The organism is Pseudomonas sp. 8 R 14, from assembly GCF_900005955.1.
In the GTDB taxonomy this organism is placed as follows: domain Bacteria; phylum Pseudomonadota; class Gammaproteobacteria; order Pseudomonadales; family Pseudomonadaceae; genus Aquipseudomonas; species Aquipseudomonas marginalis.
Window position 1 is genome coordinate 1 of sequence record NZ_CVTH01000036.1, and the last position, 46,198, is coordinate 46,198.

Annotated in this window: 32 protein-coding genes and 1 rRNA gene; 26 read left to right on the forward strand and 7 right to left on the reverse strand. The window is 61.8% G+C overall.

What is annotated here, in order from left to right:
- Positions 1-186 precede the first annotated feature (186 nt).
- Positions 187-302: ribosomal RNA gene (rrf, locus tag BFQ01_RS06475) — 5S ribosomal RNA — on the forward strand.
- Between the two features lie 376 nt (positions 303-678).
- On the forward strand, positions 679-2,559 hold the full coding sequence (locus BFQ01_RS06480) for a methyl-accepting chemotaxis protein (RefSeq protein ID WP_065924663.1): 1,881 nt from the start codon (positions 679-681) through the stop codon (positions 2,557-2,559).
- Between the two features lie 38 nt (positions 2,560-2,597).
- Here BFQ01_RS06480 and BFQ01_RS06485 read toward each other — a convergent pair whose 3' ends face one another.
- The 5 genes from BFQ01_RS06485 to BFQ01_RS06505 all read right to left on the reverse strand — a co-directional run bounded on the left by BFQ01_RS06485 (position 2,598) and on the right by BFQ01_RS06505 (position 9,195).
- On the reverse strand, positions 2,598-3,062 hold the full coding sequence (locus tag BFQ01_RS06485) for an SRPBCC family protein (RefSeq protein ID WP_065924664.1): 465 nt from the start codon (positions 3,060-3,062) through the stop codon (positions 2,598-2,600).
- A gap of 19 nt (positions 3,063-3,081) precedes the next feature.
- A complete protein-coding gene (locus BFQ01_RS06490; protein WP_065924665.1) occupies positions 3,082-6,459 on the reverse strand; it encodes an amino acid adenylation domain-containing protein in 3,378 nt (1,125 codons plus the stop codon).
- On the reverse strand, positions 6,456-7,394 hold the full coding sequence (locus BFQ01_RS06495; protein WP_065924666.1) for a diiron oxygenase: 939 nt from the start codon (positions 7,392-7,394) through the stop codon (positions 6,456-6,458). The genes BFQ01_RS06490 and BFQ01_RS06495 overlap by 4 nt, the downstream gene beginning before the upstream one ends.
- A complete protein-coding gene (locus tag BFQ01_RS06500) occupies positions 7,391-8,149 on the reverse strand; it encodes a DUF3050 domain-containing protein (RefSeq protein ID WP_065924667.1) in 759 nt (252 codons plus the stop codon). Before BFQ01_RS06500 ends, BFQ01_RS06495 begins: the two co-directional genes overlap by 4 nt.
- Positions 8,150-8,487: 338 nt before the next feature.
- Complete coding sequence (locus BFQ01_RS06505) at positions 8,488-9,195, reverse strand: GntR family transcriptional regulator (protein WP_065924668.1); 708 nt, start codon at positions 9,193-9,195, stop codon at positions 8,488-8,490.
- Between the two features lie 266 nt (positions 9,196-9,461).
- On the opposite strand from BFQ01_RS06505, the gene BFQ01_RS06510 reads away from it, so the two are divergent.
- The 9 genes from BFQ01_RS06510 (at position 9,462) to BFQ01_RS06550 (ending at position 19,058) form a co-directional block, all read left to right on the forward strand.
- Positions 9,462-10,355 (forward strand): TauD/TfdA dioxygenase family protein, encoded by an 894-nt coding sequence (locus BFQ01_RS06510; protein ID WP_065924669.1) that lies wholly within the window; start codon positions 9,462-9,464, stop codon positions 10,353-10,355.
- 14 nt (positions 10,356-10,369) lie between these two features.
- Positions 10,370-11,395 carry an ABC transporter substrate-binding protein gene (locus BFQ01_RS06515; RefSeq protein WP_065924670.1) on the forward strand — a complete coding sequence of 342 codons (1,026 nt, stop codon included), beginning with the start codon at positions 10,370-10,372 and terminating at the stop codon, positions 11,393-11,395.
- Position 11,396: 1 nt separating this feature from the next.
- Positions 11,397-12,248, forward strand: a complete 852-nt coding sequence (locus tag BFQ01_RS06520; protein ID WP_065924671.1) for an ABC transporter ATP-binding protein — start codon at positions 11,397-11,399, stop codon at positions 12,246-12,248.
- Positions 12,249-12,260: 12 nt separating this feature from the next.
- A complete protein-coding gene (locus tag BFQ01_RS06525; protein ID WP_065924672.1) occupies positions 12,261-13,109 on the forward strand; it encodes an ABC transporter permease in 849 nt (282 codons plus the stop codon).
- 59 nt (positions 13,110-13,168) lie between these two features.
- Positions 13,169-14,089 carry a LysR family transcriptional regulator gene (locus BFQ01_RS06530; RefSeq protein ID WP_027608061.1) on the forward strand — a complete coding sequence of 307 codons (921 nt, stop codon included), beginning with the start codon at positions 13,169-13,171 and terminating at the stop codon, positions 14,087-14,089.
- A gap of 235 nt (positions 14,090-14,324) precedes the next feature.
- On the forward strand, positions 14,325-15,860 hold the full coding sequence (locus tag BFQ01_RS06535) for an MFS transporter (protein WP_065924673.1): 1,536 nt from the start codon (positions 14,325-14,327) through the stop codon (positions 15,858-15,860).
- 15 nt (positions 15,861-15,875) lie between these two features.
- The gene (locus tag BFQ01_RS06540; RefSeq protein ID WP_065924674.1) at positions 15,876-16,931 is read left to right on the forward strand and encodes an HlyD family secretion protein; all 1,056 of its coding nucleotides are present in this window, start codon (positions 15,876-15,878) and stop codon (positions 16,929-16,931) included.
- Complete coding sequence (locus BFQ01_RS06545) at positions 16,928-18,373, forward strand: efflux transporter outer membrane subunit (RefSeq protein WP_065924675.1); 1,446 nt, start codon at positions 16,928-16,930, stop codon at positions 18,371-18,373. Before BFQ01_RS06540 ends, BFQ01_RS06545 begins: the two co-directional genes overlap by 4 nt.
- A 106-nt stretch (positions 18,374-18,479) precedes the next feature.
- Positions 18,480-19,058: a hypothetical protein gene (locus tag BFQ01_RS06550; RefSeq protein ID WP_065924676.1), complete on the forward strand. Its 579-nt coding sequence runs from the start codon at positions 18,480-18,482 to the stop codon at positions 19,056-19,058.
- 147 nt (positions 19,059-19,205) lie between these two features.
- On the opposite strand, the gene BFQ01_RS06555 is transcribed toward BFQ01_RS06550, so the two are convergent.
- Positions 19,206-19,910, reverse strand: coding sequence for a DUF3142 domain-containing protein (locus tag BFQ01_RS06555; protein ID WP_065924677.1), 705 nt, complete (start codon positions 19,908-19,910; stop codon positions 19,206-19,208).
- Complete coding sequence (locus BFQ01_RS06560) at positions 19,907-22,069, reverse strand: outer membrane assembly lipoprotein YfiO (RefSeq protein WP_065924678.1); 2,163 nt, start codon at positions 22,067-22,069, stop codon at positions 19,907-19,909. The genes BFQ01_RS06555 and BFQ01_RS06560 overlap by 4 nt, the downstream gene beginning before the upstream one ends.
- A gap of 180 nt (positions 22,070-22,249) precedes the next feature.
- Between BFQ01_RS06560 and BFQ01_RS06565 the strand changes: the two genes are divergently transcribed.
- The 15 genes from BFQ01_RS06565 to BFQ01_RS06635 form a co-directional block, all read left to right on the forward strand.
- Positions 22,250-23,854, forward strand: coding sequence for a glycosyltransferase family 39 protein (locus BFQ01_RS06565; protein ID WP_065924679.1), 1,605 nt, complete (start codon positions 22,250-22,252; stop codon positions 23,852-23,854).
- 33 nt (positions 23,855-23,887) lie between these two features.
- The gene (locus BFQ01_RS06570; protein WP_065924680.1) at positions 23,888-24,133 is read left to right on the forward strand and encodes a DUF2789 domain-containing protein; all 246 of its coding nucleotides are present in this window, start codon (positions 23,888-23,890) and stop codon (positions 24,131-24,133) included.
- A gap of 325 nt (positions 24,134-24,458) precedes the next feature.
- Positions 24,459-24,869, forward strand: coding sequence for a MarR family winged helix-turn-helix transcriptional regulator (locus BFQ01_RS06575; protein ID WP_065924681.1), 411 nt, complete (start codon positions 24,459-24,461; stop codon positions 24,867-24,869).
- A complete protein-coding gene (locus tag BFQ01_RS06580) occupies positions 24,866-26,944 on the forward strand; it encodes an FUSC family protein (protein WP_065924682.1) in 2,079 nt (692 codons plus the stop codon). Before BFQ01_RS06575 ends, BFQ01_RS06580 begins: the two co-directional genes overlap by 4 nt.
- Positions 26,941-27,150, forward strand: coding sequence for a DUF1656 domain-containing protein (locus BFQ01_RS06585; protein ID WP_012721577.1), 210 nt, complete (start codon positions 26,941-26,943; stop codon positions 27,148-27,150). The genes BFQ01_RS06580 and BFQ01_RS06585 overlap by 4 nt, the downstream gene beginning before the upstream one ends.
- The gene (locus BFQ01_RS06590; RefSeq protein WP_027608075.1) at positions 27,147-28,037 is read left to right on the forward strand and encodes an efflux RND transporter periplasmic adaptor subunit; all 891 of its coding nucleotides are present in this window, start codon (positions 27,147-27,149) and stop codon (positions 28,035-28,037) included. The genes BFQ01_RS06585 and BFQ01_RS06590 overlap by 4 nt, the downstream gene beginning before the upstream one ends.
- Entirely contained in the window at positions 28,034-29,476 is a 1,443-nt protein-coding gene (locus BFQ01_RS06595) for an efflux transporter outer membrane subunit (protein WP_065924683.1), read from the forward strand. The genes BFQ01_RS06590 and BFQ01_RS06595 overlap by 4 nt, the downstream gene beginning before the upstream one ends.
- An 81-nt stretch (positions 29,477-29,557) precedes the next feature.
- Entirely contained in the window at positions 29,558-30,190 is a 633-nt protein-coding gene (locus tag BFQ01_RS06600; protein ID WP_027608077.1) for a hypothetical protein, read from the forward strand.
- 251 nt (positions 30,191-30,441) lie between these two features.
- Complete coding sequence (locus tag BFQ01_RS06605) at positions 30,442-31,938, forward strand: YdgA family protein (RefSeq protein WP_065924684.1); 1,497 nt, start codon at positions 30,442-30,444, stop codon at positions 31,936-31,938.
- Positions 31,939-32,238: 300 nt separating this feature from the next.
- Complete coding sequence (gene pgaA / locus BFQ01_RS06610; protein WP_065924685.1) at positions 32,239-34,719, forward strand: poly-beta-1,6 N-acetyl-D-glucosamine export porin PgaA; 2,481 nt, start codon at positions 32,239-32,241, stop codon at positions 34,717-34,719.
- A gap of 12 nt (positions 34,720-34,731) precedes the next feature.
- The gene (gene pgaB / locus BFQ01_RS06615) at positions 34,732-36,729 is read left to right on the forward strand and encodes a poly-beta-1,6-N-acetyl-D-glucosamine N-deacetylase PgaB (protein WP_065924686.1); all 1,998 of its coding nucleotides are present in this window, start codon (positions 34,732-34,734) and stop codon (positions 36,727-36,729) included.
- 2 nt (positions 36,730-36,731) lie between these two features.
- Entirely contained in the window at positions 36,732-38,072 is a 1,341-nt protein-coding gene (pgaC, locus tag BFQ01_RS06620; protein WP_027608081.1) for a poly-beta-1,6-N-acetyl-D-glucosamine synthase, read from the forward strand.
- 2 nt (positions 38,073-38,074) lie between these two features.
- On the forward strand, positions 38,075-38,557 hold the full coding sequence (gene pgaD, locus BFQ01_RS06625) for a poly-beta-1,6-N-acetyl-D-glucosamine biosynthesis protein PgaD (protein WP_065924687.1): 483 nt from the start codon (positions 38,075-38,077) through the stop codon (positions 38,555-38,557).
- A 455-nt stretch (positions 38,558-39,012) separates the two neighbouring features.
- Entirely contained in the window at positions 39,013-40,734 is a 1,722-nt protein-coding gene (locus BFQ01_RS06630) for a ShlB/FhaC/HecB family hemolysin secretion/activation protein (protein WP_065924688.1), read from the forward strand.
- Positions 40,735-40,763: 29 nt separating this feature from the next.
- On the forward strand, positions 40,764-46,198 hold a 5,435-nt coding region (locus BFQ01_RS06635; protein WP_065924689.1), incomplete at its 3' end, for a two-partner secretion domain-containing protein.

A 46,198-nucleotide genomic window follows, 5' to 3' on the forward strand; every position in this document is an offset into this window, starting at 1 on the left:
CCGAACTCAGCAGTGAAACGATGCATCGCCGATGGTAGTGTGGGGTTTCCCCATGTGAGAGTAGGTCATCGTCAAGATTAAATTCCGAAACCCCTGTTTGCTAACGCAGACAGGGGTTTCGTTTATGTAGAAGTCCATGAATTTCATCGGCACGTTGCTAAAGCAACGCTCCGGTACACAGAATTTCTTGACGACCATAGAGCATTGGAACCACCTGATCCCATCCCGAACTCAGCAGTGAAACGATGCATCGCCGATGGTAGTGTGGGGTTTCCCCATGTGAGAGTAGGTCATCGTCAAGATTAAATTCCAGAACCCCTGTCTGCTCATGCAGACAGGGGTTTTGTCGTTTAGAAGGTTTATGAACTCTGTAAGCGAGCAGCAACTACGCCTACCCAACTCCAAAATCATGTTCATGGCACTGACCTGCTTTAAGAGCACGACGCAGGTAGTAGGGAAGAATTTTTACTTCTAAATCTTGTACGACAACCTTTGGTCGGTTTCCTACGTAAAAGGGCGATTCATCCCACAATCCCCTAAGCTTTCCTTCAGCTTGGCCGAAAGCCTGATGAGCCATGCGTGCACCGAAATAGAGCGGCCCGAGACGCCGCCTATACCGTTACATGGAATGTTCCTCTCGGCACGCTCACCCCCATTTGGCAAAAAGAAGTCGATGAAATGAATCTCAAATTCAGTCATAAAATTCTGTTGGCCGCGTCAGGCGTTGTGGTTCTGGCCTTCGCGTTATTCACGCTTTACAACGATTACCTGCAGCGCAGCACCATCAAACAGAATCTGGAGTCGTCTATCCAGCAGTCCGGTGAGCTCACCGCGAGTAGTGTGCAGAACTGGCTTAGCGGTCGAATACTGGTGCTCGAAAGTCTGACGCAAAACGTTGCCCATCAGGGTAGTGCTGCTGATCTTCCAGGGTTGGTCGATCAACCGGCGTTCACCTCGAACTTCCAGTTCACCTACGTTGGCCAAACCAACGGTATGTTCACCCAGCGCCCGGACGCAAAAATGCCTGACGGCTACGACCCTCGTCAGCGTCCCTGGTACAAGCAAGCCGTGGCTGCGGATACACCCATGCTCACGCCGCCCTATATGGCCGCCGTGGGTGGGCAGATCGTAACTATCGCTATGCCGGTGAAAAAGAACGGCGAGTTGCTCGGCGTGGTCGGCGGAGACCTGAGCCTGCAAACCCTGGTGAAAATCATCAATTCGGTGGACTTCGGCGGCATCGGCCATGCGTTTCTGGTCAGCGGCGACGGCCAAGTCATCGTAAGTCCTGACGAAGACCAGGTGATGAAAAACCTCAAGGACATCTACCCAGGCACTAACGTCCGTATTGAGAAAGTTAATCAGGACGTAGTTCTCAAGGGCCAGGATCGCATCCTGTCGTTCACACCTATCAGCGGCTTGCCCGGTGCAGATTGGTATATCGGCCTGTCGATTGATAAAGACAAAGCCTACGCACCGCTGGGCAAATTCCGTACGTCTGCATTGATCGCCATGCTGATCGCCGTAGTCGCGATTGCCGTGCTCTTGAGCCTGCTAATTCAAGTGTTACTGCGGCCCCTGACCACCATGGGTATTGCCATGCAGGACATTGCCCAAGGTGAGGGCGACCTGACCCGCCGCTTGACGGTCACCAGTAAAGACGAGTTCGGTGAAGTGGGCAGTGCGTTCAACCGGTTCGTGGAGCGTATCCACGCCTCGATTTCCGAAGTGTCTTCTGCAACACGTCAGGTGCATGACCTGTCTCAGCGTGTGATGGCGTCATCCAACGCCTCGATCATCGGTTCTGATGAGCAAAGCGCACGCACCAACAGCGTGGCCGCCGCAATCAACGAACTGGGGGCTGCCACCCAGGAAATCGCGCGTAACGCCGCCGATGCTTCACAGCACGCCAGCGGTGCCAGCGAGCAGGCTGATGATGGGCGTAAAGTGGTCGAGCAAACCATCCTGGCAATGTCGGAGCTGTCGCAGAAAATCAGCCTGTCCTGCACTCAGATCGAAACCCTGAACGCCAGCACCGACAATATCGGCCACATCCTTGATGTGATCAAAGGCATCTCCCAGCAAACCAACTTGCTGGCACTGAACGCTGCGATTGAAGCAGCACGTGCCGGGGAAGCCGGACGCGGGTTTGCCGTGGTCGCCGACGAGGTGCGTAACCTGGCTCACCGTACCCAGGAGTCGGCTGAGGAGATTCATAAAATGATCACTTCGCTGCAAGTGGGGTCGCGTGAAGCAGTGACCACCATGAATGCCAGCCAGACCTCCAGTGAGGAAAGTGTTCAGGTGGCCAACCAGGCCGGTGAGCGCCTGGTCAGCGTAACGCAGCGAATTGTCGAGATCGACGGCATGAACCAGTCCGTCGCTGCGGCCACCGAGGAACAAACTGCCGTGGTGGAAACCCTCAACGTCGATATCAACCAGATCAACCTGCTGAACCAGCAGGGCGTGACCAACCTCAACGAAACCCTGAAAGACTGCGATGCGTTGTCGCAACAGGCCAATCGGTTGAAGCAGCTGGTCGATAGCTTCAAGATCTGAGCCGCTGAGTGTACGAGTAGGAGCGAGCCGGTTCGCTCCTACTGCTTACCCAGCAAGCGGCGAACATTGTCCAGCGCGCTGTCTGCGAAGCCTTGCACAAACTGCTCAAATCCTTCCTGTGCCGTCTCCAGGGGGTCGGCAATGATAGTCCAGGTTACCTTGGAGCAGTGTGCTCCAAGCGCTTCCACTTTGATTGCTGCCCACAACCTGGCCACGCCCAGGGTGTTGTAGATCGTGGTCCAGGTCATGTGCATCGCTTGCTCATCCCGGCTATTGAGTTGTTCTACGACGCGGTTGCCATCGCGGAAAAATTTCGTGCGTAAAGCGCCCACTCCGGTGCCGGTCATTTCGATATGCGTCAAGGAAGGGATGAACGCATCGAAGCCTGCAAACTGCCCCACTATGTTCCATAGACGGTTGGCATGGCAGTCGATCACCACAGAGGACACTATCGGCTGGCCGCTAGGGTTATGAATTAACGTATCGGGTTGCAGCGGTTTCATGAAGTTGTCCTGAAGCGGTTCAAAGAAAGCCGATGGCCTTGAGGTAGTTGCAGCCTTTACTCAGCAGTGCCGGGTCTTTTTCGGGGTATTGCTCACCCATCTGCTGAACGCCGCGTTGCGCGTTGTCATGGAGGATCATCGAGGTGTCACCGATGTCTTCATCCAGTCGATCAAGGTAAAACCCGAGTACACCAAACATCGCATTGTCCTGGCTTACCGTTCGCAGCGCCTGCTGCCAATGCGCAGTACTGACCCGCTCGAACCGGTGGCCCACCCGGTTGAATGCATCCAGGTAGTGCTCCCAGCTCAGTGGTTGCGGGTTATGCAGGTTGAATACGCTTCTATCGGCTTGAAAGCGATTGCAGTGGAACGCAATGAAGCGAGCCAGAAAGTCCACGGGCATCAGGTCGAAATTCAGGTCCAACCTCGGCAGCAAGCCCAACTGCAGCGACCCCTTGAGCATCAACATCAGGCGATTCTTTTGTGGCTGGCAGATACCGTTATGGCTGTTGAAGCTGATATTTCCAGGGCGATGGATGTTCACCCAGGCTCCTTGCTCCACTGCACGTCCCAGGACCCGCTCGGCGACCCACTTGGACAGGTTGTAGCCATTTCGGATGTACAGCGGCAGGGTGGCTGCCGCCGGAGCTTCGAGCACATGCCCCGTCGTGCCGATGCTGCTGGCGGCCGACAACGTCGATACAAAGTTGAAGATTTTCTTGCAGCGGGTTTCGCACAGGCGCAGGCATTCGAATATGGGGTCGACGTTGTCCCTGGCCAGTGAGGCGTAGTCCAGCACGTGGTTGACCCGTGCTGCGTTGTGCACCAGCGCGCCAAAGTCTGCGGCGAGTGCGTCATACGCGTCACAGGCCAAACCCAATCGCGGCAGGCTGACATCGGCGGCGAATACTCGTACGCGGCTCAAGTCCAGATGTTCCAGTTGGTAGTCACGCAACGCCTGGGTAAAACGAGCCATCGCAGGACTCCCCGGCAAGTCACGCACCAGGCACGCCACCTCGGTGGCACCGGCGTTCAACAACGCCTCGACAATATGGACGCCGACGAAACTGTTGGCCCCCGTCACGATCACCTTGTGCGGATTGCCTGCGCGGTCCCCTTGCAACGGATTGATTTCCCACTCCCGTTGAGCGTCCATGGCCGCTTGGGCAGAGGATGCGTCTGGCAGTTCACCATCCTCCATCAGCGTTGCGAGCGTACGAATAGTCGGTACTTCAATGAAATGGCTCAACGCGAAACTACGGCCAAATTGCTCGCGAACGCGCAACAACAGCGTCGACAGCAAAATCGAATGGCCGCCCAGTGCAAAGAAGCTTTCATCGATGGGCAACTGGCGGGTGGGCAAGCCCAGCAGCTCACCCCAAAGGTCGCTCAATCGCGCTTGAAGCGGCGTATGCGCGGCGCCGGGAGTGGCCTGCAAAATGGGGAGGAAGGGGCGCGACAGCAGCCCCTTGCGGTCGACTTTGCCGTTGTCGCTGTGCGGCATGGCTGGCAGTTCCACCCAGAAACCAGGTTGCATGTAGTCCGGTAGCCACTGGCGCGCATGCTGCTGCAAGGCCACCAGCGAAGCGTTGAGTTCGGGCTGGGCGACAAAGGCGCAGATCCTGCTTTCATGGTCGATCACCACGGCCAGCTCGCGATACAGCCTGTTGCTGCGCAGGCATTGTTCAATCTCCTGGGGGTCGACCCGAAAGCCGCGGATCTTTACCTGATCGTCGCGACGCCCACCCAGCACAATCCCTGCGGCGGTCCACTGCGCAAAGTCGCCGCTGCGGTAGGCCCGCAGCCTTTGGCCGCCCGGCACCAGCAGTTCGACGAACGGGCTGTCAGCCTGCCGCGGCGCATTCACATACCCCAGGCTCACTCCGGGCCCGACGATGTACAACTCGCCCATCACCTGTTCATCCACTGGTTGCAGATCGTCATCGAGGATCAGCACCTGGCTATTGGCGATGGGGTAGCCGACATTACGATTATTGTCATCGGGGGCGAACGTCCGGTGCGTAATCAGTACCGTGGTTTCGGTGGGACCATAGAGGTTGTGCAACTGACACCGTCCTGCCAGCCGCTCGATTACATGGGGTTCGCAGGCATCGCCACCGGTGAGCAGATGCGTTAGGCCGAGGGGGGGATCCGGCGGCAGGATGTTGAGCAGCGCAGGCGGCAGGAAGGCATGAGTGACGCGTTGTCGGCGGAGCAATTCCACCAGTTGCCCAGGGTCGCGTCGCTGCTCCTCACTGGGTACGATCAACTCGGCGCCGGCAATCAGGGCGGGGAAGATTTCGATCAATGACGAGTCGAAACCCAAGGGCGAAAACTGCAGGACGCGGCTCCGTTCATCCAGTTTCATGCAGGACCCGAACCAAGCGGTGAAATGCGCCAGGTTACCTTGGCTGAGCAGCACACCCTTGGGCTGGCCCGTACTGCCCGATGTATAGAGCACCATGCACGGCATATCCGAGCAGGGGCGATCGTGCATCAGCGAGGATGAGGAGTTGGCGTTGTGCGCCTCGACTGTGCTGACATCCAGTGAAATGAAACACTCCCGTAATGGATGTTGGCCGGCATCCAGCAATACGTGGGCCCCAGCGTTTTCGAGCATGGCCCGATGGCGTTGTGTGGGTTGATCAGGTCCCAGTGGCAGGTACACCGCGCCACTGCCCAGTACGGCAAGAATGCTGGCATACAATTCCACGGATTTTTCCAGGCATACACCGATCACCGGTGGCGCCTCAAGCGCCTCCAGCAGCGGGCGCAATCGCAGCTGAATCGCCATGGCCTGTAGGTGCAGTTGGCGGTAGGTCACGGTGTGCCCCGCAATGTTCAGCGCCGGCCGGACGGCGAACAGGACAAGGCTGGCCTGCACCCGTTCGATCACCGGTACCTGGGCTTCCTGGATCAGGGCAGGGTTTGCCGTACGATTGAATCGATGCATAAATGCCAACGGCTCAAGCCCGTGCAGGCCGTGCTCGGGCCAGTCAGTGGCAATCGCGCGTGTAGAGAGAGACTCGGGGTCACGTGAGAAGCCACTGACTAGCAGTGCGACCCAATCCACCAGCGCGGTTGTTGCCTGCCGACGCAGTCGCTGGCCGTTGCCACTGGGCTCCTCGGCGATGTCCAGCACGGCGAACAAGCGTCGGCCATGGTCATAGGCGCGCACTTGCAGCGCAGACAACCCACCGTCGCTCAACGGGCCAATCCCCAGGCGCAGACTTATACAGGTGGTTTCGCCCACGTCATCCGGCAACGGCAGGCTGCCGTCTTCAATCCACAGGTCGGTGGCCTCATCCCCTGAAACATGGCCGTACTGTTCCAGCATTGGCCTGATTTCGCCCAGTGCCTTGCTTGTGCCGCACCAGCCGATGGTCAGGCACCTCATGGCGACACCGACAGGTAGTCGCTCAACACCTGCCCCACACTCGGCGTTTGCAGCAAGCCGCTGTTTTGCAGGAAGCCCATGATATTGCCCATCAACGGGTGCTGGCGGGTGATGGGGAACGCCAGCGCTGATATTTCATCGCGCAGCACACCGCGCAGGCGCTCGCTGATGTCCAGGTGTTCGATCAGGCGCAGGTCGAAGTTTTTCTGCAGGTCGTTGGTCAGGTAATGCGTCAGGAATGTCGGCAGTACGTGAGCGATGCTGTCACGGTCATCCGGGCTCGCGGCTTGCCAGTAGATGCGCACCAGCCGCGTCCAAAACTGCGCGTGGCGACCTTCGTCAAACAGGTGGTCGTCCATCAAGCCTCGTATGGAGGCCTTGACACTGCGGTCCTTGGAAAACGCTGCGACATCGTGGGTCACGGTGTTTTCGGCGATGGCTACGCCAATCAGCTCCACAGCGTCGCTCAGGTGTTCCGGAGCCTGCGCCTGCGCCGCCGGCAGCGCGCGACTCAGTTCGATATGCCCGGGCAGGTCAATCGGTTGTATGCCCGTCATTGTGACAGTCTGTTGCATGAAATCCAGGGCCACCAAGGCGTGGTAGTCCTCGTCCACCACAACCGTCATCGCATCAACGCGACAGGCAAGCGGGAAGGGCAGCGAGAAGCGATTCTTGGCAATGCTGCGCGCGGTCTTGTCGACGATTTCGGTTTCGAAAATCACCACATCGTGGATGAACTTATAGAAGCTTTGCACCAGCACGAAGTCGCGCCATTGCGAGCAATGTTCCATGAAGGTCGCGTTGAGTACCAAGGGCTGACGGCACAGTGGGTAGATCAGCTTGTCGTCGTCTTCCAACAGGCGACGAGGGCGGGTTCGGATGGTGGCGCGGCGTTCCCAGTCGTCGGCGATGGTGGTGTATCCGGCGGTATTCATGGGTGTACCTCGTGCAGCGCGGCGCGCACCTCGTCCCAGAACGTGATACGGCTTTCTACGGCGGCAAGGGCTGCGTCATGGGCCTGTTGCGGATAAGCCGGGTCTGCACCCACCAGGCGTTCGAGCAGTTCTTCAGCTGCTGGCCCGTGATGCTCAGTGTCCAACTCGATGTGGCGCCTGAAGTAGCCACACAAGGCTGGTGCCTGGCGATGGATGAGCGTATCGGGCTGCAGGAGGTGTTCGAACATACTTGGGATGACACGCTCACGCCCATGAAGGAATGCAGCTGCTACGCAATGGGTAGGGGCTTGCAGCGCAATGTGCAGCGTGGCGCTGACGAAGCGCGCGGCCCCAGCAGGAACATCGGCCATGCGCAGGGCCGTGCTTGCTTCCACGCCCTGGTGCTGCAGTGCAATGAAACGGTGTATCGCCGAGGTGCTGGCGCCGACTTCGACCATGGCTTCCAGGTACCACTCGAAGTGGCTGCAATGGCCTTGCCTGGGGTGTGAGTCTGATTCTTCGCCCAGCACAATCTCATTGATCAAGCGTGCTGCTTGCGGGTCGGCCGGTGGCAGCCAGGGTAGGCGAGTGCAGGTCAGGTCCTGCTGCAGGCGTTTGGTGAGCGTCATGAAGTCCCAGACAGCGAATACATGGTTTTCCATGAATAGTCGTAACTTTTCCAGCGAAGTTATTTCCAGAAATAACGGATGGCTGCACAACAGCCGTTTTCTTTGTTCCAGTAAAGGTGGGTACATAGTTGATGCCTATAAATTATTGCGTCGCCGCTAAAACAACGTTGGGCTTTTGTATGCCGCAAAAAGATAAGAAAGATGTAAACCAGGCTTTGCGCGCACGCGCGCTCACGCAAGTGGGGCTGCACGGTCGAATTAAGTGGCTGGTTTAGTGATGAAAGATAATAAGCGGGTTAAACAAGTTGGCGAGTATATGAATGCATTAGATGTTTTTCTAAATAATATAAGCTGTCGGTAACTTACTTTATAAGAGTGGGACGTTTCTTCTGCGCGGGGCGCTACTTGGCCAGGTAGGGCACCCCGCAGTGCTCGACGGGCAAGCCGAGCGACCTGACGCCTTGTTAGAGCGTCTTCTTTGCGGCGGCGTCCAGGTCATTGAGATAGGTTGTGATCACTTCCATCCCGCGCATCAAGTGATTACGCAGCGTCAGGATGCTTTCCTCGACCTTCTTTTGTGCCACCAGGTTCAGCAGTTCACGGTGGTCTTCCTGGGAAGTCTCGCCCAGCCCCATCGCCTCGAGGTTGAAACGCAGGAAGCGCTCCTCCTCATTCAGTCCGTGCTCCACCAGCTTGAGCAGCCGCTGGTTGGGGGCCTTGCCATACAGGGTCATGTGGAACAGGCGATTGAGACGGCCAATCTCGGTGTAGTCTTTTTCCTGTTCCAGGGCAAAGATGAGCGTGTCTGCCTCGGCGATATCGGCTTCGGTCAGCAAGGGAATCGACAAACGCAGGGCTTCAGACTCCAGCAACATTCGCAGCTCATAGGTCTCAGCCGAATTGTCTTCGATCAACGGTGCAACCACGGCGCCCTTGTGGGTGACTACATGCAGCAGTGACTGGGCCTCCAACTGACGCAAGGCTTCACGCACCGGCATGCGGCTGACCCCGAACAGGCTGGCCAGCTCCTGCTGGCGCATGGCGGTACCGCAGGGCAAGCGGCCATCAAGGATGGCATTGCGCAAGGTTTCTTCAATCACGGAGCGAGCAAGATGGGCGGGAATAGGGCCGGTGATCTTGATGCTGTTCAACGGGTTCGGCTTCTGCGTCACGGTTACGCTATCCTCCTTATTAAAATAGGGGTGCTAATTGGATCCAATGCACACTAGAGGCTGCCCATAGGGCTTGTCAAACGGGCACGGTTTCGGCTTGTAAGCGTTTCAACGCGCGGCTCCGGCGGCCCACGCGCGGGTTTTGCCGAGTCTGACACGCCACTGACGTGTTGCGACATTACCGCATATAGATATTCTTTAACGGTATTTAAATTGCCGTTCTTATATCTATAAAGTCACTCTCCTGTCTGACCGGGAGTGAACTCATGTCCGCCACCTCTACTGTTCCAACAGCGATCCTTGCCGCCCAAACGTTCGAGATTCGACCACTGCCCGGCAGCGTCGGTGCCGAGATTGTCGGCCTGGATTTGTCCCGGCCAGTCAACGACCAGGATTTCGCCCGCATTCATCGCGCGCACCTGGATCACCACGTCGTGGTGTTCCGCGACCAACGCATCACCCCCGAACAACAGATCGCTTTCAGCCGCCGCTTTGGCGTCCTGCAGATCCACGTGCTCAAGCAGTTCCTGCTGGCCAACCACCCGGAAATCCTGATCGTCTCCAACATCATCGAAAACGGCCAATCCATAGGCCTGGGTGACGCAGGCAAATTCTGGCACTCGGACCTGTCCTATAAAGAGCTGCCGAGCCTGGGCTCGATGCTTCACGCCCAGGAGCTGCCGTCGGAAGGCGGAGATACCCTGTTTGCCGACATGCACAAAGCCTGGGACCAACTGCCCGAGCACCTGCGCAAAGCTGTTGAAGGCCGCAGTGCCGCGCACTCTTATACCGCGCGCTACAGCGAAACCAAATTCGAAGGCAACTGGCGTCCGACGTTGACGCCCGAGCAGCTTGCCCAAGTCGCGGAAGTGGTTCACCCCATCGTGCGCACCCACCCGGAAAACGGCCGCAAGGCGCTGTTCGTCAGTGAAGGCTTCACCACCCGCATCGTCGGCCTGCCGGAAGACGAAAGCCGCGACCTGCTGGCCCAGCTCTACGCCCACAGTGTGCTGCCGCACAACATCTACCGCCACCAATGGCAGCCCCACGACTTGGTGTTCTGGGACAACCGCTCGCTGATCCACCTGGCCGCCGGTTGCCCGAGCCATCTGCGCCGCAAACTGTTTCGCACCACCATCCAGGGCGACGCGCCTTTCTGATTCGGAGCATGACCATGTCCAGGAAAACCCCATTTGCACGGCTGGCCGCGACCGTCGGCCTCGGTGTCAGCCTGTTGGCCGGCAGCCTGGTGGCGCCGACGGCTGCGCAGGCCGAAGGCGAGATCCGCATCGCCGAACAGTTCGGTATCGTCTACCTGCTGCTTAACGTAGTGCGCGACCAGAACCTGATCGAAAAATACGGCAAGCAGGAAGGTCTCGACATCAAGGTCGACTGGACCCAGCTGTCCGGCGGCGCAGCGGTCAACGACGCACTGCTCTCCGGCTCGATCGATATCGCCGGTGCCGGCGTCGGCCCGCTGCTGACCATCTGGGACCGCACCCATGGCAAGCAGAACGTCAAGGCCGTGGCCTCCCTGGGCAACTTCCCCTACTACCTGGTAAGTAACAATCCCAAGGTCAAGACCATTGCCGACTTCACCGACAAGGACCGTATCGCCGTGCCGGCGGTGGGCGTGTCGGTGCAGTCGCGCTTCCTGCAATACGCCGCCGCCAAGCAATGGGGCGACAAGGAATTCAATCGCCTCGACAAGTACACCGTCGCCGTCCCGCACCCGGATGCCACCGCTGCCCTGATCGCCGGCGGCACCGAACTGACCGGGCACTTCTCCAACCCGCCGTTCCAGGACCAGGCCCTGGCCAACCCTAACGTGCATGTGGTGCTGAACACCTACGACCTGCTGGGGCCGAACTCGCCAACGGTGCTGTTCGCCACCGAGAAATTCCGTAACGACAACCCGAAGACCTACAAGGCATTTGTCGAGGCGCTGACCGAAGCCGCGCAATTCGCCCAGAACGATAAAGGCGCTGCGGCCGACACTTACATTCGCGTCACCAAGGCCAAGATCGACCGCGCCGAGTTGCTGAAAATCATCGACAACCCGCAGTTCGAATTCAGCGTCACGCCAAAAAACACCTACCCGCTGGCGGAATTCCTCTACCGCGTCGGCGCCATCAAAAACAAGCCTGAATCGTGGAAGGACTACTTCTTCCAGGACGCCAAGCCCCTGCAAGGAAGTTGAGATGAACGCGCCCTTGCAAGGCCACACGGCCAGCAACCTGCACACCGCCGCACCATTGCTGGCGGTGGATAACGTCAGCCTGGAATACCGCACCCCCGAGCGCGTGGTGCGCGCCACTCACCAAGTCAGCTTCGAGATCGACCCGGCGGATCGCTACGTGTTGCTCGGCCCATCGGGTTGCGGCAAATCCACACTGCTCAAGTCCATTGCCGGGTTTATCAAGCCCTGCGAAGGCGAGATCCGCCTGCTGGGGCAAAAGGTCGAACAACCAGGCCCGGACCGCATTGTGGTGTTCCAGGAATTCGACCAACTGCCGCCATGGAAAACCGTCAAACAGAACGTGATGTTTCCGCTGCTGGCGTCGAAAACTTTGCCGCGTCGCGAAGCCGAAGAACGGGCGCTGCACTACCTCGACAAAGTCGGCCTCTGCGCCTTTGCCGACGCTTACCCGCACACCCTTTCCGGCGGTATGAAAGCCCGCGTGGCCATCGCCCGCGCCCTGGCCATGCAGCCGAAGATCCTGCTGATGGACGAACCCTTCGCCGCCCTCGACGCCCTGACCCGACGCAAGATGCAGGAAGAATTGCTGCTGCTCTGGGAAGAAGTGCGCTTCACCCTGCTGTTCGTCACCCACTCCATCGAAGAAGCGCTGGTGGTGGGCAATCGCATCCTGCTGCTGTCGCCGCATCCGGGGCGCGTGCGCGCGGAAATCCACAGCCATCAATACGACTTGCACAGCCTCGGTGGCGTGGAGTTCCAGGCGTCGGCGCGGCGGATTCATCGCCTGTTGTTCGATGAAGCGCCCGAGGCCGAACGTGAGTTGGGTTTCGCCGACATCCGCATCGCTTACTAAGGGGACAACCCAATGCGCCAGGAATACGAAATCAACCTTGAGCCGCTGCTCAGTGTCCCCATTGAACGCGAACTGCCCCTGCGCCAACGCCTGTGGCAGCAAGGCTGGCTGCGCAAGGGCCTGATCCTGATCGTGCTCGCGATCCTTTGGGAAGCCGTCGCGCGCTACCAGAACAACGACCTGCTGCTGCCGAGTTTCCTGCAGACCTTTCACGCGCTCTATGACGGCCTGCTCAGTGGCGAACTGCTGGGCAAGGTGAGCATCTCGCTGGTGGTGCTGATCAAGGGCTACCTGATCGGTATCGTGCTGGCGTTTGCCCTGACCACCCTAGCGGTGTCCACGCAACTGGGCCGTGACCTGCTGAGCACCCTGACCTCGATGTTCAACCCACTGCCGGCCATTGCGTTATTGCCGCTGGCGCTGCTGTGGTTCGGCCTGGGCCAGAACAGCCTGATTTTCGTGCTGGTGCATTCGGTGTTGTGGGCGCTGGCGCTCAACACCTATTCCGGGTTTCTCGGTGTGTCCGAAACCCTGCGCATGGCTGGTCGCAACTACGGCCTCAAGGGCATGCGTTTCGTGTTGTTCATCCTGATCCCGGCCGCACTGCCGTCTATCCTCGCCGGGCTGAAAATCGGCTGGGCCTTCGCCTGGCGCACACTGATCGCCGCCGAGCTGGTATTCGGTGCGACCAGCGGCAAGGGCGGTCTGGGCTGGTACATCTTCCAGAACCGCAACGAGCTGTACACCGACAAGGTATTCGCCGGCCTGGCGGTGGTGATCCTGATCGGCCTGCTGGTGGAAAACCTGGTGTTTGATACCTTCGAGCGGCTCACCGTGAAGCGTTGGGGCATGCAGCGCTGATACACCCAGCCTGCTACGATTGCGGCCAGCTCACTCCCGACTGATCACGAGTGCTTGGCATGCAACTACCCGACATGAACCTGTTGGTCGCCCTCGACGCCTTGCTCGACGAGGGCAGCGTGGTGGGCGCCGCGCGGCGGATGAACCTCAGCCCGGCGGCCATGAGCCGTACCCTCACACGTATTCGCGAAGCGGTAGGCGACCCGATTCTGGTGCGCGCCGGTCGCGGCCTGGTGCCGACGCCCAAGGCCTTGCAGTTGCAAGGCCAGGTGCGCAACGTGGTGGAGCAGGCGGCGTTGCTGTTTCGCTCGGCGGATCAGGTTGATTTAAGCACCTTGCGCCGTCGCTTCAGTGTGCGCGCCAATGACTTTTTCATCGGCGTGTATGGCGGTCGGCTGTTTGACACCATGGAGCGCATGGCGCCGCTGTGCGAGCTGTGTTTCGTACCCGAAGGCGACACCGATGATGAAGCCCTGCGCGAAGGGCGGCTGGACCTGCGCGTGAGCAACACCATGCCGGTCACCCCGGAAGTGAAGGTGCAGAACCTGTTTTCCACCACCTTCGTGGGCCTCGCGCGGGAGGACCATCCGTTGTTTGACGACGAGATCACCGCCGCGCGCTTCGCCAGCTATTCCCATATCAGTATCTCGCGACGTGGCATCGCCCGTGGGCCGATCGACACCGCGTTGAATGCCCAGGGCCTGGAGCGGCGGGTTGCGATGATTGCGCCGGGCTTTCACGGTGCGATGTTCATGTTGCCTGATTCCGACCTGATTCTGCCGGTGCCCAAGGAAGCCCTGTTGAGCGCCAACCGCTTGAAGCTGCCACTGCGCGCGTTTGCGTTGCCGATCTCGCTGCCGACGTTGGTATTGGCCCAATCCTGGCACCCGCGCTTCGACAAAGACCCGGCTCATAAGTGGCTGCGCGAGACGATGCGTGAGAGCTGCCACGCCACCTGGCTGGAAGCTCAACCCACCTAAACATCAAGCGTACACAGGGCAAATGTGGGAGGGGGCTACACCCCGATTGCGTTGGATCAGATAGAAAATCTGTGTCTGGCACACAGCAATCGGGGGTAAACCCCCTCCCACATGTAGATTTGTGTCGGTTTCAGGATTGTGTGTGGTGCAGTTATAAGCTGCCAATAAGTAACTTTTTGTCATGCATGTGCCTGATTAAACTGCTCGGGTATTTCTAATCCCGAGCTGCCTGTTCATGACTTCCCTCGCTGCCCCCACCCTTGCGGCCGCAGCCAGACCCACCGCCATCACCCCGCCTGTATTTGGCCCGCGCATCATCATCGGCCTGGTCGGCGTGTTGCTCGCGGTGCTGGTGTCCGGCCTCAACGAGATGGTCACCAAGGTGGCCCTCGCGGATATTCGCGGCGCGCTGTACATCGGCTTTGACGAAGGCACCTGGCTGGTGGCCGCGTACACGGCCACCTCCGTGTCGGCCATGGCCTTTGCGCCCTGGTGTTCGGTGACGTTTTCCCTGCGGCGCTTCACCCTGTGCGCTATTGGCTTGTTCACCGCACTGGGGATCCTGTGCCCGTTTGCGCCGAACTACCAAAGCCTGCTGCTGCTGCGTACCGTCCAAGGCCTGGCCGGCGGTGCCTTACCGCCGATGCTGATGACCGTGGCGCTGCGCTTCCTGCCGGCCAACGTCAAGCTGTATGGTCTGGCTGGCTACGCACTTACCGCCACCTTCGGGCCGAGCCTTGGCACGCCATTGGCGGCGCTGTGGACTGAATATGTCGGCTGGCAGTGGGCGTTCTGGCAGATCGTCGGGCCGTGTCTGTTGGCCATGGCCGCCGTGGCCTACGGCTTGCCGCAAGACCCGCTGCGCCTGGAGCGCTTCAAGCAATTCAATTGGCGCGGCCTGTTGCTCGGCTTTCCGGCGATCTGCATGCTGGTGATCGGCATTCTGCAGGGCAATCGCCTGGACTGGTTCGAGTCGGGCCTGATCACCTTCCTGCTGTGCGGCGGCAGCGTGCTGCTGGTGCTGTTCATGTTCAATGAATGGTCGCACCCGATGCCGTTCTTCAAGTTGCAGATGCTCGGCCTGCGCAACCTGGCGTTTGCCCTGATCGTGCTGGCAGGCGTGCTGATGGTGCTGACCTCGGTGATCATCATCCCCTCGAGTTTCCTCGCCCAGGTCCAGGGTTATCGCCCATTGCAAACCGCGCCGGTGATGCTGCTGATGGCGCTGCCGCAATTGATCGCACTGCCGCTGGTGGCGGCGTTGTGCAACCTGCGCTGGGTCGATTGCCGCTGGGTCCTGGGGATCGGGCTGGGGATGTTGGTGCTGTGTTGCGTGGGCAGCGCGCACCTGACCTCGGCGTGGATTCGCGATGATTTCTACGGCCTGTACCTGCTGCAAATCTTCGGGCAGCCCATGGCGGTGTTGCCGCTGCTGATGCTCTCCACCGGCAGCATTCAACCGGCGGATGGGCCGTTCGCCTCGGCCTGGTTCAACACCGTCAAAGGCCTGGCCGCCGTGATTGCCACCGGCGTGCTGGATGCGCTGACCACCCAGCGCCTGCACTTTCACTCGACCATGCTGGTGGACCGCCTGGGTAACTCGCCGCTGGCCGACGGCGATGCGCCGGGCCTGGCCCACCGCCTGCACGAGCAGGCCGTGGTGCTGACTTCTTCGGATCTCTATTACGTCATGGCCGCTGTCGCGGTGGCGTTGATCCTGCTGATTTTCTGGATGCCCACGCGGATTTTTCCGCCTCGCGCACCGACCTAGCCACAAGGACTTCCCATGAAACGCAAAGACAAAATCGCCGTCTCCGTTATCGCCGTGTTTGCTGTCGGGGTGCTGGTGTACCTGGTCGCGCCCGGCCTGTTGGGCAACAAGCGCCAGGCCACCAACGACGCCTTCGTCGCCGCCGATTTCACCCTGGTGGCGCCACGTGTGGCGGGCTTTATCAAGGAAGTGCTGGTGGAAGACAACCAGCGCGTCAAGGCCGGCCAACTGTTGGCGCTGATCGACGACCGCGATTTTCGCGCCGCCGCCCAGGCCGCCGACGCCGACACCCTGGTCGCCCAGGCCCAGCTGAAAAACGCCACCGCGACCCTGGAGCGCCAGAGCTCGGTGATCGCCCAGGCCCAGGCCACCGTGGCGGCAGACCGCGCCGAAGTGGCCTTCGCCGAACATGAACTGAACCGCTACAACCACCTCGCCGGCGTGGGCGCGGGTACCGTGCAGAACGCCCAGCAAGCCAAGACCCGCATCGACCAGGCCAACGCGCGCCTGGCCAACGCCACCGCGGTGCTGGCGGCCGAACGTAAGCAGGTGGAAATCCTCACGGCCCAGCGCGATGCAGCCGAAGGTGGACTCAAGCGTGCCCAGGCCGCGTTGGAAATGGCCAGCTATCAGCTGTCCTACACGCGCATCGTCGCGCCGGTGGATGGCATGGTTGGTGAGCGTGCGGTGCGGGTCGGTGCCTATGTGACCCCTGGCAGCAAGATCCTCGCGGTGGTGCCGTTGGCCGAGGCCTACGTGGTCGCCAACTTCCAGGAAACCCAGCTGTCCCATATGCACGCGGGCCAGGCCGTGCAGGTGCGGGTCGACAGCCTCGACGGGGAGTTGCTCAACGGCCACCTGGAGAGCCTCGCACCGGCGACGGGTGTGACCTTCGCATCGGTCAAACCGGACAACGCGACCGGCAACTTCACCAAGGTGGTGCAGCGTATCCCGGTAAAAATCGTCCTCGAACCCAACCAACCGCTGACCGAGCGCCTGCGGGTCGGCATGTCGGTTGAAGCCAGCGTCGACACGCAGCCGGTCAAGCAGCGTGAGGTGGCCCAGCAATGAGACACCTTGCCTGGCTCACCCTGAGTGTTATCAGCCTGAGTGCCTGCACTGTCGGGCCGGATTTTCAGCGCCCGCACACGCCGCAAGCCACGCGGTGGAGCGAACCTCAAGGGCGACAAGCCGCCAGCCGAGCAGTGAGTGATCCGCTGCAAGAGCGCTGGTGGGACGTGTTCCACGACGAGCAACTGTCGGCCCTCACGCGCCGCGCGCTGACCGATAACCTCGACCTGAAGCTGGCCAGCAGCCGCCTGCAACAAAGCCGTGCGGTCCGCCAGGTGACCACCGCCGAGCGTTATCCCACTGTCGACGCCACGGGGGCCTACCAGCGCAAACGCAACAGCGGCAAAGGCCTGAACGATCCCTCCGGCGAAAACGGCCGTTCCGCGTTCAACCAGTGGGACGCGGGGTTCTCGGCGTCCTGGGAGCTGGACTTCTGGGGGCGGGTCAAACGCGAAACCGAAGCCGCCGATGCCACCCTGCAAGTGGCGGAAAACGACCGCCGCGCCGTGCTGTTATCGGTGCTGGCCGAGACCGCCCAGGACTACATCCAACTGCGCGGCGTGCAAAATACCCGCGCGGTGACCGAGCAAAACCTCGACGTCGCCCGCCACAGCCTCAAGCTCTCGCAACTGCGCCTGGCTGACGGCGTGGCCACCGACCTCGATGTCGCCGAAGCCGCCGCCCAGGTCGCCGCCATCGAAGCGCGGCTGCCGGATCTGCAGCAACGCCAGGACCAGTTGATCAACGCCCTCAGCCTGTTGATGGGCGAGCCACCCCAGGCTCTGCACGCGCAATTGTCCAAGGACGCCGCCGTACCGCAGGCCCAACGCCAGGTCGCCATCGGCCTGCCGTCGGAGCTCGCCGAACGCCGTCCGGATATCCGCCAGGCCGAGGCGCGCCTGCACGCCGCCACCGCCAGCATCGGCGTGGCCAAGGGCGATTTTTACCCGCGTATTACCTTGTCCGGCAGCCTCGGTTCCCAGGCCATGCAACTGTCGGACTTCGGCTCCTGGGGCTCTGGTGCGTTTGCCTTCGGCCCGCAAGTGAGCCTGCCGCTGTTCAGCGGCGGCCGCCTGCAAGGCATGCTGGACCTGCGCGAAGCCCAGCAACAGGAAGCGGCCCTGGCCTACCAGCAAACGGTGCTGCGTGCCTGGCATGAAATCGACGACCAACTGACCCGCTACAACGCCAGCCAGCTGCGCCGCGACAGCCTCGCCGAAGCCGTGCGCCAGAACCAGATCGCCCTGACCACCGCACAGCACCAATACGTTGAAGGCGTGGTGGATTTCGTCAACGTGCTCACCGTGCAAAGCGCGCTGCTGGCCACGCAGGAGCAGTGGGTCGAGAGTTCTACCGGGGTGTCGTTGGCGATGGTGGGGTTGTACAAGGCGTTGGGGGGCGGGTGGGAGTCGGTCTACCCAGTGGCAATGGCTCAGCATTGAAATTGGAGTATCCGATGTAGGACCGTTCTTGATTTTTGCTGCCCTAAACCTTGGTGAACCTTGATCGTTAAGCTTTCAGTCCGATTATTACCTGTGAGTCTTTCCGATGTCTGTCATCGAAAACCCCTACGCGCCTCCACAAGCTGATCTGCGCACTCCAGTCTCCGCCATCCAACCTACATTCTTCGTGGTCGCGCCGCGCAAGCTGGTCCTGATGGTGTTGCTGTCCCAAGGTTTTTATCTCTTCTACTGGTGTTACCAGCAGTGGGCCTGCTATCGGCGGGCTACTGGCGCAAAGGTGTTGCCGCTGGTGCGAGCGTTCTTCTCGGTGTTTTTTCTGTATTCGCTGGTGATGAAAATCAGGCAGAAACTGGCGCTTGACGGTACGCCGTACCGCTGGTGGCCGCGAGCCATGGCGCTGGGGCTTATTGCGTGTGGGTTGTTACCCTTTACCTACGTTTTTTTCGTCACCGCCATGACGGCAATGAAGTTGAGCGTGTGCTTGATGATCGTGCAGGTAGCGCTGTTCGTGCAGGTGCAAGGCGCGGTGAACCTGATCGAGGGCGACACAGATGGCGAGGCGAACAATCGCCTGACTTGGGCTAACGCAATCTGGATCGTTATCGGGCTGGGCATGTGGAGCTTGGGCTTTATAGGGGCGTTTCACGAGCAAGGGCTGTCGTGATTGTCCTCAGGGCACAGTGTTTTTTAAGACTGCAAAAGCATAAAGATGACAACGTCTTGCGTTGAACAACCTTCCTGTAGTTCCAGACTGATCAGTTTGAACAGGATGACGATGTCTTGACTTTTCATGGGGCTCCAAAAGCGAGTGTCAACGGTTTTGCAAAAACACCACATACCCCCGAAACCACTCACTCCCCTGCAAATACCCCGGCTCCTCCCACTCCCCACCCTGAATCAAACCGATCTTGAACGGCAGCCCCATCCGGTTCATCCGTGGCAAATACGCCGCGTAATCCGGAATGCTCTGGCGGCCCTGATAGGTCTGCACCACCACCTCATCCACCACGCCTTTGAGCTGGCTGATGGCGGTGGGGTCGGCGTTGCTGCTCCAGTCCATCAGGCCGGTGATACTCAGTTTCAGATCGGCCGGCAGGCGCTGGCGCAGGTCGCGCAGGAAGTCGGCGTATTCGTGCAGGTATTGGGTGCGGGCGTCGAAGTCGATCTGGATGCCGACCACTGGGTTGCCTGCGTCGCGCCAGCGTTGTACCTGGCCGAGCAGTTGGGTATAGATCTGTTCGGGCCAGTGCAGGGTGTGGGCGCGGTAGACCACCCAGACGTCGCCGCGGGTGAGGCGCGGTACGCTGATGCCTTGGGCGATCAGCTGCACACCGCGCTGGGGCGCGCGGCGGGTGGCGTTGATCTGGCCCTGGAGGATGTACAGGGTCTTGGCCTGCTTGAGTACCGGTTGCGGCGTGACGCCGCTCCACAGCCAGAAGGCGTCGTAGTCGCGGGCATCGACGGCACCGAATGCCGGGCTTGCCAGCAACAGCAAGCCCAGCCACAGGTGTTTCACCAGTAATACTGCAGCGATTTGCCCCACTGGGTGTCGGCGAAACCACTTTTCAGCTGGCGGAACCAGGCTTTGCGCACGCCGGGTTCGACGTCCTTGCCGCCACAGCTGTTGTAGCCGGCCGGCGCGTAGCAGCTGATGGCGCGGAACAGGGCGTAGGCCTTGTCGTTTTTCGGCGCCTTGGCGTTGCCGATGACCTGTTGGTAACCGTCGAGCCGCGAGAAGGTTTCACCCTTGAAGTCCGAGGCGGTGCTGCCCAGGCTGCCGGCGGCGCGGGCCTGCTCCAGAGGCATGCCGTCCAGGTTGTTGCGCAGGATGAATTCGCCGAAGCAGTTCAGGGCCTGGGGGTTCTTCGCGTCGGTCTGCAAGGTCGCTGCGGTTTGCGCGATGCTGGGGCAGGCGTAGCCGGATTCGGCCTTGTCGCCGTTCCACTGGAACAGCTTAAGCGTCTGGCTGGCGCTGTAGACATAACCCAGGCTGGTGCCCAGCTTGTCCTCGGGGGCCTGGGCCGGCAGTTGCTTGAGGTCCTCGGCGAACGTGGCGAACTGGCCGCGCAGCAGGTCTTTGTAGAGCAGCACGAATTGCGCGGTCTGGCGTTCCAGCGGATCGCTCGCCTGGGCGATCTGCTGGCGCAGCAGTTCAGGCCCGGCAACGTTGCGCAGCAGGATGTAGCGCACCTGCCTGGCACTGATCGGCGAATCGCTGGCGAACACCTTGGCCAGTTGGCCGCTGCGCTCGTAGTTCATGGCCAGTGCCAACTCCAACTGGTCGCGTTGCAACGGCAGCTTTGCCAGTGGCAATAATTGCAGCCACAAGGCCTCGGCGCCTTTCCAGTCTTGCTTGGCTTCCAGGGCCAGGGCGCGCAGGGTCTGCTGGCTGAAGGCGAAGTAATTCAGGCTCGACGGCACGCTTTGCGGCAACTGCTTCAAGGCAGCGTCCGGTTGATGCTCGATGTACAGCGCGCACACAGCCAGCAGGTAGTCGTAGAGCTCTGGCTCGCTGGCGAACGCGGCTTTTTGCTTCTCGAGGTCGGCGCGGCTGAGGGCTGGCTGGTTGCCGCCGCGCATCACCATCAGGTCGCTGACGAGCTGAATCATCGGGGTCTTGACGGTATCGCTGTTGACCATCAACAGCTTGAGGTCAACTTCTTCTACCAGCTCATCCTCAGACACATTGCGCTGTTCGTCGGTGGCCGTCAGTGCCCAGGCGAACGCGTCGGCGAGCTGGGTGTTGTCATCGGCCAGCCAGTACACCCGGCGCAGCAAACCGTGGGCCGAGGCCGCGTATTCGCCCTGTGGGTAAGTTTTCAGGTAGGCGTTGAAACCCTGCTCGGCCGTGGCCAATGCGGGCTTATCCACACGGTCCAGGTGCGGTACGCCGTCTTCGTCATAGGTGTTGGCCTGGGCCTGGTTGAGCGCTGTGCGGGCGGTCATGTACAGCGCGGTTTCCTTCAGCCACGGCGACTGTGCACTGCCGACGCCAGCAAAGCCTTGCGCGGCCTCGGCGAAGCGGCCGCTGTAGAAATCGGCGGCGGCTTGCAGGTAGGTGCGAAACAGTTGGCCGCCGGCTGACTGGATCTGCTGCGCTTCGGCGATCACCGGGCCATCCCAGGTGCAGGTGGTGAGCAGTTGCAGCCGCGCCTTTGCCAGCAGCGCGCGCTCGTCCGCCGGCATGTCGGCCTTGACCACTTGGCGGATAAACGCCGTGGCGCTGTCATCGTCGTTGCTGCGGCAGCGGCTGCCTTCGCCATTGAGGAACGCTTCGCCAGCGGTTTTGTATTCCTCGCGCTTGATACCCAGGGGCGTCAGCAGGGTGTCGAGTTCGGCGGTAGGCGAATCGTCCGAGTCGGGCTCAGTCTCTGCACTGGAGGCAGCGGCCAGGCGATACACCGGGAACGGCACCGGGCCGAAACCCTGGGCCAGGTCATCTTCGCTCAACGCTTTGGGCGCCAACGGCGCGGCCTTTTTGTCGGCCAGCAACAGGCGCAGGTTGGCCCGGCTGTCATTGCCTGGGCTCAGGAACGGCACGTTGTTACAAGGGTCCAGGCTGTCACGCGAGACACGCCAATCGGGGTAGCACGAATCGTCGGAACTGGCCTGGGCCTGCTGGGAAATACCGGCCAGCAGGGCCAGTGCGAGGGGGGAGAGAAAACCGATGCGCATGACGTGTCCTTGATCCTGGGTCCTTGGAGGGCGGCAATCATAGCGTGTTCCTGCGGGCGCTTCGGTGAAGCCCTACACAAATTGCTGATTTGTCCGATTCCAGAAGCGAACCGGGTGCTTTTGTCCTAGAGTGGCGGTGTTTGCGCTGAGGCACTCAAGGCAACAGCGGGGGGAATCGAGGTGCGCCGGTCTGTGGTAGAGCAAAACGAAAAGGTCGGGGCGTTGCCCGCATTCAATCGTCTTACGTGGGAACGCGTCGGTTGGCTGAGCCGACTGTGGTGGGTGCCGATCCTGGGGCTGGCCATGGCCCTGCGGTTTTACCGCCTGACTTCGGCGGCGATCTGGGGCGACGAGGGCTCCAGCCTGCTGCTCAGTGAATACGCCGCTGCGGACCTGTGGTTTCACGCCGCTCATGATGTGCACCCGCCGTTGTACTTCTTCATGCTGCGCGGCTGGATCGAGCTGTTCGGCGACAGCATCTGGTCGATTCGTGGCATGAGTGCCATCCCCGGCGTGGTTGCCGTGGGCCTGGGTGTCTGGCTGACACGGCAACTGTCTACCCGGCGTGCTGCCGTGCTGGCGGGGATCCTGCTGGCGCTGCTGCCCACGGCGGTGCGCTACAGCCAGGAAGTGCGCATGTATTCGCTGCTGGGCGTGTGGCTGCTGGGGGCGACGCTGGCGCTGGTGTACTGGGTGCGCCAGCCCGAGCGGCTGCGCTACCTGGCCATGTATGTGGCGTTGATGAGCGCCGGTTTCTACACCCATTACTTCACCGCCCTGTGCGTGCTGGTGCATTGGGCTTACCTGGGGGTACTGTGGCAGGCGCAGCCGCGAGGCCGACGGCTGATCGCACGCCCGGCCTGGTGGGTAGCCAATGCCGCGATTGTGCTGTTGTACGTACCGTGGCTGCCGAACCTGCTGGACCTGGTGCAGCACGTCGAACAACTCAAGGTAGGCGGGGACATAGGCTGGGAAGAACCGGTCAGCCTGTTTTCCCTGCCTTCGATGGTCTGGCAGTTCGTGTTACAGGATGAAGGTATCGGCTTCTGGCCACCGCTGTTCTGGTTTGTCCCGCTGTTACTGATGGCCGTGGTCGTGATGACTGCCGCGCGAGACCGCGAACGCCATCGGCCCGCTTGCCTGCTGGCGCTGTTTTTCCTGCTGCCGCTGTTGCTGGTCTACGGGGTATCGTTTATCTCCCCGGTGTTTATCGAGCGCTACCTTACGGTGTACGCCTTGGGTTTGCCGATCCTTGTCGCCATGGCTATCGACCGCCTGCCTGCGCGCTTGTCGCTGCTGGGTGCGGCGCTGTTCGTGCTGTTTGTCGGCGTGGAGCTGGTGGGCCTCAAAAACAACTTCACGGTGGATGAGCACGACCAATTCAACGTGCCGGTGGAGTTCGTCAATCGCAATTACCAGGAAGACGACCGCATCGTCCTCAGCGACATGATGTGGTACCTCAGCTATGTGTATTACGACCAGACCGACGCCCAACTGCAGCTCTACACCCCGCCCAGGCCCGATGGCACGCCGACCCGGCCCAACGCCTACGGCTTCGGCACCCTGGTGGACCAGGACGGCGGGCGCATCTACCTCGATCATCTGTCGGCACTGCCCGCCGACACCCGCCGCGTATGGCTGATCAGCAGCAACGAAGCGCCGGACGATTTCGCGCCACTGCCCCAGGGCTGGCGCGAACTCAGTCGCCAGGACGGTGGTGGTGCCAGGGCGCGTTTGTTCGTGTTGTGCAACGTGCCGCCACCACAACCCGAGGCCTGCCGCTAGACTCGGTTAAATACCTTTTTTCAGGAGCCCGTCATGGAATCGCCTGTGCACAGCTTGCCGTCACTGTTCAAACAGCTTGGGCTGCCGGATGACCCGGTCAGTATTGATCAGTTTGTGACCACCCATTCGCCACTCAAGCCGGATCTCAAATTGGCAGATGCGTTTTTCTGGACCGACAGCCAGAAAGCGTTTTTGCGCGAGGAAATCTTGGACGATGCCGATTGGGCGGAAGTGGTGGATGAGTTGAATCTAATGTTGCGGGGTGGGCGAGGGGTGTAAAAAAATCTTTTGGAAATTGTGTTTTTGTAAAAAAAAAGGTGAGCAGTAAAAAAATCTAGGCGCCGCGTTCATTCAGGAAGCACGCGTTATCGTTGACGTTTTTCGCGAGCAAGCTCGCTCCTACAGGAGGCGATGTAGGCTTAACTGACTGGCATCAGGGCAAGCCCCCTCCCACATTCGTCCTGCGGTGTTGCCACTGAATCGCTCCACCCATCCGCTAAATTGTTTCAAAACTTGACGCAATCCGATCCTTCCACCATATTGATAGTTAGCAAACTAACTGTATGCGAACTATCCAGTGCCTCAATCCCTCGAACACCTCCAGATGAACCTCAGCAGCAGCATGGTGGTGGGCGCCCGTAACTGGCGCAAAATCTGCCAGAGCACGCTGGTGAGCTATGGCATCTCCGAAGCCTGCGCTGTGCCGTTGTTGATGATCGGTCGCCTGGGCGACGGAGTGCATCAGGTCAAAGTAGCCCAGGCCTCCGGGATGGAAAGTCCTTCGCTGGTGCGCCTGCTCGACCGGCTGTGCCATGACGGCTATGTGTGCCGTAGCGAAGACATCCACGACCGCCGCGCCAAGGCCCTGAGCCTCACCGAGCGTGGTCGCGAGTTGGTGCAGGCGGTGGAGGTGCAACTGGTGCGCCTGCGCCGCGAAGTGCTGGCGGACATTGCGACCGCCGACATGGAAGCGGCACTGCGTGTACTGCGGGCCTTTGAGGCGGCGACGCTTTGAACGGATTTTTTACCGGTTTTCCGCCCGCCCGTGACTGGTTCTATGGGGTTCGTACCTTCGCCGCGTCGATGATCGCGTTGTACATCGCCATGCTGATGCAAATGCCGCGTCCGTATTGGGCGATGGCCACGGTGTATATCGTCTCCAGTCCGTTTGTCGGCCCTACCAGTTCCAAGGCCCTGTACCGCGCCATCGGCACCTTGATGGGGGCGGCGGCGGCGGTGTTTTTTGTGCCGATGTTCGTGCAGTCGCCGTACATCCTGGTGGTGGTGATCGCACTGTGGACGGGCACCTTGCTGTTCCTCTCCATGCACCTGCGCACTGCCAACAACTATGCCTTGATGCTGGCCGGCTACACCTTGCCGCTGATCGCCCTGCCGGTGGTGGATAACCCGCTGGCGGTGTGGGATGTGGCCGAGGCGCGGACCGAGGAAATCTTCCTCGGCATTGCGGTCGCGGCGGTGGTGGGCGCGATGTTTTGGCCGCGGCGGCTGATGCCGGTGTTCGATGGCGCGGTGGCCAAGTGGTTCAGCGACGCCCAGGTCTACAGCCAGCGCTTTCTTTCCCGCAATGTGCAGCCGGAAGAAGTCAGCGCCCTGCGCGGCGGCATGGTCGCCACCTTCAATACCCTTGAATTGATGATCGGCCAGTTGCCCCACGAAGGCGCGCGGCCGCAGACGGTGCGCAATACCAAGGAATTGCGCGGGCGCATGATCCACCTGCTGCCGTTGGTGGAGGAACTCGACGATGCGCTGTATGCCGTCGAACAGCGTGCGCCGCAGTTTCTCGAGCAGTTGACGCCGCTGCTGGAAGCCACCCGGCAGTGGCTGGAAAACACCACCGAAAGCGCACCGCTGGAACGCTGGCGCGCCCTGCGTGAACAGGTCGACGCCCTGCAACCCCAAGGCGAAGCGCTGGACGAGCGCCACACACTGCTGTTCTCCAACGCCCTCTACCGCCTGGGCGAGTGGATCGACCTGTGGCAGGACTGCCGAAGCCTGCAAGCCGCCATCGAGTGCGAAAGCCAGGACACCTGGCGCGCCGTGTACCGTCACTGGCGCCTGGGCCGGCTCACGCCGTTCCTCGACCATGGCCTGATGCTTTATTCGGCGTTTTCCACCGTCACCGCGATCATCGTCGCGTCGGTGCTGTGGATCCTGCTGGGCTGGACCGATGGCGGCAGCGCGGTGATCCTGGCAGCCGTGGCCTGCAGTTTTTTCGCTTCTATGGACGACCCGGCGCCGCAGATCTATCGGTTCTTTTTCTGGACCGCCATGTCGGTGCTGTTCGCCAGCCTCTACCTGTTCCTGGTACTGCCCAACCTGCACGATTTCCCGATGCTGGTACTGGCGTTCGCGGTGCCGTTCATCTGCATCGGCACGCTGACCGTGCAGCCGCGTTTTTACCTGGGCATGCTGCTGACGCTGGTGAACACCTCATCGTTCATCAGCATCCAGGGCGCCTACGACGCGGACTTCCTCAACTTCGCCAACGTCAACCTGGCCGGGCCCGTGGGCCTGTTGTTCGCCTTTGTGTGGACGTTGATCGCACGGCCCTTCGGCGCCGAACTGGCGGCCAAGCGCCTGACCCGTTTCAGCTGGCGCGACATCGTCGGCCTGACCGAGCCTGCCACCCTGAACGAACACCGCTACCTGGCCGTGCAAATGCTTGACCGCCTGATGCAGCACCTGCCACGCCTGGCGATGATCGGCCAGGACACTGGCATCGCCCTGCGCGACCTGCGCGTGGCGCTCAACCTGCTCGACCTGCTGGCCTATTCGCCGCGCATCCTCGGCGTGCCGCGGGTGCTGCTCAACCAGGTGGTGGAAGGCGTGGGCGGTTACTTCAAGGCCTGCCTCAAGGCGGGTGAACGCTTGCCCGCGCCCAGCGGTCTGCTGATGACCCTCGACCGCACGCGTCGCGCCCTCAACGGCCAGGCCCTGCAAGACGAAGCCGATACCCGCCTGCACCTGCTGCACGCGCTGGCCGGCCTGCGCCTGGCGTTGTTGCCGGGAGTGGAATTCATTGGCGGCACGGAGATGGAAGCGCCGCTACCCGATGGAGCGCCTTTATGATCGGTGATCTGGATATCAGCGGGGTGTTCCTGCCCACGCTGCTGGTGCTGATGGGCATTACGTACGTGTTGTTCCTGGTGGTGCACGGGCTGTTGACCCGCGTCCACTTCTATCGCCTGGTCTGGCACCGGGCATTGTTCAATGTGGGGCTCTACGCGCTGTTGCTGGGCGCGGTGGACTCACTCAGTCGATACCTGATGACATGAAAAAACCTTTTTTGACCATCGGCCGTGTAGTCCTGACGTTGTTGATCGTGAGCTTCGCGGTCGTCGTTGTGTGGCGCATGGTCATGTACTACATGTTTGCGCCCTGGACCCGTGACGGTCACATCCGTGCCGACATCGTGCAGATCGCGCCGGACGTGTCCGGGCTGATCCAGCGCGTCGATGTGCACGACAACCAGTTGGTGACCAAGGGCCAGGTACTATTTGCCGTCGACCAGGACCGCTTCAAGCTGGCCCTGCGCCAAGCCCAGGCCGCCGTGGCCGACCGCCAGGAAACCCTGGCCCAGGCAAGCCGCGAGTACAAGCGTAACCGTGGCCTCGGCAACCTGGTGCCCAGCGAGCAACTGGAAGAAAGCCAGTCCCGCGTTGCCCGCGCCCAATCGGCCCTGGCCGAAGCGCAAGTGACGGTGGACTCGGCCCAACTCAACCTCGACCGCTCGGTGATCCGCAGCCCGGTGGACGGCTACGTCAACGACCGTGCACCGCGTACCCAGGAGTTCGTCACCGCCGGGCGGCCGGTGCTGTCGGTGGTGGACAGCAATTCGTTCCACATCGACGGCTACTTCGAAGAGACCAAGCTCGACGGTATCCACGTCGGCATGGGCGTCGACATCCGTGTGATCGGCGACAACGCCCGCCTGCACGGGCATGTGCAGAGCATCGTCGCCGGTATCGAAGACCGTGACCGCAGCAGCGGCTCTAACCTGCTGCCCAACGTCAACCCGGCGTTCAGCTGGGTGCGCCTGGCCCAGCGGATTCCGGTGCGTATTGCCTTTGACGATGTCCCGGCGGACTTCCGCATGATCGCCGGGCGTACGGCCACGGTGTCGATCATTGGCGACAAACCCAATGACGGAGCCAAGCCATGAAGCCGCTGTGGGCAACCGCTGCGCTGGGGTTGTTGCTGTCGGCCTGCCAAGTGGTGGGGCCGGATTACAAGCTGCCGCAAACGTCTGCCGTCAACCGCGCTGACCTGCAAGGGCAACTGGCGGGCAAGGGCAGCGACGTGGTGTCGGCGCCGGTGCCGGCCGACTGGTGGAAGCTGTACAAAGACCCGCGCCTGGACGAGCTGGTACGCCAGGCCATGGCCTCCAACACCGACCTGCGGGTGGCCGCAGCCAACCTGCAGCGCGCCCGTTATCAGACCCAACAGGCTGAATCCGCCGGCGGCTGGAGTGCCGGCGCCAAGGCCGAGGTGCAACGGCTGCAGGAATCCGGCGAAGCGTTTTTGCAGGCGGACAAAGTGCCGGTGGATAACATCGGCAGCGTCGGCATTACCACCTCGTATCAATTCGACCTGTTCGGCACCTTGCAACGTGGCATCGAAAGCGCCCAGGCCAGCGCCGATGCGGCCCAGGCTGCCGCTGATACCGCACGCATCACCCTGGTGGCCGATGTGGTGCGCTCCTACACCCAGGTCTGCGCGGCCAACGAAGAACTGGCGATTGCCAACGAGTCCCTCGACCTGCAAGCCCAGAGCACCAAACTGACCCAACGCCTGCGTGACGCGGGCCGTGGCGATGAAACCCAGGTCACCCGCTCGCAAACCCAATACAAATCCTTGCGCGCCGACATGCCGCGCTACGAAGCGGCGCGCCAGGCCGGGCTGTTCCGCCTGTCGATGCTGCTGGCCAAGCCAGTGGACCAACTGCCGGCGGGCACCGGCAGCTGTGCCGAACTGCCGCATATCGCTCAATTGTTGCCGGTGGGCGATGGTGCGGCACTGCTCAAGCGTCGCCCCGACGTGCGCCAGGCCGAGCGCCAACTGGCCGCCGCCACTGCGCGTATCGGCGTGGCCACCGGCGCCTTGTACCCGGACATCGCCATCGGCGCCACGGTGGGCACCGTGGGCCTGCTCGACAACCTCGGCCAGCCGGCGACCAACCGCTGGGGCTTCGGCCCGATGATCAGTTGGACGGTGCCGACCAACGGCGCCCGTGCGCGCATCCACGAAGCCGAAGCCGCGACCCAGGGCGCCCTGGCGCATTTCGACGGTGTGGTACTCAATGCCATCCGCGAAACCCAGACCGGCCTGGCGCAATACACCGCCGTGCTGCAACGGCGCGAGGCGCTGGCGGACGCCGAGCGCTCGGCCCAAGAGGCGGCAGACCAGACCCACCGCTTCTTCCAGGCCGGCCGCGAATCGTTCCTTGCCGACCTGCAAGCCACCCGCACCTACACCGCGATGCGCGCGCAACTGGCGGCGGCGAACACCCAGGTTGCCATGAGCCAGATCGATCTGTTCCTGGCCCTGGGCGGCGGCTGGGAAAGCGGACGAACGCAAGCGTCACAGCCCGGCAAACCCTGAGCGAATAGCTATGCTTGGACAGGCGGGTCGCCGTGACGACTCGCCTGACACTGCTCGCGTTTGCTCATGGGGATTCCAATAATGAAAAACCCTTATGCTCCCGCTTTCTGGTGCGTGCTCTTCGCACTGGTGTTGTTATCGGCCGCGTATTTCTACGGCGTCATGCTCGCCCATCAACTCGACAAGGCCATGGTGTTTCTCGACAGCGCCTGCCTGGTGATCGGCTCCCTGTCCATCGGCGTGGTGGCCTGGGCGTCCTACCAGAACCAGCGCGTGAAGAAAAAACTCCTCGAACAAGGCAAGACCCGCGTAGCGATCTGGGACACCAAGGTCGCCCTGCGTCGAGTCGAAACCGTGTTCGACCGCTATTTCTGGGGCAGCTATTGGCAGCCGGGGCGCACCTTCCAGGAAGTCATGGGCGACCTTACCGGCACGCCCCTGGAAAAAAGCCTCGAAGTCCTGAAAAAACAGTGTGTGGCCCTCGATCGGCAGGTCGCCGATGGCCGGCATTGGCTGAATAATGCGCGGGAATTGTCCGACGTTGCCACGCAGATGGCCCGTGAGCGCTACCAACTGGACTTCTGCGACCCCAAGTCCGACACGCCCGGCAATGCGGTGATACACCGCGAGTTTGAGGTGCTGGTGTACACCTGGACCGCACGCCTGAAGAGTTTTGACCACCAGCTCGACGAGATCGAATTGGAGTATTCCTGACGTAGCAGTGGTCGAGTAGAACGAGGCCGCGTTCGAGGACGAAGTCCTCGTAAAACCAGCACGCACGGTTTTTGATAAGCCAAGGTGCGTGGTTTTACGACTGCTTCGCAGTCGAACGCGGCCTCGCTGCGCTCGACCGCTGCTACGGAGCCTATGCTAACCTCTCCCGGATTTTTCGGCGGGCTTGAGCCAACCCCAACAGGGTTCAAGGAAGACAGCCCACTTCTCACAGGATTTGATCAGGTCACTTCATGAATAAGCCAGCAGTCGTTCTTTTGGGTTTAGTTGTCGCCGTAGGCGTCGTCAGTGCAGGCGGCGCCTGGTACACCGGTAAACAACTGGAACCGGTGCTGCAAACCGCGATCCAGAACGCCAACAAGGAACTGCAGACCTCCATGGCCGGCGTCGATGGCACCGTGGCCCTGGAGCTGGTGTCCCTGGAGCGTGGCGTGTTCAGCAGCACCGCGCACTACCGCCTGAAGGGCCAAGGCTCGGTGTTCGGCGAAGAAAACCCCAATCCCGAATTGCTCTTCGTCGACCATATCGAACACGGCCCGCTGCCGTTCTCGCGCCTGGTGACGCTCAAATGGCTGCCGGTCATGGCCACCAGTCACTATGAGCTGGAAAAGAACCCCACCACCGAGAAGTGGTTCGCCGCCGCCAAAGACGTGTCGCCGCTCAAGGGCGTGGCCAATATCGGCTACAGCCGCTCGGTCAACGGCAACATCGAATTGCTGCCCCTGACGTTCAAGGACGACACGTCTTCGGTGAACTTCTCCGGCGCCAACCTGAATTTCGACAGCACCGCCGAAGGCCAGAAGGTCAAGGCCGACGGCTTCATGAACAGCCTCAAGATCGCAGCGGTAGATGCCAAGGGCGACGCCTTCGAGGCCGAACTGGCTGGCCTGACCATCGCCAGCAACCTGGAAAAATCCACCTTTGGCTTCTACACCGGGCAAAACACCGTTGAGCTGACCGACAGCACGTTCACCTTCGGCCCGCAGAAAGCCGTGCTGACGGTCAAAGGCTTCGAGCAGAAAGACTCCAGCGAAACCAAGGACAACAACCTGGCCGGCCGTGTCGACTACAAGATCGACGAGATCGGTTACCAGGGCAAACCCGTGGGTTCGGCGGCCATGGCCCTGAGCATGAAGAACGTCGACATCCCGGCCATGCTGGTGTTGACCAAGCTGTACCAGGACAAGATGCAGCCGGTGCAAGCCGCTGCCGCAGCGGGCCAGCCCGCGCCTGAGCTGCAATTGACCGAAGCCGAGCAAGCCTTGGCCGAAGCGAACGTCAACCAGGTATTGGCCGCCAAGCCGCAGATCGCCGTGGAAAACCTGTCCCTGAAAACCACCCATGGCGAAAGCAAGTTCAACCTGCTGGTGGACCTGGCCAAGCCAGCGTCCATGGAGCTGCCGCCGGTTGAGCTGGGCAAGCAGATGATTGCATTGCTGGATGCCAACCTGACCTTGTCCAAGCCGATGATCGGTGACGTTGCCGCCCTGCAAGCGCAACTCGGTGGCGTGAGCGACGCGAAAGCCATCGAGCAGCAGTCCCAAATGGCCGCTGAGATGGTCAGCGGCATGGCGGTCGGTACTCAGTTGGCGACCCTGGTCGGCAGCGACGTGGTGTCCAAGTTGCACTACGCCAACAATGAAGTGACCTTCAACGGCCAGAAGATGACCGTCGAGCAATTCATTGGTTTTGTGATGGCCAAGGTCGGCGCGGTCAGCGGCGCACAGTAAAGATTTCGCCATCACCCGGAAATAAATAATGTGGGAGCGGGAGTGCCCGCGATAAGGGTCAAACAGTCGGCGCACGTGCCGGCTGGTACCCCGTTATCGCAGGCAAGTCCGCTCCCACATTCACATTTCAGATAGGCTGCGCAATTCTGAACAATTGTTTTGGATTGGTCTTTTTCCTACTTTCCTAAGAGATAGTTCACACAGGAAAGCTAGGCCGGGTCATTGGACGCCGGCACCCTGCGGCAATTCGCTCAGGACCACCTATCGTTACAGCTTTCCGTGTGTAAGGAAGCTCACGATATGTTGCGAAACCTACCACTCAGTGCATCAGGCCGGTTGCGACTGCTCGTCGGGGCAGCCTTATGCAGCCAATTACTGATGCCCGCCTTCGCCATGGCCGATCCGGCCTATGACGCACTGATTATTCAGGCGCGCAACGGCAACTTCACCCCCGCCCTGACCCAATTGCGCCAGCTGTCTGCCGAACGCCAGACGCCAGGCCAGGTCAGCGATCATGTGGTGATCGCCGGTTGGGCCGGCCAGGACGCCGAAGTGCTGAAGGTGTACGAGGCCCAGGGTAAACATCGCAACCTCAGCACCCAGGCGCTCGCCACCGTCGCGCGTACGTATCGTAACCAGCGGCAATGGGCCCAGGCTGAGGCTGTCTATCGCCAGGCGTTGCTGCGTGAGCCGAATAATGTCGATCTGCAACTGGGCTTGGCCCTGACCCAGGCCGACGGCGGCAAGGCCAACGAAGCCGTGCAACGCACCCGCGCGCTGGTGGCCGCCAAGCCCGATGATCCTAACCGCCGCATGGCCCTGGGCTACGCACTGACCCGCGCCGGCCTCAACTACGATGCGCTGTTCGAGTTCGACCAGGCGTTTATCCGCGCGGGCGACAAGCCTGACGTCGCCCGCGAATACATCGTCGCCCTGCAAAAGGCCCGCCTGCCGGAAGCCGCGTTGCGCCTGTCGGCCCAGCGTCCTGGCCTGCTGGACCCGGTGACCCAGCGCCGCCTGGAAGGCGACCTCGCTGCCGAGCGTGTGCGCATGGCCGAGTTCGCCACCCGCAGCGAAAAAGAACGCTACGTGATTGCCGACCGAGCCCTGGCCGATTACGACAAACTGCTCGCCCGCTGGACCCCGGACGCCAGCGCCCATGACGATGTGGTGCGCTGGCGTATCGACCGCCTGGGCGCACTCAAGGCCCGTGCGCGTACCGCTGAAGTGATCCGCGAGTACGAAGTGCTTAAGGCCGAAGGTGTGCAACTGCCGACCTACGCCGTGCGCTGGGTGGCCGCGTCCTACCTCGACCAACGCCAGCCGGAAAAAGCCGAGCCGCTGTATCGCCAGGCCCTGAGCGCCACCGACGCCGAGCCCGATGATCGGGTCGAAGACACCACCGCGCTGTTCTACGCCTTGCAGGAAAGCGATAAAGCCGAGGACGCCAACGAGGTCGCCAAGGGCCTCGCCAACAGCCAGAACCCGCGGGTCGAGCTCAAGGGCTTGCCCATCGGCAACCCCAACGACGCGTGGATGGACGCCCAGCAACTGTCGGCCCAGGCCGGCGTCTACGGCGGCGACCTGCCGGGAAGCGAAGCCGGCCTCGAAGCGCTGGTGGCGAAAGCCCCTGGCAACGTCGGCCTGCGCCTGGCCCAGGCTGACATGTACCGCGCCCGCGACCTGCCACGGCGTGCCGAAGGCATCCTGAAGGAAACCGAAGCCCAGGCCCCACGGGATATGGGCCTGGAAGTGAGCCAGGCCTACACCGCCATGGACCTGCAGGAGTGGCGCCAGCTCGACGTGCTCACCGACGATGTGCTCGCCCGCAACCCGGACAATCGCCAGGTGCAGCGCCTGAGCCGCCTGCGCGACGTGCATGACATGGCCGAGCTGCGGGTCGAGGCCTATACCGGTAAAAGTTTTGGCGGGGGCAATGACAGTGACGCGGGCGCCGTCGCGGGTAGCCGCGACTGGGGCATTGAGAGTCGGATCTACACGCCGCCCATCGACGAAGACTGGCGTGTATTCGCCGGCGCCGGGTATGCCAAGGCCGACTTCAGCGAAGGCACGGGCCAGCATCGCTGGCAGGTCGTGGGCGTGGAGCGGCGTACCCGCGACATGACCATTGAAGCCGAGGTCTCCAACCATTCCTACGGCGATGGCTCCAAACAAGGCGCCGCGGTGTCGATTGCCCGCGACATCAACGACAATTGGCAATACGGCGGCAGCCTCGGCTACCTGCTGAGCACCACGCCGCTGCGGGCGTTGAATGACGGGGTCACGGCCAACGGTGGCAGCGGCTTTATCCGCTGGCGCGCCAACGAAAGCCGCGAATGGAAACTCACCCTCAGCCCCTCCCATTTCAGCGATGGCAACGACCGCTTCGAAGCCTTGCTCAGCGGCCGCGAAGGCCTCTACAGCTCGCCGAAAGTGCAAGTGGACCTGGGCCTGGAAGTCGGCGCCAGCCGCAACAGCAAGGAAGACACGGTGTACTTCAATCCGAAGTCGGACTTTACCGTGTTGCCCGTCCTCAACATCAACCATGTGCTCTATCACCGCTACGAGACCCAGTGGAGTCAGCAGTTCCAGGTCGGTGCGGGTACGTATAGCCAGCGGGATTACTCCACCGGTGGCATCGGTCTGGTGGGCTATGGCCAACGCTTTCGCTGGAATGACGTGCTGGACGCCGGCGCCAACCTGAGCCTGATCAGCCGACCTTATGACGGGGATCGCGAACGCGATCTGCGTCTGCTCGTCGACCTCACTTACCGTTTCTAAAAGAGCCTGACCATGACCTTCCTCAGCCGTTGCTTGTTGGTTCTGGGCGTATTGCTGGCCAGTGCCTGCGCCCAGCAACCCGCACCTTTCACTCCCCCCGCCGAGCGGCCGACACCGCCCAACGAAGCGGCGTGGCCGAAAAACCACTTCCTGGGCATTGCCTACCATGACGTGTCGGACCGCGATCCTGACCAGGCCGTGGTGGCGGTGCGCACCGAGCGATTGATCGAACAGTTGGCCTGGCTGCGGGAGAACGGCTATCAGGCGGTCAGCGTTGACCAGATCCTGGCCGCCCGCCGTGGCGGCCCCGCGTTGCCGCCCAAAGCCATCATGCTCAGCTTCGATGACGGCTATTCGAGCTTCTATACCCGCGTGATGCCGATCCTGCGCGCCTATCGCTGGCCGGCCTTGCTGGCGCCGGTGGGCTACTGGATCGACACGCCGATGAACAAACCGGTGGACTTCGCCGGCTCGCCACGGCCGCGCGGCGAGTTCCTTACCTGGCAGCAGATCCGCGAAGTGTCGCAATCGGGCCTGGTGGAAATCGCCGCGCACACCGACGCCAGCCACACCGGGATCCTGGCCAACCCCCAGGGCAACCTCGAGCCGGCGGCGACCTCGCTGCGCTATGACTCGGCCACGGGTCGCTATGAAACCCAGGCGCAGTTCGATGCGCGGCTGCGTGCGGATGTCGCGGCGATCTCCAACAAGATCCAAACCGTGACCGGCAAGAAACCACGGGTATGGGTGTGGCCGTACGGCGCCGCCAAGGGCACCTCGCTGGCGATCGTCGGCGAGCAGGGCTACCAGATGGCCCTGACCCTGGAAGACGGCCTCGACAGCTCCAGTGACCTGATGAACAGCCCGCGCTTCCTGGTGGCCTCCGACCCGGACGGCGAGCATTTCGCCAACAGCATCGTCGCCGTGCAAACCCCGGCACCGCTGCGGGTGCTGCATGTGGACCTGGACAACGTCTACGACCCGGACCCGGCCCAGCAGGCGCGCAACCTCGACCAACTGGTGCAGCGCGTGGTGGACATGGGCGCCGGTACGGTGTTCCTGCAAGCCTTCGCCGACCCCAAGGGGGATGGCCTGGTGCACGAACTGTACTTCCCCAACCGTCACTTGCCGGTGCGCGCCGACCTGTTCAACCGCGTCTCCTGGCAGTTGCACACCCGTGCCCATGCCGCCGTGTACGCGTGGATGCCGGTGTTGAGTTTTGCCCTCGATCCCAAGCTGCCCCGCGTGACGCGCTGGGACCCGGAAACCGGTCAGGTCGGCACCGACCCGGACCAATATAAACGCCTGTCGCCGTTCGACCCGCAGGTGCGCAAGATCATTGGCGAGATCTATGAAGACCTGGCGCGCAACAATGCCATCGACGGCGTGCTGTACCACGACGACGCAGTGCTCTCTGACTTCGAAGACGCCAGCCCCGCCGCGCTCAAGGCCTATGCCGCCAACGGCCTGCCGGGCAGCATCCAGGCCCTGCGCGCCGACCCGGCCGTGATGCAGCGCTGGACGCGCTTCAAGAGCCGCTACCTGATCGACTTCACCAAAGAGCTGACCGCCAAGGTCCACGCCATCGGTGGGCCGCAGGTGCAGACCGCGCGCAATATCTTCGCCGAGCCGATGCTCAACCCGGCGAGCGAGGCCTGGTTCGCCCAGAACCTCGATGATTTCCTCCAGACCTATGACTGGACCGCGCCGATGGCCATGCCGCTGATGGAAGGCCAGGAGTACAAGACCTCCAATGCCTGGCTGGAGAAGCTGGTGGCGACGGTCAAGGCGCGTCCTGGCGCGATGGAGCGCACGGTATTCGAACTGCAGGCCAAAGACTGGCGCACCAAGGCCGCGCCGGATATCGACGCTGTGCAGATGGCTGAATGGATGGGTGTGCTCAAGCGCCAGGGTGTCACGAGTTTTGGCTACTACCCGGACAACTTCCTGGAAAATTCCCCGGACCTGAAGACTGTGCGTCCGGCCCTTTCCAACCAATGGAATCCTTGACCATGTTCGACAGAATCCTGGCGTTATTCGTGCTGGCACTGGTATTAGGCGTGCCCCTGGGCCTGATCTTCCTGGTCACCGGGCAGTTCCTGATGGACTTCGTGTTTTTCTACCCGCTGTTCATGTCGGCGCTGTGGATCGCCGGTGGCTTGTACTTCTGGCTGCATTGGGAGCGCCACTGGCCCTGGGAGGAAGACACTCCGGCACCGACCCTGGCCGGCAACCCGCTGATCTCGATCATCATCCCTTGCTACAACGAGGGCGATAACGCCGCCGACACCATTCATGCGGCGCTGGGCCAGCTGTACCCGAACATCGAAGTGATCGCGGTCAACGACGGCTCCAAGGACAACACTGCCGCCGTCCTCGACGCCCTGGCGCTGGAACATCCGCGCCTGCGCGTGCTGCACCTGGCGCAGAACCAGGGCAAGGCCGTGGCCTTGCGCATGGGTGCGGTGGCCTCGCGCAGCGAATACCTGGTGTGCATCGACGGCGATGCGCTGCTGGATAAAAACGCGGCGGCCTACATGGTTGCACCGATGCTCGACAACCCGCGCCTGGGCGCCGTCACCGGCAACCCACGCATCCGCACACGCTCGACCTTGATCGGCCGCGTGCAGGTGGGCGAGTTCTCCTCGATCATCGGCTTGATCAAGCGCACCCAGCGCGTGTTCGGGCGGATCTTCACGGTGTCGGGTGTGGTGGTGGCGTTCCGTAAAAAGGCGCTGGACCGCATCGACTACTGGAGCACCGACATGATCACCGAGGACATCGATGTCAGTTGGAAGCTGCAGCTTGATCACTGGAGCATCTTCTACGAGCCGCGCGCGCTGTGCTGGATCCTGATGCCCGAAACCGTCGGTGGCCTGTGGAAACAGCGCCTGCGCTGGGCCCAGGGCGGTGCCGAAGTGCTGTTCAAGAATATCCGTGGCATCTGGCAATGGCGCCATCGCTACCTGTGGCCGCTGCTGTTCGAATACTGCCTGTCCACCGGTTGGGCCTTCACCTTCCTGCTTTCGGTGATTTTCTGGGGCCTGGGCAAATTCATCGTGCTGCCGCCGGCAATCACGGTGGACTCCCTGGTCCCGCCGGCCTTTACCGGCCTGGTGCTGGCGATGGTGTGTTTGGTGCAGTTTGCGGTGAGCATCCTGATCGACCGCCGCTACGAGAAAGACCTGTGGAAAACCCTGTTCTGGACCGTGTGGTACCCGATGGTGTTCTGGCTGGTCAGCCTGTTCACCACCCTGGTCAGTTTCCCCAAGGTGCTGTTCAACCAGCACCAGAAGCGCGCGCGCTGGGTCAGCCCGGATCGCGGTATCAAACCTGTTGAAGAGGAGGCCTGAGCATGAAACTGGTCAGAACTCGCCAAAGTACCGTGATGTGGATCATCGACGTGATCCTGACCTTGATGGCCTGGGCCGGACTGGTCTGGCTGCTGGCGCGCGGGGTCACTTCGATGCTTGAAACCCACGGCGGCCCGCGTATCGAGGCGCCGATTTTCGCGGCGCTCAATACCTTGCAGGTCTACCTGTGGATCGCACTGTTCAACGCGGTGATCCTGGTCACCTGGGCACGCTACCAGCAACGCAAGGGGCGCAAGTTCGCCCAGCGCCGCGCCGAAGCCAAGGCTCTCACCGACAAGAACCTGAGCGAGAGCTTCAGCCTCGCCGAGGGTGACCTGGAGCAACTGCGCCGCCCGGGCGTACTGGTGATCCACAACGACGAAGACGGCGGCGTGTCGGAAGTCAAAGCCCACGTCTCCCGCGACGTGGAAAAACCAGGCTTGACCCTCGTGCCTGGCGCGCCTCAGAACAAAGACGCCAGCTAGTGGTGTAAACCACAATCCAATGTGGGAGGGGGCTTGCCCCCGATTGCGGTGGATCAGCTAATGAATACTTGGCTGACACCCCTATCGGGAGCAAGTCGAATCGTCGCACCGCCCCCCACATGGGGCTCTTACCCTGCCGATCCCGATTATTGCGATCCAATTCACAAAACTCCCGCGAACTTATCTGCTTTTTTCGGTACTAACTTATCTCGGCAAGAACTTGATGGCCAAGTAATAGCAACTTATAAGTTCTCCGACGAATCGCTATCAGAACAGCTGCCGCCTGTCGGAATAATATTTCCAGTGTCAGGCCGTGTATCTTTTTGATAATTTTTTATTGTTATTAATCAATGTGTTGCGTGAATAACTAGCGCGGACATGCAACTGACTCTGTTTCTTGGGTTACTGCTAGTTCGATGTTAGTTTCGCGGCCCCTGATTTTCGACGGACCGAACATGTCTTTTTTATTGCCACGGACTCGGTATTTGCTATGCACTTTGCTGCTTGCTTATTTGAGCGGCAACAGTGCCTTGGCCGCCCCTACGCCGGGGGATCAGGACCTTATCCGCGACCGCCAGAACCGGCTTCTCGAAGAGCAGCGTCGGCGCCTGGAAGAGCTCCAGGACCTGCCCGGCAAGAGCAATCAGCCACAGGCCCCGGCACAGCCTGCTGACACCCGCTGCTTCCCCATCCAGGACATCGAACTCAAGGGCGCCGACAGCCTCTCCGCAGCCGACCGTAACCGCCTGCTCAAACCCTATATCGGCCAATGCCTGGGCGTTACGCAGCTCAATGAACTGCTCAAGGTCATCACCGATTACTACATTGCCAAGGGCCGCGTCACCAGCCGGGCCTACCTGCCGCAACAGGACCTTTCCAGCGGCCACCTGCAAGTGCTGGTGGTCGAAGGCAAACTCGAAGGCCTGAAGGGCGCCCAGGGCAGCACGGTCACCGACCGCGAGCTGGCCATGGCGTTTCCCGGCAAGGTTGGCGAGGCCCTCAACCTGCGCGAAGTCGAGCAACTGGTGGATCAACTGAGCCGCTTGCCGTCCAAACAGGCGCAAATGGAACTGACCCCCGGCACCCAGATCGGCGGCAGCGAAGTGCTGGTCAAAAACCAGCCGCAAAAACCCTGGCGCGCCAGCCTGTCGCGCAACAACGACGGCCAGAAAAATACCGGCGAACAGCAGTGGGGCGCGGGTCTGGAATGGGACAGCCCGCTGGGCCTGGCCGACCAACTGATCCTGCGCGGCGGCCACGATGCCATCAGCGACCACCAGAAAACCTCGAAAAACAGCATGCTCTACTACAACGTGCCGTGGGGCTGGTGGAACTTCAGTTACACCTACAGTGAGAGCGATTACCGCACGCCGGGCAGCGTCGATGACTTCAAATACAAGCAATGGGGCGACAGCCAGAATCACCAGCTGCGCGCCGAGCGTGTGGTGCATCGCGATGACGTGAGCAAGACGTCGGTCAATGTCGGCCTCACTCATTTGCGCACCAACAACTACATCAACGACACACGCCTGGGCGTCAGCAGCAACCGCCTCAGCGAATTCCAGGTGGGTATCAGCCACGGGCGCCGTATCGGCAGCGCGTTCGTCAACCTTGATGTGGGCATGCAAAACGGTATCGGTGCCTTCGATGCGCAAAAGGATGAGCAGACCCGTATCCGCGGCAACCTCACGCCCACGCCGCGCTACCGCAAATACACCGCCACCCTGAGCTACCTGCAGCCGTTCACGCTGTGGGGCGAGTCATTGAGTTTTTCCAGCCTGGCCACCGGGCAGCGCAGTGAAGACGTGCTGTACGCGCCGCAACGCATGAGTCTTGGCGGCTCGTACTCGGTGCGGGGTTTCAAGGACCAGCAGTTGAACGGCGACAGCGGCGGCTACTGGCGCAACGAAGTGCGTTGGGCGCGCCCGGTGACCCTCGACTGGATGCGCCCGGCCTTCGCCGAGTACGGCGCCAGCGTCGGCTACGACCAGGGCGTGATTCGCAACGATCGCTACAACGATGACCAGCACGGCCGGGTATCGAGTAACTCCCTGGAGCTGTTTGCCCGTGGCAAGCACGTCAGCACCAGCGTGACGTTTGCCCATTCGCTGGAAAGGCCTGGCGTCGTGACCGAGCGCGAAGCGCCGATTTATTTCCGCCTGGATTTCTTCCTGTAATTCAACACCGCTGCCTTGAGATTTTGAATATGGACGTTCGCCCTGTTACTGCCCTGAAAAGCCTGAGCCAACGCGGCCTGGCCCTGATCCTGGCCAACGCGTTGTTCTGGCAGCCGCTGCTGGCCCAGGCCGAGGGCATCGTGGTCAGCGGCCCCGGCACTACCGTCGGGCAGGCGGGCAACGGCGTTCCGGTGGTGAACATCGCCACGCCCAATGGCAGCGGGCTGTCCCATAACCAGTTCAAGGACTACAACGTCGGTCCCAACGGCGTGATCCTCAACAACGCCACGGGCATGGTGCAGAGCACGCAGCTGGGCGGGATCATCGTCGGCAACCCGAACCTCAAGGGCGGCGCTGCGAATGTCATCCTCAACGAAGTCAACGGCGGCAGCCCCAGCCAGTTGCGCGGCTACACCGAAGTGGCGGGGCAGTCCGCCAAGGTCATCGTGGCCAACCCGTATGGCGTGAGCTGTAACGGTTGCGGCTTTATCAATACCCCCAACGTCACCCTGACCACCGGCAAGCCGATTCTTGACCAGGCCGGGCGCCTGGACCGCTACCAGGTGGACGGCGGTGCGGTGACCATCGACGGCCAGGGCTTGAACGCCAGCAACGTCGACCGCTTCGAGATCATTACGCGTTCGGCCAAGATCAACGCCAAGATCAATGCGCGCCAGCTCACCGTGATTGCCGGACGCAATGACGTCGACGCCCAAAGCCTGAAAACCACCGCGCGCGCCGACGACGGCAGCACCAAGCCGGAACTGGCCATCGACTCGTCGGCCCTGGGCGGCATGTATGCCGGTGCGATCAAACTGGTGGGCACCGAAGCCGGCGTGGGTGTGAAGCTCGACGGCACACTGGCAGCCAGTGGTGGCGATATTCAGCTCGACGCCAACGGCCACCTGAGCATGGCCCAGGCCGCCGCCAGCGGTGCGGTGGACATCAAGGCCGCGAGCCTGGAGACCAAGGGCGCCGTGTACGCGGGCACCACCCTCAAGGCACAGACCAAGGGCACCCTGAAAAACAGCAAGACCCTCGCCGCCCGCGACAGCATCACACTGACCAGCAACGGCCAACTGACCAACAGCGGCATCGTCGAGGCCGGGGTCAACGCCGATAACACGCGCAACACCGTCGGCGACGTCAAGCTCGAGGCCCAGCACATCAGCAATACCGGCACGGTGATCGCCAATCGCGAGTTCGGCGCCACCGCCAATACCCTGGACAACCAGGGCGGTACCATGAACGCCAAGCAGGTGTTGAACGTCACCGCCGCCAGCGTAGACAACCGCAACAACGGTCGCCTGCTCAGCGACGGCACGCAGACCCTCACCGTCAGCGGCCTGCTGGACAACAGCCAGGGCGGCATCATCGACAGCACCGGTGCCTTCACCCTGCACGGCGATACCCTGGACAACAGCGCCGGCAGCCTCACCGGTGGCGGCGCAATCACCCTGGACCTGATCGGCGACCTGATCAATCGCAATGGCAAGCTGGCGAGTGCCGGCCCGTTGCTGATCCAGCGCGCCGCCCACGTTGACAACCAGGGAGGCAAGCTCGCCAGCCAAGGTTTGCTGACCCTGTTCGCCAACAGCATCGACAACCGCAACAACGGTACCCTGGCCGCCAACGATGGCCTGACCCTGACCACCAGCGGCCTGCTGCAAAACGGCGGCAACGGCCTGATCCACAGTGAAAAGTCCGGCGTGACCCTTACCGCCGGCACCCTCGACAACGACGGTGGCCGCATCGCCGCCAAAGCCGGTGATGCGCAGATCGACGCCACTGACTTCAACAACGGCAGCGGCGCGCTGTTTGCTCGGGATCGCGTGCACCTGACCGGTATGAATGTGGATAGCGGCGGCGAGATCGCCGGCAACCGGATCGACGTCAGCCTGACCGGGGCCCTGGTTAACCGTGGCCTGATCGAGAGCGCCACCGCCCTCGACGTCGACACTGCCAGCCTCACCAACAGCGGCCAGATGCGCGCCCTCGGCACCACCGGCAAGACCCGCTACGCCATCGGCGGCCTGCTCAACAACAGCGGTAGCCTTGAGACCGCCAACGACCAATTGAGCCTCGCCGCCACCCGCTTCCAGAACACCGGCGGCAAGGTATTGCACGTGGGCACTGGGGCACTCGACCTCAGCGGCATCAGCCTCGACGATGTCGGCGGCAGCCTGGTGACCAATGGCGACCTGATCCTCGATAAGGCCAACTGGACCAACAGCACCGCGATCCAGGCCGGGCGCCTGACCGTCAACGTCGATAACCTGCAACAGACCGCCACCGGCAAACTGCTCGGCATCCGCGCCCTGGTCGGCAGCGGCAAGGACTGGACCGTGGGCGGCAGCGTCGCCAGCCAGGGCAGCCTGGATCTTTCGGTGGACAACCTGCTCAACGACCACGGCCTGATCTTCAGTGGCGGCGACATGAACCTCAAGGTCGACCGCCTGAAAAACCTCGGCGCCGCGATCTACGCCATGGGCAACCTGCGTGTCGATCGCGACGGCCAGGGCGGCCTGGCCACCAGCATCATCAACAGCTCGGGGACGATCGAGAGTGAGCGCAACCTGATCCTGGCGGCCAGCACGATCCAGAACATCCGTACTGTGCTCACCACCGAGTCCGGCATCTACAGCGCCTCCATCACGCCCATCGCCTGTATCGACGGGGTGACCGGTGGCGACTGCGAAGGCGGCAAGCAGAACCGGCCGTTCCAGATTACCCAGCGTGATCACTTCATCGTCAGCGATGCCACGGCGGCGTCCAGCATTACCTCGGGCGGCAACATGCTGCTCACCGGCGGCGAGCTGCTCAACAGCAGCAGTAGCATCGCCGCCGGCGTCAACCTCACGGCCATCGTCAACCAACTCACCAACGTCGGCGTCGTGACCCACGATACCCAGTATGACCGCGTCTTTACCTCAGCCCGCGAGCGCAAGCCCGGAGGCTGGTACCGTGAAGCCGCGGCCTTCACTCAACGCTATTCGGCAGGCCAGGACATGACCGGCGTCGAAGCCGGCCTGGCGTCGTTCATTGGCAAGATGGAGAGCGAAAAGACCGACCTGCGCAAAACCACCCAGCTGATGGTGCCCGACCAGAGCTACGCCGCCGTCATCCAGGCCGGTGGCAGTGTGGACGTGAGAGCCCAGGCCGGCATCGACAACAGCGTCGTGCAAGGTGGCTACACCTACGTCGGCAGCGGCGCCAACACCAAGGCGCCGGGCTACTCGACCCTGGTCAGCCTCAACGCGCAACTGCCACCGGACGTTGCCCAGCAACAGGTCAACCCGCTGGGCCTGCCCGGCTTCGACCTGCCCACCGGCCAGAACGGCCTGTTCCACCTCAACGACAGCGATGGCGCCAAAGGCCTGCCCACCAGCCAGTTCGCGGCCAACCCGCACAAGTACCTGATCGAAACCAACCCGCTGCTCACCGACATGCGCCAGTTCATGAGCTCGGACTACATGCTGACCAAGCTGGGCTACGACCCCGACACCGCGCAACGTCGCCTGGGCGATGGCTTCTATGAACAACGCCTGATCCAGCAAGCCGTGCTCGCCCGCACCGGCCAGCGCTTCATCGATGGCCAGACCAGCGACGCCGACCTGTTCAAGCACCTGATGGACAACGCCATCAGCAGCAAAAGCGCCCTGAATTTGTCCGTAGGCGTGAGCCTCACCGCCGAACAAGTCGCTGCCCTGACCCACGACATCGTGTGGCTGGAAAACGCCACCGTCGCCGGGCAACAAGTGCTGGTGCCGGTGCTGTACCTGGCCCAGGCGAATAACCGCCTGGCACCCAACGGTGCATTGATTTCCGGCACCGACGTCAACCTGATCACCGGCAGCCACCTCAACAACGCCGGCACCTTGCGCGCCACCGGCAACCTGCTGGCGAACGTCGGCAGCAACCTCACCAACAGTGGGTTGATGGAAGCCGGTGGTCGCCTCGACCTGCTCAGCGGCAACAACCTGACCAACCGCGCAGGCGGTGTGATCAGCGCGGGCAACGTCAACCTCGCCGCCGGCGCCGACCTGCTCAACGAACGCAGCGTCACCACCCACGAAAGCGCCAGCAGCTACCGCACCGAACGCAGCGACTTCGTCGACAGCGCCGCGCGCATCGAATCGGCCAACGATCTGGCCATGCAGGCTGGCGGCAACATCAACAACGTCGGCGGCGTGCTCAAGAGCGGTGCCGATGCCACAGTCAAGGCGGCGGGCGACGTCAACATCACCGCCTCGAAAAGCCTCGACAGCGGCGCCATCGGCAACCGCTCCAGTTTCACCACCATCGCCCAGCAAGGCTCGGTGGTCGAGGCCGGCCGCGACCTGCATGTGATTGGCGGCCGCGACATCAGCGCCGTGGCCAGCCAGGTCAATGCCAAACGCGACGTCAACCTGATTGCCACCCGCGACCTCAACGCCATTGCGGCGGCCAACGAGCAGCACTCCACGACCAACACGAAAAAGGTCAAGAGCATCGAAGACCACGTGCAGCAAGTGTCCAGCGTGATCAAGGCCGGCGGCGACGCCACCCTGAGCGCCGGGCAGAACCTGCAACTGGTCGCCAGCCAGGTCAATGCCGGCAACGAGGCGTACCTGGTATCCGGCAAAAACCTCGAGCTCAAAGCCGCGCAAGACCAGGACTACAGCTTCTACAGCAAGACCAAGAAAACCTCCCAGGGCAAGAAATTCCGCCTGGATGAAACTGACGTCGTGAACAACGTTGGCAGCCTTGTCAGCGCGGGGACGAACAGCACAGTCGTCGCCGGTGCCGACCTGCTGCTGGCTGGGAGTGCCGTCACTGCTGAAAAAGGCGCCACGCAACTGGTGGCCGGCCAGGACGTGAACATCCTCGCCGTCAGTAACGCCGACAGCGCCCGCCACGAACGCAAGGAAAGCAAAAGCAGCTGGGGCGGCCTCAAGTCGAGCAAAGTCCAGGACAAAGTCGACGAAAAACGCACCACCGCCCTGGGCAGCATGGTCTCCGGCGAAACCGTCACCGTCGCGGCCAAACGCGATGCCACGGTCACCGGTTCCAACCTGGTCAGCACCGGCGACCTCGCCGTCCAGGCCGGCCGCGACCTGACCATCGACGCGGCGCAAAACACCTTCGCCCGCATCGACATGCACAAGGAAAAAAATCGCGACCTCACCGGCGTGCTGACCGGCAACAAGCTCGGTCTGGACGACATGACCGGCAACCAGAAGCTGTACATAAACAGCTCGAAGCACAACGGCACGGCCAATGAAATGACCTTGACCGGCAGCACGATTGGTTCGAGCGCGGGCAATGTGTCGTTGACGGCGGGGCGTGAGTTGAAGGTGGTGGCCAGTGATCTGGTGAGCACCAAGAACATGGAGTTGAGTGGGGCTGATGTCACCGTTACTTCGGGGATGGAGACGGCCAGTCAGACCAGTAAGGACAGTTCCAAGAGCTTGGCGGTTGGGCG

What these genes read in the sequence shown, in the direction of transcription:
- BFQ01_RS06520 (WP_065924671.1), top strand. Translation starts at nt 11,397, where the DNA reads ATGAACGCGCCCTTGCAAGGCCACACGGCCAGCAACCTGCACACCGCC.
- BFQ01_RS06515 (WP_065924670.1), top strand. Translation starts at nt 10,370, where the DNA reads ATGTCCAGGAAAACCCCATTTGCACGGCTGGCCGCGACCGTCGGCCTC.
- pgaC (WP_027608081.1), top strand. Translation starts at nt 36,732, where the DNA reads ATGTTCGACAGAATCCTGGCGTTATTCGTGCTGGCACTGGTATTAGGC.
- BFQ01_RS06540 (WP_065924674.1), top strand. Translation starts at nt 15,876, where the DNA reads ATGAAACGCAAAGACAAAATCGCCGTCTCCGTTATCGCCGTGTTTGCT.
- BFQ01_RS06530 (WP_027608061.1), top strand. Translation starts at nt 13,169, where the DNA reads ATGCAACTACCCGACATGAACCTGTTGGTCGCCCTCGACGCCTTGCTC.
- BFQ01_RS06605 (WP_065924684.1), top strand. Translation starts at nt 30,442, where the DNA reads ATGAATAAGCCAGCAGTCGTTCTTTTGGGTTTAGTTGTCGCCGTAGGC.
- pgaD (WP_065924687.1), top strand. Translation starts at nt 38,075, where the DNA reads ATGAAACTGGTCAGAACTCGCCAAAGTACCGTGATGTGGATCATCGAC.
- pgaA (WP_065924685.1), top strand. Translation starts at nt 32,239, where the DNA reads ATGTTGCGAAACCTACCACTCAGTGCATCAGGCCGGTTGCGACTGCTC.
- BFQ01_RS06500 (WP_065924667.1), bottom strand. Translation starts at nt 8,149, where the DNA reads ATGTACCCACCTTTACTGGAACAAAGAAAACGGCTGTTGTGCAGCCAT.
- BFQ01_RS06510 (WP_065924669.1), top strand. Translation starts at nt 9,462, where the DNA reads ATGTCCGCCACCTCTACTGTTCCAACAGCGATCCTTGCCGCCCAAACG.
- BFQ01_RS06525 (WP_065924672.1), top strand. Translation starts at nt 12,261, where the DNA reads ATGCGCCAGGAATACGAAATCAACCTTGAGCCGCTGCTCAGTGTCCCC.
- BFQ01_RS06575 (WP_065924681.1), top strand. Translation starts at nt 24,459, where the DNA reads ATGAACCTCAGCAGCAGCATGGTGGTGGGCGCCCGTAACTGGCGCAAA.
- BFQ01_RS06495 (WP_065924666.1), bottom strand. Translation starts at nt 7,394, where the DNA reads ATGAATACCGCCGGATACACCACCATCGCCGACGACTGGGAACGCCGC.
- BFQ01_RS06590 (WP_027608075.1), top strand. Translation starts at nt 27,147, where the DNA reads ATGAAAAAACCTTTTTTGACCATCGGCCGTGTAGTCCTGACGTTGTTG.
- BFQ01_RS06535 (WP_065924673.1), top strand. Translation starts at nt 14,325, where the DNA reads ATGACTTCCCTCGCTGCCCCCACCCTTGCGGCCGCAGCCAGACCCACC.
- BFQ01_RS06485 (WP_065924664.1), bottom strand. Translation starts at nt 3,062, where the DNA reads ATGAAACCGCTGCAACCCGATACGTTAATTCATAACCCTAGCGGCCAG.
- BFQ01_RS06545 (WP_065924675.1), top strand. Translation starts at nt 16,928, where the DNA reads ATGAGACACCTTGCCTGGCTCACCCTGAGTGTTATCAGCCTGAGTGCC.
- pgaB (WP_065924686.1), top strand. Translation starts at nt 34,732, where the DNA reads ATGACCTTCCTCAGCCGTTGCTTGTTGGTTCTGGGCGTATTGCTGGCC.
- BFQ01_RS06630 (WP_065924688.1), top strand. Translation starts at nt 39,013, where the DNA reads ATGTCTTTTTTATTGCCACGGACTCGGTATTTGCTATGCACTTTGCTG.
- BFQ01_RS06480 (WP_065924663.1), top strand. Translation starts at nt 679, where the DNA reads ATGAATCTCAAATTCAGTCATAAAATTCTGTTGGCCGCGTCAGGCGTT.
- BFQ01_RS06570 (WP_065924680.1), top strand. Translation starts at nt 23,888, where the DNA reads ATGGAATCGCCTGTGCACAGCTTGCCGTCACTGTTCAAACAGCTTGGG.
- BFQ01_RS06560 (WP_065924678.1), bottom strand. Translation starts at nt 22,069, where the DNA reads ATGCGCATCGGTTTTCTCTCCCCCCTCGCACTGGCCCTGCTGGCCGGT.
- BFQ01_RS06490 (WP_065924665.1), bottom strand. Translation starts at nt 6,459, where the DNA reads ATGAGGTGCCTGACCATCGGCTGGTGCGGCACAAGCAAGGCACTGGGC.
- BFQ01_RS06585 (WP_012721577.1), top strand. Translation starts at nt 26,941, where the DNA reads ATGATCGGTGATCTGGATATCAGCGGGGTGTTCCTGCCCACGCTGCTG.
- BFQ01_RS06600 (WP_027608077.1), top strand. Translation starts at nt 29,558, where the DNA reads ATGAAAAACCCTTATGCTCCCGCTTTCTGGTGCGTGCTCTTCGCACTG.
- BFQ01_RS06550 (WP_065924676.1), top strand. Translation starts at nt 18,480, where the DNA reads ATGTCTGTCATCGAAAACCCCTACGCGCCTCCACAAGCTGATCTGCGC.
- BFQ01_RS06595 (WP_065924683.1), top strand. Translation starts at nt 28,034, where the DNA reads ATGAAGCCGCTGTGGGCAACCGCTGCGCTGGGGTTGTTGCTGTCGGCC.